This window comes from Bifidobacterium italicum, from assembly GCF_002286915.1.
GTDB lineage: Bacteria > Actinomycetota > Actinomycetes > Actinomycetales > Bifidobacteriaceae > Bifidobacterium > Bifidobacterium italicum.
In genome coordinates this window covers 1-49,345 of the sequence record NZ_MVOG01000026.1, presented here as the reverse complement: position 1 = coordinate 49,345, position 49,345 = coordinate 1, and the positions used below count along the sequence as shown (strand labels likewise).

Here is a 49,345-nt window from a genome sequence, read left to right as displayed (position 1 = left end):
GGCGCAGTACAGGGCGGCCATCGCGATCCATCGGCGTTCGCGGACGAGCACGGCGAGCGCGGCGAGCGAGACGACGACGAGGACGCCGACGATCAGGACGGCTGTGACGTCGCCGTGCGCGATGACGGCGAGAAGCACGCACACGGCGACGAGCAGCGCATGCACGACCGCGTCCGCCATCCGCGTCTCCTTCCGTGTGTCCTTGCGCGGCGCCATGCACGGCGTCGCGGCTTCCATTATCGAGTACAGCATGGCCGTCGTCACGCGCGCCGTGACAAAAGTCACCATCCGTTCACGAAATCCGGTATTCGGGGCACCGTGTCGCCGCCGCCGGCGCGCGCATCATGGTGAACATGAACGATACGACCCATGCCGATTCCAGGACGCGCACGGCACCACGACCCGCGCAGCGCGTCGCGCACCCCTCCCCCGCCATCGCCGTCAAGGAGCTCGTCAAGCACTACGGCGACAAGCTCGCCCTCGACTACCTCGACCTGGAGGTGCGCCGCGGCGAGATCTACGGACTGCTCGGACCGAACGGCTCCGGCAAGACGACGGCGATCAACTGCATCCTCGGCCTGCTCACCTACGATTCGGGCGAGATCCGCATCTTCGGCGAGCCGATGGGGCCGACGAGCTACGAGCTCAAGCGCCGCATCGGCATCGTCCCGCAGGACATCGCCGTGTTCAACGAGCTGACGGTCGAGGAGAACGTCTCCTATTTCTGCTCGCTGTACGTCGCCGACCGCGCGCGCCGCCGCGGCCTCGTCGACGAGGCGATCGCGTTCGTCGGCCTCGACGACTACCGTCGCTTCCGCCCGCGCAAGCTCTCGGGGGGCCTGCTGCGCCGTCTCAACATCGCGTGCGGCGTCGTGCACAAGCCCGAGCTGATCTTCTTCGACGAGCCGACCGTCGCCGTCGACCCGCAGAGCCGCAACTCGATCCTCGAAGGCATCGAGAAGCTCAACGCCGCGGGTTCGACGATCGTGTACACGAGCCACTACATGGAGGAGGTCGAGCAGATCTGCGACCGCATCCAGATCATCGACCACGGCCGCCAGATCGCGCTCGGCACCGCCGACGAGCTCAAACGCATGATCGACGTCGGCGAGCGCATCAGCATCGAGGCTCCGACGCTCGCCGGCGACGACGCGATGCGCGAGCGCGCGCTCGGCGCGCTGCGTGCGCTCGGCGCAGTGCGTGACGCGGCCTACGGGGACGAGGTCCTCACCGTCTCGTGCATGCCCGGCGCGCACAACCTGATCGACGTGCTGCAGGAGCTGCGCCGTCTCGACGTGCCGGCGGGCCATGTCAGCTCGCGCACGCCGACGCTCAACGACGTGTTCCTCGCACTCACCGGCACCGACCTGCGCGACTGAGGCCGCGCCGACCAATCCGACGAAAGGGAGAGCGACGATGTGGAGCACATTCCTGACGACGTTGCGCATCAACCTGCGCGAGAAGTCCTCCTTGTTCTGGCTGTTCTGCTTCCCGATCCTGCTGTCGACGATGTTCCTGGGCATGTTCGGCAATCTGGACGCCACCTATGAGGTCACGACGATGCGCTTCGCCGTCGTGGCCGACGACGCCTACTGCGGGGCCGACGGGACGCGGCGGCTGCTCGACGCGATGCAGCGCGCGCCGATCCGTCCGGCCGCCTGCACCGCCGACTCGAACGCACCCGCGGCCGACACGACGTCCGCCGGCGGCGTCGACCTGCGCGACCTGCTCGAACTGACGGCCGTCGACGACGAGGCCTCGGCGACGGCGCTGATCAACGCCGACGACGACGTGCGCGGCTTCATCGCCGTCGACGACGCGGGCCTGCCGCACATGACGATCAGCCGCGCGACCGTGGCGAACGCGAACGACGCGATGGGCTCGCCCGGCCTGCCGGTGTCGCTGAGCATCCTCAACGGCGCCTTCGGCCTGTTCAACCGCCAGACGCTGACGGTCGAGCAGATCATGCGCACCGACCCGGCCGCGCTCGCCGACCCCGTCTTCCAGACGGCCGCCCGGGACACGCCCGGGTTCACGCGCCAGGTGCGCCTGACGAACTTCAAGCCCGACGAGGGCGCCCGCTACTACTACGCGCTGCTCGCGATGACGGCGCTGATGGCGATGACCTTCGCCGTGACGACGGTGTGCTCGACGCAGGCCAACCTCTCCGCGCTCGGCATGCGCCGCTCGCTCGCGCCGCTCACGCGTTTCAGGCAGCTGATGGGCGGATTCCTCGCCAGCTGGCTGTGCACGTTCTGCTCGCTCATCGTCGCGCTGCTCTACATCCGCTTCGTGTGCCGCATCTCCTTCGGCGGACGTTGGGCGGCCACGCTGCTCGCGATCGTCGTCGCCTCGTTCACGGCGAACGCGCTCGGCACGTTGCTCGGCTCGCTGCCGAAGCTGAGCGCCGGCGCGAAGGTCGGTCTGACGACGGCATTCTCCTGCGCGCTCTCACTGCTGAGCGGCCTGTACGGCTCGGGCGCGATGGCGCTGAGCGACTGGATCCAGCGCCATGCGCCGGTCGTGGCCGCCGTCAACCCCACGCAGCAGGTGACGAACCTGTTCTACGACATCCTCTACTACGACTCCTACGTCCCGTTCTTCCGCACCGTCGGCGTCCTGTTGACGATGGCGGTCCTCGCCCTCGCCCTCGCGACCGTGTTCCTCAGGAGGCAGCGCTATGCACACCTTTAAAACCACGTTGAAGATCCTGCTGGCGCAGCGTCTGATGATCCTCATCTACGTCGTATGGCTGTGCCTGATGATGTTCGGCCTGAGCTGGTCGATGATCGCCGACCTGTCCAAGGCGGACAGCTCGGTCACCTTCGACGCCGCACGCCCCGACGTCGCCGTCGTCAACCGCGACGCGCACGGCGCGGCGCTCGACGAGGCGCTGCGCGACTTCCTCGCCAAGGACTGCGACCTCGTCGACGTCGGCACGACAAGCGAACAGCTGCAGACGGCGGCCGCATCCAACTACGCCGACCTGATCGTCATCATCCCCGACGGCTACACGCAGCGCCTCGCCGACGCGCTCGCGGAGGACGGCGAGGAACCGAGGCTCGACGTCGTCGTCAGCTTCACCGGCGCCTACGGCTCGCTCGCCAAGCTCGAGGTCGACGACTTCCTGCGCCTGACGCGCCTCGAGGCGCTCGCCGGGCAGGCCGCCGACGGCTCCCCGGTCTCGGCGGCGGCGGTGACGGACGCGGCCGGGAGGGTCAACGACACGCTCGCCGACGACCCGGACGCCTACCCGGCGATCCACGTCGCCGACGACCCGAAGGCGGCGACCGACAGGCAGGAGTCGGCGCGCACCGCCTACGTGACGACCGTCAAGATGGGCGTCTACCCGCTGCTCGCCGCGATGCTCGTATGCACGGCGCTGACGATGAACTCCTTCGCCGAGTCGAACGTGCGCCGCCGCCTGTACGCGTCGCCGCAGCGCACCGGCGCGATGGTCATCCAGCAGTTCGCCGGCTGCGCGCTCTTCGGCGTCGTCGTCAGCCTGCTGTACTGGGCCGCATCGCTCGCGCTGCCCATGCTCGGCGGCCTGCCGGTCGACGGCGTCCCGCCGGCGACGATCATGTACTGTGGCCTCTCGCTCGCGATCTACTCGCTCGTCGCGGTGAGCGCCGGATTCATGATCAGCATGCTGTCGGCCAACGCCGTCGCCGTCAACGCGGTCGCGAACGTGTTCGGCCTGCTCGTCATGTTCACGTCCGGCATGGCCTTCCCGGTCGACATGATGCCGAAGGTGATGATCGCGATCGGCAAGCTGCTGCCCGGTTGGTGGTTCTGCCAGTCGATCGACGCGGTCAACGGCGCTGACGGCCGCATCGACGCCGGCGCATGGCTCGCCTGCAGCGGCCTCGTCCTGCTCTTCGGCGTCGCGTTCATCTGCCTCGGTCTCGCGTTCTCGAAGCTGCGCCGCAACCGCCCCGACCTGTCCGCGCCGGGCGCCACGCAGCTCGCCGAGGTCTGACCCCGCGCCGGGCATGAGGAGGCCCCGCCGCGATCGGAATGGATGCGATCCGCACCTGTTCCGATCGCGGCGGGGCCGCTTCGCGATACCCCCGCGCGCGAACCGCACCCGAAGCGATCGCAAAAACACATGCCAGCGAACGCGGCGCATGCGAACCGCACCTCGAACGATCGCGGAAACATTCGCCCGCGAACGCGGCGCGCGCGAACCGCACCCGCGATGTTCGCGGATCAGCGGATCCGCGAATCACATCGCGGCGCGGTACGCCTTCCAGATGTCGCTCAACGCGCGGCCGTCCGACTCGCGCTTCCAGACGTTGAGGCTCGCGCCCGCGCCGCCGACCGCGCGCGCCGCAGCCGTCGGCGTCGCGTATTCGGCGCCGTCCTCGCCGCGGAAGCCGTCCTCGGCGACGGCGATGACCCATGTCTCGTGTTTGCGCGGGCGCACCCACACGAAGCGGTCGCCGGGCTTGAGCAGCCCGGCTCGCACGACCTCGGCGACCGTCACGCGCTTCGACGTGCGCTTGGGGCGGTGCGTGGCCGCACCGGTGCGTTCACGTCGCCGTTCCTCCTGTTCGGCGACGACGACGTCCTCGTAGCTGATATGCCACACCTGCGCGATGAGGTCGATGATCTGCCTCTGGCGCAGCTCGAGGAACTGCGGCGTGAGCGTCTCGAGGTCGAGCAGCGCGCGCGTGAGCGGGAAACGCTGCGAGCTTGCGGAACGCAGGATGAAGTTGCGCCGTGTCGCGAAGTCGTCGACGTCCTCGAGCGAGCGCGGCATCGTCTGCGTGAGCACGAAGTTGCCGATGCGCTCCGCCCAGTAGTCGCAGGTCCCGGCCGGCCACGACGCGAACGACGACCTCGCCGGGACATGCTCGGGGATGATCGGGACGGCGTTGAGGCTGCGCGGCCGCGTGATGCGCGCTCCGGCAAGCTGTTCGTTCGCGCGGATGAGCAGCAGCCGCCTCATGCCTGCGTCGATCGACAGCTCGCCGCGCAGATGCAGCATCGCGAGCCTCTGCTCGTCGCCGCTGACATGGAAGCCCGCGACGCGCTGCAGCGGCGTCCCCTTCCTCAGGTCGCGCACGATCGTCGCCGAACGGGTGCGCCGTTCGAGTTCGGATTTGCCGTTGAGGCAGTCGATGCCGGTGACGCGGTCGAGCAGCGTGAGGATCTGCACGAGCCGTTCGCCGTCATGCAGCGAGACGTGCGGCCCGACCCTGCCGGAGCGTTCGAAGACGACGGTGTCGGGGTCGTCGAGGTGCTTGAGCGAATGCACGAGCGCCCACAGCGCCACCGGCTTCCAGTCGTCGTACGGATAGTCGGCGAGCCCGGCGAGCAGGTCGCGCACCTTCGTCGGCAGCAGGCTCTCGCCCGGCTTGTGCAGGATCTCGTCGCAGATCGCGTACGGACGCAGCACGTCGTCGATGAATTCGATGCACTCCCCGTCGCCGATGTACTTCGCGATCACATGGTCGCTGAAGTCGGCGAGCAGTGACTGGCACATCGGCGTGCGCGTGAAGATGAGGTCGAGATCGGCGAAGAACCGCTCGATGCGCGCGTTGTCATCGCCCATCGGCTCCATGATGTCGTCCCAGTAGCGCGCGTAGACGTCGCGTGCGGCGTCCGAGATGCCGGAGACGACCTTCGCCTTGAAGACGTCGGACGGCGTCAGCGGCATGCCGCGCATGTTCATGACGTCGAAGATGCGGTAGGCGCCCGAGATGTCGTCGGTCGTCACGATGACGAACATGACGTCGTTGACGAGGTAGGAGGCGAAGCGGCGGCGTTCGTCATCCCTGAGCGGCGCGAGCATGTCGTACGCGCATTTCGCGTTCGTCTGGATGTTGCGTTGCGCCTGCGTCGCGATGTCGGCCTCACGCAGGTCGAAGAGCGCCTCGAGGTCGCCCCGTTGCACGTATTCGAGGAAGAAGCCCTCGTCCTGCTCGCGCAGGCTCAGCCTCGGCTCGGCGGAGATGCCGCGCAGCTTGTCGCCGGTCTCGGTGAGCAGCCCCCGCAGGCTCTCGGCGAGCTGCAGGTCGTCCTCCAGCGCGAGCAGCACCGAGAAGACGATCGACAGCGACACGAGGCGCTGCTGGCCGTCGATGACCTGATGCATGCCGCGATCGTCTCGCACAAGGATCAGCGAACCGAGGAAATACGGGCCGTCGTCGACGGCGCACGCGTCGGCGACGTCCTCGATGAGCTGCCTCATCTGCACGTCGTGCCAGCTGTACGCCCGCTGGAACGCGGGGACCGCGAAACGGTAATCGGACGTGAACACCCTCGACAGCGGCTTCTCGCTCGCGCTAATCGACATATCGCTCCCCCTCGATGATCGTGACGCCGGCCTCGCGCATCGCCTCGACGGCCTGCGCGCCGAGCGCGGCGCTCACCGGCACGGTCAGGTCCTCGTAGACGCGCGTCTCGTAGCCGCGCGCGACGGCGTCGAGCGCCGTGTCGCGCACGCAGTGCGACAGCGCGATGCCGACGACGTCGACGCGTCCGATGCCGTGGGCGCGCAGCAGGCCGTCGAGCGTGCGCCCTTCGGCGAGCGCCGCCTCGACCTCATCGCGCGTCGGGACGCGTTCGTCGTTCTCCTCGACGCCGTCGAAACCGGAGTAGGCGGCCGCATACTGGCCCTTCCTGATGTGGTGCGGCACGTCGAGCGAGCCGATCGCCGGATGCAGCCGCGCGTTCGCCGATCCGGCGACGCCGTGCCGTGGCCATGTGTCCACATAGTCCGGCTCGTCCGACCAGTGGTCGCCCGGATCGACGTGCCAGTCCTGCGTCGTGGCGATGAGCGCGTAGCGGTCACGTTCACGTTCGACGAAGCCGTGGATGGCCCCGGCGACGGAGTCGCCGCCCTCGACGGCGAGTTCGCCGCCCTCGGTGAACGTCGGCTGGACGTCGACGATGATCAATGCTGTCCTCTTCGTGCACACGTTCGCCATTCTAATGCACGAGGCCTCGCCCGCGCCGCGCCGCGTGCCGTGCATGGACCGTCTAGCGACCGTCCTTCCACGCGCGGTATTCGTCGGCGCGCGCACGCCAGTATGCGCGGTCCTCCTCGCCGATCGCGCGCACGACGCGCGCCGGGTTGCCGACGGCGACCGAATGTGACGGTATGCCCTTCGTGACGACGGAGCCGGCGCCGACGACGACGTCGTCGCCGATCGTCACGCCCGGGCAGACGGTCACGCCGCCGCCGAACCAGACGTCGGAGCCGATGCGGATCGGAAGGCCGCCCTCGAGCTGCTCGTTGCGCGTGGCCGCGTCGATCGGATGGTACGGCGTGTATAGGGCGACGCGCGGGCCGAAGAACACGTTGTCGCCAATCGTGACCGGCGCGACGTCGAGGATGATGCAGTCGGCGTTCGCGTAGAAGTCGCGGCCGATGCGGGTGTTGCAGCCGTAGTCGCAGCGGAACGGCGGTTCGATGTGCGAGCCTTCGCCGAGCGCGCCGAGCAGTTCATGGAACAGCCGGTCGCGCTCGGCGAAGGCGTCCCAGTCGGAGGTGTTGATCAGCTGCTGCAGGCGGCGTCGTCTGGCGCCGAGCGTGTGCAGGTACGGGTCGTCGGCGATGTAGAGCTCGCCGGAGAGCATGCGGTCGTATTCGCGCCGGTCGGGCGCCGCGTCCATCGTTGCGTCGTTCGTCATAGCACAGGATGCTAGCCGATGCCCTTGTGCTCGGCGGCGAGAGAACGGCCGGCCGCGGCGACGGCGCCTATAATGGCGTCAGTGTTTGCCAACGATGGCATCACCCGAGGAAAGACGACATCGAAAGGAGCATCGACCATGGCCGGTACCATCTACACGATCCTGTTCATGATCATCATCGCCGCGCTGTGCATCTGGGCGCTGTACTACGTGATCCGCGCCGCCGTGCGCGCCGGCATCATCGACGCCTATCAGCAGATGGGCAAGGTGCGCACGCCCGCCACGAAGGACGACAGGCTGCAACAGGAGCGCGAGGCGCTCCAGGAGGAACGCGTGCGCGCGATCGTCGCCGACGAGCAGCGCAAACAGGCGGCGAAGGACGCCGGCAAGTCGGACAAGTAGGGCCGATGGGCCGGGCGGCCTGACCGCGGCGCCCTTGGCGCACGATGAGGGGGCGCCCACGGAGATCTCCGTGGGCGCCCCCTCATCGTGCGCGGCAAGCGGCGCGGCCTATTCGGCCATCAGGTTGCGCAGCACGTACTGCAGGATTCCGCCGTTGCGGTAGTAGTCGGCCTCGCCGGGCGTGTCGATGCGCACGACCGCCTCGAACTCGGTCTTCGTGCCGTCCTTGTGCGTCGCCTCGACGTGCACGGTCTTCGGCGTCACGCCGTCGTTGAGCGCCCTGATGCCGTCGATCGAGTAGGTCTCGGTGCCGTCGAGCCCGAGCGACTGCGCCGATTCGCCCTCCGGGAACTGCAGCGGCAGCACGCCCATGCCGATCAGGTTCGAACGGTGGATACGCTCGAAGCTTTCGACGATGACGGCCTTGACGCCGAGCATCGCCGTGCCCTTCGCCGCCCAGTCGCGCGACGAACCGGTGCCGTACTCCTTGCCGCCGATGACGACGAGCGGGACGCCGGCCGCGATGTAGTCGCGCGACGCCTCGTAGATCGTCGTCGGCTTCATCGCGAGGAAGTCGTAGGTGTAGCCGCCCGGCCTGACCTCCTCGCCGACCGAGGCGAGCAGCATGTTGCGCAGGCGGATGTTGCCGAAGGTGCCGCGCACCATGACCTCATGGTTGCCGCGGCGCGAACCGTAGGAGTTGAAGTTCTTCGGCTCGACGCCGTGCGCGGTCAGGTACTCGCCCGCCGGGCTCGTCGCCTTGAACGCGCCGGCCGGCGAGATGTGGTCGGTCGTGACCGAGTCGCCGAGGAACGCGAGGACGCGCGCGTCGCGGATGTCCTCGACCGGGGCCGGCGTCGCGCTCATGCCGTCGAAGAAGGTCTGCTTGCGCACATAGGTCGATTCCGGGTCCCAGGCGAACAGCTCGCCCTCGGGCACCTTCAGGCCCTTCCAGCGAGCGTCGCCCTCGAAGACGGAGGCGTAGTCGTTGAGGAACATCTCACGGCTGACGTTGCCGGCGACGACCTGCTCGACCTCCTCGTTCGTCGGCCAGATGTCCTTGAGGAAGACCTCACGCCCCTGGGGATCGACGCCGAGCGGCTCCGTCTCGAAGTCGAAGTCCATCGTGCCGGCGAGCGCGTAGGCGATGACCAGCGGCGGCGAGGCGAGGTAGTTCATCTTGACGTCGGGGCTGATGCGGCCCTCGAAGTTGCGGTTGCCCGAGAGCACGGCCGTCACCGTCAGGTCGTTCGCGTTGATCGCCTCGGAGATCTCCGGCAGCAGCGGGCCGGAGTTGCCGATGCAGGTCGCGCAGCCGAAGCCGACGAGTTGGTAGCCCAGACGGTCGAGGTCGTCCTGCAGGCCCGCCTGCTTGAGGTAGTCGGCGACGACCTGCGAACCGGGCGCAAGCGAGGTCTTCACCCACGGCTTGGGGCTCAGGCCCTTGGCGACGGCGTTGCGCGCGATGAGGCCGGCGGCGATCATGACGGACGGGTTCGACGTGTTCGTGCACGACGTGATCGACGCGATCGCGACGTCGCCGTTGCGGATGTCGAAGTCGCCGCGGAAGTCCGTCGAGACGTGCACCGGGTTGCCGTTCGTCCGCTCGGTGACGTAGCCGGGCAGCGTCTCCTCGAACGTCGTCTTCGCGCGCGTCAGCTCGATGCGGTCCTGCGGGCGCTTCGGGCCGGCGATCGACGGGACGACGGTCGCCAGGTCGAGCTCGAGGTACTCGGAGTACCGCGGTTCCACGTAGTCGGGGTCGTCGACGTCATGCCACAGCTTGTTCGCCTTCGCGTACGCCTTGACGAGCGCGACCTGCTCGTCGGAGCGGCCGGTCAGGCGCAGATAGTCGAGCGTGACCTCGTCGATAGGGAAGATGCCGCAGGTCGAGCCGAACTCCGGGCTCATGTTGCCGATCGTCGCGCGGTTGGCGAGCGGCACCGAGGCGATGCCCTCGCCGTAGAACTCGACGAACTTGCCGACGACGCCGTGCCGGCGCAGCATGTCGGTGATCGTCAGCACTACGTCGGTCGCGGTGACGCCCTCGGGGATCGACCCCTTGAGCTTGAAGCCGACGACGCGCGGCACGAGCATCGAGATCGGCTGGCCGAGCATCGCGGCCTCGGCCTCGATGCCGCCGACGCCCCAGCCGAGCACGCCGAGGCCGTTGACGGTCGTCGTGTGCGAGTCGGTGCCGACGCACGAGTCGAGATACGCGAGGGGCCTGCCGCCCTGCATCGCCTTCGTCATGACGACCTGCGCGAGGTATTCGATGTTGACCTGATGGATGATGCCGGTCCCCGGCGGCACGACGCGGAAGTTCTCGAAGGCCTGCTGGCCCCAGCGCAGGAACTGGTAGCGTTCGCCGTTGCGTTCGTATTCGATGTCCATGTTGATCTGGACCGCGTCGTCGACGCCGTAGGCGTCGATCTGCACCGAATGGTCGATGATCATGTCCGACTGGACCTGCGGGTTGATGACCTCCGGGTCACCGCCGAGCGCCTTGACGGCGTCGCGCATCGTGGCGAGGTCGACGACGCACGGCACGCCGGTGAAGTCCTGCATGACGACACGAGACGGCGTGAACTGGATCTCATGGCTCGGGTCCGCGGCCGGGTCCCACGCGAGCAGCTCGCGCACCTGCGCATCGGTGATGTTGGCGCCGTCGATGTTGCGCACGAGGTTCTCCACGAGCACCTTGAGCGAATAGGGAAGGTGGTCGATGCCCTCAAGATCGCCGATGCGGTAGTAGTCGTACGACTCTCCCCCGACGTTGAGGACGTCCAGCTGGTCGTCGCGCATGGACATAGGTTCCTCCGAACTTCAGTGTCGAACCGTCGCAACGGTTCGGTTGCGTGTATCCGGCGCGCCGCGCATGTCCTGCATCGGCGCCGCCATCGTCACAAGACGATACCGCGACGATGTTTCAGCGCCTGGAGACGCGCTTGTATTGTGAGATGACCGTGCGCATCGCCTTCGTCAGGAACTTCGGGAACAGCCACACGCTCAACGCGAAGAGCAGCGTCGCGATGACGATCTGCACGCCGAGCGCGAGCAGGCCCTTGCCTCCGGGCAGCTGGAACGCGAAGAACCGCGCGATGAAGGGGATGCACATGCCGACGACGCCGGCCGCGGCGAAGGCCGCGACGAGCCAGCCTCGCCACGAGTCGAGCGGCGTCGCGACGCGCGCGAGCACGTAGACGCCCATGACGAACAGCACCGTCGCGCACATCGAACGCCACGCGGTCAGATCGGCCGCGGAGGTCGCGACGTCCCACCCCATCATCTTCGGGATGAACCACGCGGACAGCAGCACGGCGAGCGCCGTCGCGACGCCGCATGGCAGCGAGAACGCGAAGACGCGGCGCAGGAACCCGGGGATGTAGCGGCGCGTGTTCGGCGCGAGCGCGAGCAGGAACGCCGGCGCGCCAATCGTCAGCGCGCCGATGTAGCTGATGTGGCGCGGCAGGTACGGGAACGGGATCATGCTGAGCACGACGCCGAAGGAGATGAGCGCCGAGTAGACGGTCTTCGTCAGGAACAGGCTCGCGACGCGCTCCATGTTCGCCATGACCTGCCGTCCGCGCGCGACGACGTCGGGCAGATGTGAGAACTTCGAGTCGACGAGCACGACCTCGGCGACGGCCTTCGTCGCCGGCGCCGCGTTGCCCATCGCGATGCCGAGGTCGGCCTCCTTGATCGCGAGCGCATCGTTGACGCCGTCGCCGGTCATCGCGACGACGTGCCGTTGCGTGTGCAGCGCCTGCACGATCGCCTTCTTCTGTTCGGGCAGCACGCGGCCGAGCACATCGACGCCCTCGAGGACGCGGGCGAGCTCGTCGACGTCCTGCGGCAGCTTGCGCGCGTCCATCGCGACCGGCTTGCGGTCGCCGGTGAGCCCGACCTTGCCGGCGATCGCGCCGACGGTCACCGGGTTGTCGCCGGAGATGATGCGGCAGCGCACGCCCTGCTCGCGGAACCATGCGAGCGTCGGCTCGGCGTCGTCGCGGATGTGCTCGGAGCACAGCACGATCGCGACCGGCTCCGCGTCCGCCTCGAGCTTCGGGTCGGTCTCGAAATCGGCCGGGACCGGGCCGGCCGCGCGGGCGACGAGCAGCACGCGCATGCCGTCGTTCGCGTAGCCGTCGACCTGCTTGAGCACATCCGGATACGGTGTGGAAAGCGCGGAGAGCAGCACCTCGGGGGCGCCCATGTACCACACGCCGTCGGGGCCGGCCTCGGGTGCGTCGTGGAACGCGACGGCGCTCCATTTGCGCGCGCTCGAGAACGGCACGCGCTTGAGGCCCGCGGTGCCGGTGAGGCCCTGCGCGTCCAAGCCGGCGAGCACGGCGCGGCCGGTGCCGTTCGGGCTCTGCTCGTTGGCCAGGTCGTAGAGCGCCTGCAGCGCATGGCGCTTGTCCGCGCAGCCGGGCAGCGCGACGCAGTCGTCGTAGACGATGCCGCCGTCGGTGATTGTGCCGGTCTTGTCGAGGTTGAGGCAGTCGACGCGCGCGAGCGTCTCGACCGAATCGAGGTCCTGGACGAGCGTCTCCTTGCGCGCGAGTCTGATCGCCGCGAGCGCGAAGTTGAGCGACGTGAGCAGCACGAGGCCCTCGGGCACCATGCCGACGACGCCGGCGACCGACGAGACGACGGCCTGGCGCCATTCGCCGCTCGCGAGCGCCGCCGACCAGCCGCCCACGGTGTTCATCTGCGTGACGATGAGCAACACGCACAGCGGCACGACGAGGAAGGTCATGAACTTGAGGATCGTGTTGATGCCCTTGTTGAGGTCGGAGACGTTCTTCTTGTACACCTTCGCCTGCGCGGTCAGCGTCGCCGCGTAGCTGTGCGCGCCGACGGCGGTCACATGCACGAGGGCCATGCCGGAGACGGCCGTCGACCCCGAATAGACGGTGTCGCCGTCCTGCTTGCGCACGGTGCGCGATTCGCCGGTGATCATCGACTCGTCGAGTTCGAGCCCCCATGTCTCGACGATCGTCGCGTCCGCCGGCACCTGCTCGCCCGAACGCAGCCACAGGAGATCGCCGAGGACGATGCCGTCGTGGGGGACGTCGACGTCCCGGCCATCACGGCGCACGAGGTAGTCGGAGGCCACAAGGATCGACAACCGGTCGAGTGTGCGCTTGGCGCGCAGCTCGGTGACGATGCCGATGCCGGTGTTGATGATGATGACGAAGCCGAAGACGGCGTCCTTCCACGAGCCGGCGACGAGCACCATGACCATCGCCGTCAGGATGATGCCGTTGAACAGCGTGAACACGTTCGCGCGCACGATGTCCGCCAGCGAACGCGACGTCGACGACTTGACGGCGTTCGTCTGCCCGCGTTCGACGCGGTCGGCGACCTGGGCCTGCGTCAACCCCCGTTCCTCCACGTCCGGCATCCTCGGGACGTCGCCGTGCGTTGCCATGTTCGTCGTTTCGCTCATGCGCGCCAGTCTACCCGACCGTGTGCATGGCGGCGGCCGCCGCCGTCACACGGCGCGCACCGGATGGCGGATGACGGTCCTGAGTCTCTCCGGGGCGACGCGGCGCGCGTCGCTCAGATAGATCTCATGATGTCGGCGGCCGGCCGTGAGGTCGGGCGCGTATCCTTGGGCGCGCGCGTAGGCGTCCATCGCCTCGATCGTGGCGGGTTCGTCGTCGTAGGGTCCCATGTGGAGGCATTGCACGCACAGACCCTCATCGACCGTCATGAGCTCGACCGCCGAGCAATCGAGCTTCTTCTTGACGGCGCCCTGCTCCTTGGCCCATGCCACGTCCTCGGCGGTGACGAAGTCGGGCATGCGGATCGCGCTGATCCACGCGAAGCGCTCCTTGTGGGCGAAGTCGACCGGGCCTCCGTCGCCCTGCCACCAGAAGCCTTCCAGGGGCGGTACGACGAAGTCGAAGTAGCCGTCGATCCGTCGGTCGCCCTTCTTGCTCATCTTGATCGTGTAGGCGACGGCGTACAGCATCGCGAGCGCCTGTTGGTAGGCGCCGCCAGGCAGGTTCGGATCCCCCGACCCGGCCACGGCGATGAAGTTCATCGGCGGGACGTCGACGATTCGCGGCTGCTTCGCCGGCAGATAGTACTCCTTGTATTCCTTCTTGAAGTCGAACGCCATCGGCGCCTCCCCCTACTTCGTGAAGACGGCGACCGTCTCCACATGGTGCGTCATCGGGTAGATGTCGAAGGCGGCGATCGAGCGCAGCGCGTAGCCGCGTCGCGTCAACGTCGCCGCGTCGCGCGCGAGCGACGCCGGGTCGCAGGCGATGTAGACGACGACCGGGGCGCCGGAATCGGCGATCTTCGCGCACACCTTCGCCTTCGCGCCGGCGCGCGGCGGGTCGAGGACGACGACGTCCGGATGCGCCCGCTGCGGGTCGATGTCCTTGTCGAGCGTCCTCAGCACGTCCCCGCACAGCGCCTGCACGGTGTGGACGCCGGCGGCCTTGAGGTTGCGACGGGCGTTGGCGACGGCAGTCTTCGCGCCTTCGATGCTGACGAGCTTCGCATGGTCGTCGACCAGCGTCGCGAGCGGCAGCGTGAACAGCCCCGAGCCGGAGTACAGATCCCAGATGACGAGGTTGCGGCCGTTGCGCCGCGTATGGCCGGCGAGCGCCTCGCGGATCCGATCGATGACGTACTGCGGCAGCGCCTGCGGGGCCTCGCGGTGCATCTGCCAGAAGCCCGCGGCGTCGACCGTGTACGTGAACTCGCGGCCGTCGACGGTGATGCGTTCGGTGAGGTTGCGGCTGCCGTGGCGCACCTTGCCGTCGACGACGACCGCGTAGTTGCCCCCGATCGCCCGGCGCAGCGCTTCGGGCGTCGCGGTTTCGTCGGCGCCGACGCGAGGCTCGGGCACGGCGATGCGCAGCTGCGCGTTCGCCGGCAGCGCGCCGTCCCAGACGTCGTTCATCGCGGCCGCCTCGAGCACGGCGCGCGTCGCGAGCGGCATCGTCTCGATCGGCACGCGCAGATGGCTGCCACGGCGGTGCATCGACGGCTTGCCCTCGTCGTCGGTGATCATCTCGATGCGCGTGCGCCAATGCAGGCCCCGCGCATCCTCGTCGCCGGGCATCGCGTAGACGGGCACGTCGTCGAGTTCGACGCGCCCGAGTCTGGCCATGACGTCGCGGACGGCCGCCGCCTTCCAGCGTTCCTGACCTTCGAGCGAGACATGGATGAGGTCGGCGCCGCCGACGCCGCCGCCCATCGCGAGCGGCCCGGCGAGCGGCCACGCAGGCTCGACGCGGTCCGGGCTCGCCTCGAGCACCTCGACGACCTCGCCCGTCCAGAAACGGTCGTTGCGGTCCGCCGGTTCGTCGAGCACGATCCTCACACGCTCGCCGGGCAACGCGAAGCGCACGAAGACGACGCGCCCGTCGATGTGCGCGACGCACCTGCCCTGATCCGCGTACCGTTCGATGTCCACCGTGGCTTCCATGCGCTCTCCTGTCCCGTGCCGTCGTCCGTGCGGCGTGCGTCGCTTGTCGTGTATGGGGTTGTGTATGGGTTGGTTGTATGGATATGGGGAGGGCCCACGCGCTCAGTGCAGCGTCGTGACGATGACGTCGCGCCCGTGCGGTTCGTCCTCGATGACCCGGCGCACCGCCTCGCCGACCGGGACAGCGTCCATCATGCGGTCGTTGACCCTGAACGAGGCGGCGAACAGCTCGTCGTCGTCCGGCTGCGAGACGGGGTCGAGCAACACGACGGGGATGCCCGCGTCGCGTGCGAGTCGCAACATGTCGCGCCACCGCTCCGGCTGCCGTGACATGTCCGGCTCGCCGATGACGATCAGGCTCACGTTGCGCCCGACGGCGTCGCGCACCGCCTGAAGCCGCGCGTCCGCCGCATCGACGGATGCGCCCGGCGTCATGAGCACGACCTTGTAGCCGTCGGCGTCCAACGCCTCCTCGACGAGACCATCCGCGCCGTCCGCGGAGCCGACGATCGCGACGGTCTGCGTCTCGCCCGGCGAATCGACATGCGCCGGGTCGTCCGGACGCGCCGCGCCGGTGTCGCCGACGGCGGCGCCCTTCGGCGCGCATGAGGCCAGCGCGAAGACGGCGAGCGCGCAGCACACGCCCACAGCCACCTTGAAGATGATGCCATTGCCCATGTCCGGCTCCCGTCTCATGATCGTCCGTCGTCGCGCGGGCGCGCGTCATCATCGGCGGATTCGCTTTCCTCGTCCCCGTGCTCGCCCTCCTCCTCGGCGCGCCTGAGCTCGAGCTGCCTGTGGCGGTGCATCGGATCGGCCACGATCAGATAAGACACCCAGATCGCGAGCGCCCAGAACGGGATGCCCATCAGCAGCCGCGCCGTGCCGAGCCAGCCGACGTGGTTCGTCAGGTACAGCGGCACCTGTACGACCAGACGCAGCGCGAACACGCCGATCCACAGCCAGGTGATTGTGGCGTAGGCTCGCATCAGCGCACGGTCGGAGCGCCAGCCGTCGAGCCATGCGCGGAACCGTTCGGTCGGCAGCGAGCGGATGAACTCGATCAGGAAGCCCAGGCCGGGGATGCCGACGAGCAGCGAGACGAGCAGCACGACGATGTATGCGGCGTTCGTGATGAAGCCGTACATGTAGTAGTTACGCGCCTCGCCGCTCTTCCACGCCCATACCAAGCAGATCGCGACGGCCGCGAGCCCCGAGAGCGCGCCCATGACCGACTGGCGCTGGCACAGCCGCACGACGACCTGCGCGACCGCGAGCGCCGCGGAGACGATGACGGTGAGCTTCAGGTCGCTCGTGACGATGAACATGACGACGAAGACGACGCCCGGCAGCATCGATTCGACGACGCCGCGCGGTCCGCCTATCGCCTGGATGACCGAGAAGTCGTCGCCGTCGCCGGATGCGAGCGCGCCGAGCCCGGTGCGTGTGCGTGGCCGGTCCATGCCGTCAGCGCAGTTCGGAGAACATCGGTCCGCGCGACAGCGTCGTCTTCTGCTCGACCTCGTGGTCGGAGTTCATCGGACCGGTCGGCTTGCCGTCGATCGTCGCCGGCGCGCCGTCGCCGTCCTCGGCCGTCGCGGCCTGCGCCATCGCGCGGCGTTCGCCCGGAGTCAGCGGCTGGGCCATCGGGATGAGGTCGCGCGGCGCGAGCGGCTCCTCGCCGCGGTCGACGACGATGTACGAGAAGAAGCGGTCGAGCACCTTCGCCTCGGGGCTGTCCGGATCGTCGGCCGCCGGGCCCGAGAAGATGCCGCGCAGCATCCAGCGCGGGCCGTCGACGCCGACGATGCGCGTGATGTGCTTCTTGCCGTTCGGCAGCTGGATCGGCAGGCGCACCTCGGCACCGAAGATGCCGGGTTCCACCGTGGCGGCCGGGTTCGCCGCGACGAGGTCGTCGCGCACGTCGTCCCACAGGCCCATCGTCTTGGGCGCCGCGAAGGCTTCGAGTTCGAGGCTCGAGCGTCCGATCGTCACCGTGGCGCCGAGCAGCGTGTTGTCCGCCTTGCTCGCCTTGAGGCGCAGCTGGATGCCTTGCACGAACGGTATGTAGAAGGAGCCGAGCGACAGGTATTCGTCATAGTCGGGGCCGTTGTCCTCGCTGATGTCCCACGGGCCGAACTGTTCGCCGCGGCCGGCGTAGTCCATGACCGGCTCGGTCGGCACGGCCAGCTCGCCGTCCTCGGCGTCGACGGCCTCCGGCAGTCCCTCGGATTCGTCATCGCGCACGGCCTTCGCCTCGGCGTCGCCCTCTTCCTTCGCGATGCCCCGGTCATGGCCGGGGCGCTCGGCGGAGGTGACGTCGATGTCCTCGGCGTCCTCCCGTGCGACGTCCTCGGTCTGCGAGGCGACGGCCTGCGCGAGGCGGTCCTCACGCTCCTTCTCCTCCGCCTGCTCCTTCTTCTTCCTGCCGAATCCGAACAGTCCCATCTGTGCCTCGTCTCCTGTCTGCTGATGCGCGTGCCGGCGTCGTCGCCCGATACGCGCCCGATGCCCATGTTTTACCGCCACCAGCCTAGCACGGGCGCACGGCCCGCGTCCCCGGACGACCGTGTTCCGTCACGACCCTTCCACACTGCGCCCGGGCCGCGTGCGGCGTGCGATGCGCTCACACGTCGTAGGTGATGCTCAGCGGCGCATGGTCCGACCACCGCTTGTACCATTCCTCGGCGCGGTCGACGACGAACCCGCGCGCCGTCTGCGCGAGCTCCGGCGTCGCGAACTGGTAGTCGAGCCGCCATCCGGCGTCGTTGTCGAAGGCACGTCCGCGCTGGCTCCACCATGTGTACGGCCCCTGGATGTCGCCGGCGAGGTCGCGCATGACGTCGACGTATTCCATCTCGTCGAGCCATTGGTCGATGTAGGCGCGTTCGGAGGGAAGGAAGCCGTGCGTCTGCACGTTCGCCTTCGCGTTCTTCAGGTCGATCGGCCGGTGCGCGATGTTGAAGTCGCCGCAGATGACGGCCTGCCTGCCGCCGGACGCCGCCTCACGGCGCATCTGCTCCATGCGAGCCGTCATCGCGTCGAGGAATCGGTACTTCTGCGTTTCCTTGATGTCGTCGCCGTCGCCCCCCGCGTGCACGTACACGCAGGCGACGGTCACCGTGTACCCCTGTTCGGTCCTGACGTCGGTCTCCACCCAGCGGCCGGTGTCCACGTCCTCGTCGAGCCCGGGCAGACCGATGCGCGCGTCCTCGAACGGCAGCACGCTGACGAGACCGACGCCTGCGCGGCCTTTGATCCTGCACACGTCGTCGATCGCATGGACGTCGGCCGGATCCCTCACCTTCCCCGCCTGTACATAGTCGTCGCCGATCTCCCGGAAGATCTCGTCGAGGATCTCCTGCGGCGCGCGCGTCTCCTGCATGCACCACACGTCCGGCGTGTGCCTGAGGAGCCACTTCTCCATGCCTTTGCGTTTCGCGGCGCGGATGCCGTTGAGGTTCGAAGTCGTGATCGTCATCGTCATAGGTCACGAGACTACCCGGGCGCATGTCCGAACGCCGGCCGGTTCACGACGCGCGGATGGGCCCCGCCGCCGGGCGCGTTCGGCCTCGGCGTACTCCCGCGGCTTGCGCGAGGGCGCACTACCGTGGGAACCGTCATCGGATGAACCCGTCCCGCCAATGAATCGAGCAATGATGTCCACACCGCAGCGTCCCCTGTCCACCGGCCCCCGTCGCCTCCATATCCCCAAGATGTTCCTCGCGTGCATGGCGCTCGTCGCCGTCGCGCTCGTCTGCGCGATCGTCTCGCTGCGGGACGACAGCGAGTTCTACAGCGACGTCTTCGTCGAGGTCTCGGTGTTCATCGTGTTCATCGCCGGCTTCTTCACGAATTCCCGGCGGCTGCAGCTGTGGTATCTCATCGGCGCGAACGTCTACGTCATCATCTTCCTGTCGATCTTCGGGAAGGTCTTCTACGACAACTTCAACCGGGGCGTCGGCGTGCTCGTCCTCATCCAGCTCATCTTCTCGGCGATCAACCTCGTGCCGATCTGCGTCTATCATCTGAGCAACCGCACGTTCTTCTACAGCTACCAGCGCCAGCTCATCTACCCGACGATGTTCTTCGCGTTCGTGCTGCTCGGCCATCTTCCCGGCGGCGACCTGCTCACGAAGGAGGTCACGCACGAGATCTTCTCGCTGATCATCTTCGCGCAGGCCTTCGATCTGATGGATTCGATCCACAGGATCGGCAAGGCGCACCATATGGCCGCCTACACCTTCGCGAAGGAGGACGGCTCCGTCGTCACCGACGACGGCGAGGACGACGAGGACGACGAGGAGCGCAACCCGGTCGAGCAATGACCCGATACGCCGCGATGCGGCCCTGCATATGCGATGGCGGCGCGGCTCCCGACCGTGGGAGCCGCGCCGCCATCGCATATGCAGGGCCGCGAGGGCGTCCTGCGCGCTACAGGTCGAGGCCGAGCTCGAGCTTGCCTCCCGGGATCGCGTCGAGCAGGTCCTTCGTGTACTGCTGCTGGGGGTGCAGGAAGACCTCGTCGGTCGTGCCGTGCTCGACGAGCCTGCCGTGCTGCATGACGACGACGTCGTCGGCGATCTGCCGCACGACGGCCAGATCGTGTGTGATGAACAGATAGCTCAGCCCGTTCTTCGCCTGCAGGTCGTTGAGCAGATGGAGCACCTGGTCCTGCACGAGCACGTCGAGCGCGGACACGGCCTCGTCGCAGACGATGACGTCCGGGTTGAGCGCCATCGCGCGCGCGATCGCGATGCGCTGGCGCTGGCCTCCGGACAGCTCGTTCGGATAGCGCTGCATGACCGATTCGGGCAGCTCGACCATGTCGAGCAGCTCGCGCACGCGCGCCGCGCGGCTCTTCTTGTCGCCGATGCCGTGGATGCGCAGCGGCTCCTCGATCGAGCGGAAGATCGAATACATCGGGTCGAGCGACCCGTAGGGGTTCTGGAACACCGGCTGCACGTGCCTGCGGAAGTCGAGCAGTGACTTGCCTTTGAACTGGCTGATGTCCTGCCCGTTGTAGGTGACGGTGCCGCTCGTCGGCTCGAGCAGCTTGAGCACCATGTTCGCCACCGTCGACTTGCCGGAGCCGGATTCGCCGACGATCGCGAGCGTCGTGCCGCGCTTGACCTTGAAGCTGACGTCGTCGACGGCCTTGAACATCTCCTTGCGGCGCGGGAGCTTGAACTCCTTCGTCAGATGCTCGACGTCGATGATCGTGTCCGCGTGTTCGAGCGAATCCTCGTTGACCTTGTGCTCCATCAGCGCGCTCGCGTCCGCGCCGCGCTCCTCGACGGAGACGATGCGCTGCGAGGCGAGCGACGGCGCGGCGGCGACGAGGCGTTTCGTGTACGGATGCTGCGGGTGCTGGAGCACTTCGAGCGACGGGCCGGATTCGACGACCTGCCCCTTGTACATGACGACGATGTGCTGCGCGCGCTCGGCGGCGAGGCCGAGGTCGTGCGTGATGAACAGCACCGCCGTGCCGAGCGAGTCGGTGAGCTCCTGCAGATGGTCGAGGATCCTCTTCTGCACGGTCACGTCGAGCGCCGACGTCGGCTCGTCGGCGATGAGCAGCTCGGGACGGCACGCCAGGCCGATCGCGATGAGCGCGCGCTGGCGCATGCCGCCGGAGAACTCGTGCGGGTACTGGCGCGCGCGCACGGCCGCGTCCGGCAGGCCGGCCTCGTCGAGCAGACCGGCGATGCGGTCCTCCATCGACGAGCCGGTGACGTACTTCTTCGCGATGTACCATGCGTCGTCGTCCTTGACGCCCGCCTTGATCAGGTCGTCGGCGACGCGCCAGCGCGTCTCGGAGCCCGGGACCCATTCGGCGCGGAAGTGCGCCATCCTCTTCTCGAGGACGTCGCCGGTCGCGCCGATCCTGACGAGCGCCTGCTCGGCGGCCTCGATGAGCTCGGGCAGCTCCTTCGAGCCGAGGAAGGTCTCGTCGCCTTCGCTCTTGATCTCGATGTCCGCCTCGGCGAGCGCCTTCGCCAGATCGGAGCGCTTCTCGTGCGAGACGTCCATGTTGTTCGCGACGAGCGCCTCCTTGACCTGCGTGCCGATGCGCCACACCGGGTTGAGGTTGCTCATCGGGTCCTGGGGCACAAGGCCCATCTTCGAGCCGCGCACGGCGACGAACTGCTTCTGCGTGTAGTGCGAGATCTCGGTGCCGTTGAGCTTGATCGAGCCGCCGACGACCTTGCCCGTGCCCGGCAGCAGGCCGAGGCACGCCATCGCCGACGTCGACTTGCCGGAGCCGGATTCGCCGACGATCGCGACCCACTGCCCCGGGTAGACGCTGAACGACGAGTCGCGAACCGCGTGCACGGCGCGCCCCTCATCGGTCGTGAAGTCGACCTGCAGGTCCTTGACCTCAAGGAGCGGACCCTCCTGACGCTGCAGATCCTCGAGCTTCTCCTCGATCTTCGTGTCTTCTGTCATTGCTTACTCCTACGGAAAATCTCAGGCCGTGCGGCTCTTGGGGTCGAGCGCGTCCTTGACGGCGTCGCCCATCATGATGAACGCCAGCACGGTGATCGCGAGCGCGACGGACGGGTAGAACAGCACCATCGGGTCGGTGCGCAGGATCGACTGCGCCTTCGAGATGTCGCCGCCCCAGCTGACGGTCGTCGTCGGCAGGCCGATGCCGAGGAAGCTCAGCGTCGCCTCGGAGACGATGTACGAGCCGAGCGACGTCGTCGCGATGACGATGATCGGCGAGACCGAGTTCGGCAGAATGTGGCGGAACAGGTTGCGCGTCGGCGTCGAGCCGAGCGCCGTCGACGCCGTGTTGAACTCGAGGTTCTTCGACGAGAGCACGGCGCCGCGCGCGATGCGGGCGGTCGAGACCCAGCCGAAGAGCGCGAGCACGAGGACGACCTTCCAGATCGACGTGACGGTGCGGAACATCTGCAGCACGACGATCGCGCCGAGCAGCATCGGGATCGCCATGAAGATGTCGACGATGCGGCTGAGGACCGCATCGACTCAGCCGCCGAAGAAGCCGGCGATCGCGCCGATGAGCGTGCCGACCGCCACGACGATGATCGTCGTCAGGATGCCGACGCTCAGCGACGTGCGCGTGCCGTAGATGACTCGTGAGTAGACGTCGCAGCCCTGAAGGTCGTATCCGAACGGGTGTCCGGGGCCGGCCGGCTCCAGCGAATTGTCGAGGTTGCAGTAGTTCGGGTCGTTCTTCGTGAAAACGCCCGGGAAGAGCGCGACGAAGACGATGAAGACGATGAGGACGCCCGAGATGATGAACAGCGGGTTCTTGCGCAGCGTGCGCCACGCGTCGGCCCACATGCTCGTCGCGGGCGCCGATTCGTCGACGGTGTCCACGGTCTGCAGCGGCGTCTCGTCGAGCGGTGCGACGTAGCGCTCCTGCCCCGGCAACGGTTTCGTGATGTCTGTCATTGTGCCCTCCCTCACGCGTAACGGATGCGCGGATCAAGCGCCGCGTACAGCATGTCGACCAACAGGTTGCAGATGACGAACACGAGCGTGAGCAGCGTGACGACCGAGACGACCATGTTCGCCTCACCCTTGAGGATGCTCTGGTAGGTGAGGAAGCCGATGCCGTGGATGTTGAAGATCTGTTCGGTGATCATCGCGCCGCCCATCAGCGCGCCGAGGTCCTGGCCCAGATAGGTGACGACCGGGATCATCGAGTTGCGCAGGATGTGGCGGAAGGTGACCGAGGTGTTGCTCATGCCCTTCGCGCGGGCGGTGCGCACGTAGTCCAACGCGATGTTCGACGAGACCTCGGAACGCGCGAGGCGGATGATGTAGGCCATCGAGACCGAGCCGAGCACCATCGCCGGCATCAGCAGATCGAAGAACCCGGGGTTCGAGCCGGCGGTCACCGGCAGGATGCGCCATTTGACGCCGAGGAAGTACTGGCCGAGGAAGCCGGTGACGAAGGTCGGCACCGAGATCAGCAGCAGCGAGACGATCAGGATGACCGAGTCGTACCATTTGCCCTTCTTGAGTCCGGAGATGACGCCGAACACGCATCCGAAGATCGCCTCGAAGCAGAACGCCATGAGCGCGAGCTTGATCGTGACCGGGAACGCGCGTCCGATCTCCGCGATGACGGGCTGACCGGCGAAGGTCTCACCGAAGTTGAGGCTCAGCGCGTTCTTCAGGAACAGGAAATACTGCACGAAGAACGGCTTGTCCAGATTGTATTCGGCGCGGATCTGGGCAGCGACGGCTTCATTGACGGGCTTGTCTCCGAACATCGCCTTGACCGGGTCACCCGGAAGTGCGAAGACGAGCGCATACACCAACAGTGTCGTACCGAGAACCACGGGGATCATCTGCAGGATGCGGCGCAGAAGATATTTGCCCATTGGTTGCTCCTTGTTGTCGTACAGACCGCATCAGGGCATGACGCGTCATGCCGCTCGCGGTCGCGGTATCCAGCAAGTCTACCGCATGACTTGACTTCCGGGGCCCGATCCCCATGCGATTGTCCGCAGCCTGCACGGTTCGTTCACGTTCTGGGCGAACGGCCCGCCCGGACGCGATCCGGATGCGATCTGGATGCGAGGCGAGGCGCCGCAGCCCGTCCCACACTGTGGGCGCAGCGTACGGCGGCGCCCCCATATGATTAAACTGTGCATTTACATCAAAAACGACCGGAAAGGGGGACGCATGCACGACGAGCCGACCGTGACCGTCCGCATCGAGCTCTTCGACGACGAGCCCGAGACCGCCGAGGAGACCCGGCGCGACTGAGCGGCGGACGGCGCCCGGCGCCGTCGCGCCGACGGACGACGGCACGGGAAAGGGCTCCGGAACCTTGAAGGTTCCGAAGCCCTTTCCCGTGCCGTCGTCCGGTCATCGCCCGGACCGCGTCATGCGCCGATTCACTTCGTCATGTTCCCGTAGATCGGCTGGTTCTGCCAGTCCATCTCGAAGCCCTTGACGCCCTTGGCGGCCACGCCGTTCGCGTTCGAGTAGTACAGCGGAACGGTCGGAAGCTGCTCGAGCAGGATCTCCTCGGTCTGATGGTAGAGGTCGATCTGCTCGTCGTTGCTCGTCGCTGCTGCCGCCTTGCCCAGCAGCTCGTCGACCTCGGGGTTCTTGTAGTCGCCGTCGTTCGAGCCGTTTCCGTCGGCCGCGGCCGAATCGTAGAGCTGGTACAGGTAGTTCTCGGCCGACGGGTAGTCCGGCTGCCAGCCGGTGCGGAACGCGCCGTCGATCTTGCGCTCGGAGACCGCGTTGCGGAACTCCTGGAAGGTCGGCATCGGGTTCGTCGCGGCCTTGATGCCGAGGTTGTTCTTCACCTGGTTGACGATCGCGTCATAGATCGGCTGCGCGCCGCCATCGGCGTTGAACGAGAAGGTGAGCGTGCCGTCCCACTTGGCGATGGCCTCGGCCTGGGCCCACAGCTTCTTGGCCTCGGCCGGGTCGGCCTTGAGGTACTTGGCGTTCTTGAGGTCCTTCGAATAGCCCGGGATGACCGGCGCCGTGAAATCGGTCGCCGGCGTGCCGACGCCGTTGAGCACCTTGCTGACGATCTGCTCGCGGTCGATCGCCATCGACAGCGCCTGACGACGCAGCTGGCCTTCCTTGGTGTTGGTCTCCCAATGCTTCATGCCCGCGGGGATCGTGAAGGTCTGGATGACCGATCCGGCCTTGTTGTAGGCCTCGACGGACGAATCCTTCTCGAAGGTCTTCGTGTCGGAGGCCGGGACGGTGTCCATCACGTCGAGGTTGCCGGCCTGCACATCGGCGTAGGCGGAATCGGGGGACGTGTAGATCTTGAAGGTGACGCCGTCGTTCTTCGGCTTCTCCTCGCCCTTGTAGTCGGCGTTCTTCGTCAGCACGATCTGCGAGTTGTGGTCCCACTTGTCGAGCTTGTACATGCCGTTGCCGACCGGCTTCTCGCCGAAGGCCTTCGGATCCTTGTAGAAGGACTCCGGCAGCGGCGCGAAGGCCAGATAGCCGACCTTGGTCGGGAAGACCGAATCCGGCTGCGTCAGGTCCACGGTGAAGGTCTCGTCGTCGACGACCTTGAGGCCGGAGAGCTGCTCGTCGCCCTTGAGGCCGTCCTTCTGCAGGTCGTCATAGCCCTTGATCATGCCGAAGAACGACGAGCACTTCTGCGCGTTCTTCGCGTTGGCCGTGTAGCTCCACGACTTCGTGAAGGACTCGGCCGTCACCGGCGTGCCGTCGGTGAACTTCCAGCCGTCCTTGAGCTTGACGGTGTACTGCGTCGCGTCCTTGTTCGGCTCGATCGAATCGGCCACTTCCATCTTCGTGTCGCCCTTCGAGTCGTAACGCACGAGGTTCGCGAAGAGCAACTGGCCGACCTTGCCGCCGCCGGTCTCGTTCGTGTCGCCCGGGATCAGCGCGTTCTGCGGCTCCGAGTTGAACGCGGTGATGACGTTGCCGTCGGCGTTGGACGCGCCGCCCGATCCGCCGCAGCCACCGAGCAGCATGCCGAGCGCGCAGGCGCCTGCGACGACGGCGATTGCCTTCTTCTTCATGGGATCACTCCTTTTTCCTTGGGTCGGACGACGGGGTCGTCCCCCGCCGAACACAATGGGGCCGAAACCGTTCGAGTTCCGACCCCATCGCCGATTAACTCCCCATTGTGCCACAGCCGTGCAACCGCCGGGAACGATAACGCTGTCATCAACGACGCGCACCTTCGCGGCCGCCACGCCATCCATCGCGACGGGGACGGTCCGGCGTCCGCGCCGCGAAACGGCGCCGTCGCAACGCGCTTGACTGCGCATGGCCTCCACTCTCCGTGACCGCCATGATGATGCAAGCGTTTGCATACGATCGCGGACGCCGTCCCCACCGTGCCCACCGCGTGTTCTCACTGCGTGAAACGGGTGCGGTTCACGCGCGAGGGAAGGCCTGCGCGTAGCGCGCCTTGAGCTGCTCGATCGAGACATGCGTGTAGCGCTGCGTCGTCTGCAGCGACGAATGCCCGAGCATCTCCTGCACCTCGCGCAGGTCGGCGCCGCCGTCGAGCATATGCGTCGCGGCGCTGTGGCGCAACGCATGCGGCGAGATGTCGGGCACGCCGGCGCGCGCCGCCTCGCGGTGCACGACGTCGCGCACGACCCGTTGGTCGACGCGACCGCCGCGCGCCCCCAGGAACAACGCCTCGCCGGAACGCGCCGTCGCCAATCGGGGCCTCCCCTGCCCCGTCCACCGTTCGAGCGCGCGCTGCGCCGGCAGCCCGAACGGCACGACGCGCTGCTTGTCCCCCTTGCCGGTGACGGTGATCGTGCGGTTGCCGTAACGCACGCTATGCAGATCCATCGCGACGAGTTCGGCGACGCGGATGCCTGTCGCGTACAGCAGTTCGACCATCGCGCAGTCGCGCAGCGCGAGCGCCCGGCGATGCGGATCCTCGTCGGCCTCCGTCTCCACGTCGACGGTGTCCATCAGCGTCTCGGCCTGAGTCTCGTTGAGCACGGCGGGCAGCGTGCCGGGCAGTTTCGGCGTGCTCAGAGAGGCCGCCGGGTCGTGCGCGATGCGCCCGTTGCGGCGGGCCCACGCGAAGAAGCCGCGCACGGCGATCGTCCGGCGCGCGAGGCTGCTTTTCGCGAGCCGCTTCGCATCGTGCGCCATCCACATGCGCAGGTCGTCGAGCGTCACGTCGCTGGGATCGGTACGGCCAAAGGATTCGAGGACGCCGATGCAGGCGAGCAGGTCGCCGCGGTAGGCGGCGATCGTGTGCTCGCTCAGCCCCTTGGCGCCGCGCAGGTACCCTATGTATTCCTCGACCATGCGCCGCGCATCCGCCATCGTCCGCTCCTTCGTCCGTCCCGCCGCGGGCCCGTGCCCGATCCGGCGTGCGACCACTGTACCGCCGGACCCCTATCGCCGGTTGCGCGGCGCACCGCGACCGATACGGGTCTCGCATCGTGAGACGGACGGGCGCCGGGGCGACGCGCCGCCGGACTCGAGCGATCGTTGGAACGGCGCCGATGCAACCAATGGTTGCCGATCCCGGCACAGGATGCAACCGCGCATTGACGCATTGCGCCGGCGATATGGGCGATAGTGGAGCCAAGCGGCCGCCGCGTGGCCGCGACGGCGGTTCCCGTCGGCGTCCCTGCGGACGAACGGTCCATGGAAATGGACATATCGCCGCCCGATGCCGCATGACACGCTACGCTTCGGTCGTGGAGATCCGCGTCCCGGCGCGCTAGATGCGGGAGGACCTGCCGGAACGGTGACCGATGTCATATGCGACGCCGACCGGCGCCGCATATCGTGACGGCGGTCACGGCCCCGCGCATGCGCGGCAGCGGATAATTGGGTACAGGGTAACGACACCGGGCGCATGGTCCCGCGCGAACGGCGCATCCATGCGCGCATCCTCGACACACCTACGTGAAAGGTACATATGAGCAGGAAATCAACAGGCGACACCATGCCGAAAACCGACCCGATCGTCGCGAAGGCGGTCGATCTGTTCAAGACCTACGGCGACACCGACAACCAGGTGACGGCGCTCGACCATGTCAGCGTCGACTTCCGGCGCGGAGAACTCACGGCGATCATGGGGCCGTCCGGTTCCGGCAAATCGACGCTCATGCACTGCATGGCCGGCCTCGACACGCCCACGAGCGGACGGGTCCTCGTCGAGGACCTCGAGGTCTCGTCGATGAACCAGAAGCAGCTCACGCAACTGCGCCGCAAGGAGATCGGCTTCATCTTCCAGTCGTTCAACCTCGTGCCGACGCTGACGGCCGAGGAGAACATCCTGCTGCCGCTGCAGATCGCGCACCGTCCGATCGACCGCGCATGGTTCAGGAAGGTCGTGGGCGTCGTCGGCCTTGAGAACCGACTCGACCACCGTCCCAGCCAGCTGTCGGGCGGCCAGCAGCAGCGCGTCGCCTGCGCCCGCGCGATGATGGAGCGCCCGAGCGTCATCTTCGCCGACGAGCCGACCGGCAACCTCGATTCGCGTTCGAGCCGCGAGGTGCTCGAGTTCCTGCGCCAATGCGTGCGCGACTACGGACAGTCGATCGTCATGGTGACGCACGACCCGCGCGCCGCAAGCTTCGCCGACCGTGTGCTCGTGCTCTCCGACGGCTCGATCACGCAGGACATGGACCACCCGAGCTACGACGACATCCTCGCCGTCTTCGCCGAGCACGACGACCCGGACAACGGCCCGGTCGACGTCGAGTCCGCCAAGGAGGCGTGAGCCAACGATGTTCCGTATCGGATTAAGGGATACCAAGGCGCATTTCCGCCGCTTCATCATGTCGATCATCGCGATCGCGCTCGGCGTCGCGTTCGTCGTCGGCTCGTTCTGCTTCCGCGAGATGCTCAACGACCAGGTCGCGCAGATGATGGGCTCGAACTCGGACGCCGACGTCTACGTACGCGGTGCGACCGAGCAGAAGAAGGACGGCGAGGACAGCCTCGGCTCCTACAACAGCACCTACAACGAGATCAGCACCGACGTCATCGCCGACATCGAGAAGGTCGACGGTGTCGTCAGCGCCGACGCGACGCACCAGCTGAGCAACGTCGTCCTGCTCGACCACGACGGCGACGCGATGACGACGGTCGGCGCGCCGACGCTCGTCATCGGCGTCGACACGGACGATCCGTGGCGCTCGGCGCATTTCGTCTCCGGCGAATACCCGCAGACGGACAGTGAGATCGCGCTGCTCGAGGACACGGCCGACAAGGCCGGCCTCAAGACCGGCGACACGGCGAAGATCGTCGTCGACGGCGAGGTGCATGAGATGACCGTCTCGGGCGTCTTCACATCGCCATCGACGCAGCTCGGCGCGATCCTGATCCTCGCGCGCCCGAGCTTCGTCGAGCACACGCTGCAGCAGGAGGGCGAGGACACGTCGAGCGTCCAGTTCATCGGCGTCTACGGCGACAAGACGACGCCGCTCGATGCCGAGGCGCAGCAGCAACTCGCCGACCGCATCAACAAGGAGCTGCCGAAGGGCGCCGACGCGCACGCCGTGACCGGCGACTCGGTGCGCGACGACGCGACGAAGAGCATCCAGGACCAGCTCGGCTTCATCCAGCCGCTGATCCTGATCTTCGCGGCGATCGCGTTGTTCGTCGGAGCGTTCATCATCGCGAACACGTTCACGATGATCGTGCGCGAATCGATGCGCGGCTACGCGTTGCTTCGCTCGGTCGGCGCCTCGCCGCTGCAGGTGTTCGCGAGCGTGCTCGTCCAGGCCGTCATCCTCGGCGTCGTCGGCTCCGGCATCGGCGTGCTGCTCGGCTGGGGTCTGCTCGAGGCGATCGCGAAGGGCATGACGAGCGGCGGCATGCCGCTGTCCGGCTCGCCCGCCCCGTCGGCAACCGATGTGGTCGTCGGTGTCATCGTCGGCGTCGTCGTGACGATCATCGGCGCGACGCTGCCGGCCAAAACGGCCGCGACCGCTCCCCCGATCCAGGCGATGAACGAGACGGTCAATCCCGAGAAGCCGGTCAGGGCCCGCGGATGGATCGGCGTCGTCATGGTCGTCGTCGGCGCCGCATGGTGGACGCTGTGCTACCTCGACGCCGCGAAGCGCGTGGATTGGCAATGGCTCAAGGACATGGGCTCCGGTTGGACGCTCGGTCTCGGCGCCGGATTCGTCATCATCGGCGCGATCGTCTGCGCGCCGGCCTTCGTCGCACCCGCCGCGAAGGCGCTCGGCTGGCTCCCGTCGAAGGCGTTCCCGGTCACCGGCAAGCTCGCGACGCGCAACATCGGGCGTGCGAAGCGCCGCACCGCGAACACGGCGGCCGCGCTATTCATCGGCGTCGCGATCGTCAGCTGCCTCGGCGTCGTCGCCTCCTCGATGAAGACGTCGGTGAGCAACCTCGTCGACAACAACGTGAACGCCGACTATGTGGCGATGACGGCGAGCATGACGCAGCCGATCTCCACGAAGGCCGTCGACGCGATCGAGAAGACCGACGGCGTCGGCGCTTCGTCGGCCGTGTACATGCTGCCGACCGTGGAGGCGACGAACGCCGGCAAGGACGTCATGACGGCCGCGATCAAGACCGACCTGCTCACGAAGCTCGCCCCGATAGAAAGCCAGGAAGGCGACGCCGCGAAGGCGATCGACGACGGCGAGGCCGCGATCGGCCGCACCGTCGCCGATGACGAACACTGGAAGATCGGCGATGTGATCGACCTCGAATCGGAGAACACAAGCGTCGACGAGGATGCCACGAAGCAGGCGTCCGAAGCCTACCGCAAGCAGATCGAGGAGCAGGCGGCGGCGCTGCAGGCCGAGGCGCAGCGGCTCGCGGCATCCGGCAATGCCACCGGGGCGCAGATCAAGGCGAAGGAGGCGGAGAACGTCGTCAAGCAGGCGCAGGACGTCGATCCGAAGCGGTTCGTCAAGACGAAGACCGAAACGAAGAAGGAGCGGATCAGGATCGGCGCGATCATCGACGACTCCCTGTACTCGGACAGCATCTTCGTCTCGTTGCCGACGGCCGAGAAGCTCACGGGCGAGGACATGATGATGGTCACGCAGATGTACGTGCAGGCCAAGCCCGGCGCGGACGTCGCGAAACTCGGCGAGGACCTGAAGAAGACCGCGAAGCCGTTCTACACGGTCTCGATCCTCACGCGCGACGAATTCAAGTCGTCGATGAGCTCGATGATCAACTCGATGCTCGCGATCATCTACGCGCTGCTCGCATTGTCGATCATCATCGCGATCTTCGGCATCGTCAACACGTTGGCGCTCAACGTGTCCGAACGCACGAAGGAGATCGGCCTGCTGCGGGCGATCGGCACGTCGAACGGCCAGGTGCGCGGCATGCTCGCGATCGAGGCGGTCATCCTCTCGGTGTTCGGCACGCTCGCCGGCATCGTCGTCGGCGTGGCGGCCGGAGTCGTGATCCGCATCGCCTACGAGTCGCAGGGCATGACGACGTTGGCGATCCCGTGGGACCAGCTCGTGCTGTTCCTCGTCGCCGCGATCCTCGTCGGCCTCGTCGCCAGCATCTCGCCGGCGCGACGCGCATTGAAGCAGCCGGTGCTTGACGCCGTCGCCAGCGAATAGCGCCGACCGGCACAGCACGACGAAAGGAGGGTGCGGGCGCCGTCACGGCGGCCGCACCCTCCTTTCGTCGGCATGATCGCATCAGGCTCGGGGCGCCGCACCCGTCGCGCAGGCGATCAGGCGCGCCACGTTCGAGGCGCAGCGTTCGAGATTCGCCGTCCCGGAAGCGAGCGCCCGTTCCAGGCTCTGCGCACCGGGAACGATGCCGAACACGGCGTCGATGCCCTCGCCGTACAGTTCCCCGATGCCGTCGCCCACATTCCCGGCGAGCGCCACGACCGTGCAATGCGGCGCGGCCTCCTTGACGGCATGGGCCACGCCGATCGGCGTCTTGCCGTACCGCGTCTGGCCGTCGATGCCGCCTTCGCCGGTGAAACACCAATCCGCGCCGGCCGCCAGTTCCTTGAGACCGGTCGCCTCCACCACGAGGGAGACGCCCGATCGCATCCGCGCGCCGGTGAACGCCAGAAAGCCGGCGCCAAGCCCTCCTGCCGCCCCGGCCCCGGGTACGCTCTCCACGTCACGCCCAAGATCGCGCGCCGCGATGGACGCGTAATGGCGCAACGCCGCGTCGAGTTCGGTCACCGTCGCGGCGTCGGCGCCTTTCTGGGGCCCGAAGACAACCGACGCGCCCTGCGGGCCGGTCAACGGATTCGTCACGTCGGAGGCCAGACGGATATCGGCCGTCGCGATCCGTGGATCCAGTTCGGAGACGTCGATTGCGGCGAGGCCGGCGAGCGCCGCACCGCCGAAGTGCAGCTCCTCGCCGTCGTCGTCGAGCAGATGCGCGCCGAGCGCCTGCGCCATGCCCGCGCCCCCGTCGTTCGTCGCCGAGCCGCCAAGGCCGATGATGAACGACGTGACGCCACGGTCGAGCGCGTCGCGGATGAGCTCGCCCACACCGTAGGTGGTCGTGACGCGCGGGTCGCGGGTCGTCTCATCCACATAGCCGATGCCGCTGGCGGCCGCCATCTCGATGATCGCCGTGCGGCCGTCGCCGAGCATGCCGTACCGCGCGCGCACAGGCGCACCCAGCGGCCCGGTCACCGTCGCCTCGAGCATCGTGCCGCCGGTGGCGTCCACGAGCGACTGCACGGTGCCCTCGCCGCCATCGGCCATCGGCACGAGCACGCATTCGGCGTCGGGCAGCACGCCGCGCACGCCGCGTTCGATCGCCTCGCACGCCTGCCGGGCGCTCATGCATCCTTTGAAGGAATCGGGAGCGATGATGATTTTCATGATGGGTCCTTTCCGTAGTCGCGTCCATCGGATCATGCGCTTCGTTCACCAGACGATCGTGAGCAGCGTGGCCACGACCGTCATCGTCAGGCCGACGGCCGCTTCGAAGGGGACGACCTTCATGCGCTCGCCGATGGTCATGTTCATCGACTTCGCGGTGACGTGGAAGTAGTTGCCTTGCGGCAGCGCGTCGATGACGGTCGCGCCCGCCTGCATCGTGATCGCCGCTGCGGCCGGCGCCGTGCCGAAGCTCAGGATCGTGTCGCCGAACGAACCGGCGGCGAGGATGACGCCGGTCGAGGTGGACGCCGTGGCCGCGGCCATCAGGATGCCGGAGATCGGCGCCAGCAGGGATCCGGACACGCCCATCATGTTGATCAGGTCGACGATCCGCTGCGGCAGGTCGGAAGCGGAGATCAGACCGCCGATCGTGCCGGCGCCGATCAGGATCATCACGACGTCGACCATGCGCCCGATGCCGGACTTTGTGTACTCGAGCACATGGGAGCCCTTGCGCATCGCGAGCAGTCCGACGATCGCGGCGAAGGGCAGGATGTACAGCGCATCGATCTGCAGATGTTCGAGCCATGCGACATGCGTCATCGAGCCGATGGGCCCGAGCATCAGCAGCACGACGGCCGTCACCGGCGCCACAAGCGCGCTGTGCAGGCTCGGCAGGTCGGATTCGGCGAGCTCGGCCTTTTCCTGGGCGTCCAGGTCCTTCAGGGACACCGGCGTGCTCCTGTGCTGCATGATCGACGCGAGCAGCACCGCCATCGCCAGTCCGCACAGCGCGGGCACGAAGCTGCCCACCATCACATCGGCGAGTTCGACGTGGAATCCCGACGCCGCGGCGATCGCGTTCGGATTCGGCGAGATGATGTTGCCGGCCTTGCCGCCACCCGACAGCGCGACCAGCAGCGCGAGCTTCGAGATGTGCAGCTTCGAGCCCACCTCGATCGCGATCGGCGCGACGATCAATACGGCCACCGGGATGAACACGCCGATCGCGCAGATGATCATCGTGGCGAATGCGAGCGCGAAGATCGCCAGCTTGTCCCCCATCGTGCTGACGATGGCGCGGGAGATGCGCTCCGCCGCACCCGATTCCATCATGACGCCGGCGAGCACGCCCGCCGCGAGCACGCGCAGCACCGTTCCCATCACGCTCTGGGACCCCGAGACGACGATGTTCACCGTGTCCGCGAAGGAGGCGCCGCCGAGCAGGCAGCCGACAAGCGCGCCGAGCAGCAATGCATACGTCGCGTTGAGTTTACGCAGAATCAGCACGATTGCGAGCGCCAGACCTATGAGCGCAGCCCACCAGTGCAATGTCCCGTCCATGAGCACACCTTTCTACCGGGGACATCGTCTCATCGACGTCGATGGACGATATTCCATGGAATAGCCGACCGTGCGCGTTCCGGCAGCACCATCGCTGACCGCCGCGGCCGCGTCCGGTTTTACGAACAGTTCCCATTATTGGCAGGACGCATCGTGCTGGTGCTGTTCCGCATTACAGGAAACCCCGGAGGATCCGCTCCGCGGATTGGTACGCGTACCAACTACCATCGATACCATGGAGATCGACGAGACCATCGCCGCGACGATCGTGGCCAACATCAAGGGAGTGCTGCGGCACGAGATCAACCTGTTCGACACCCATGGGACCGTCATCGCGAGCACCGATGCGGCGCGCATCGGGCAGTACCATGAGGCGGCCGCCATCGCGGCGGCGTCCCGGTGCAGCGTCGTCGTGGACGACGACCACCCCTACCGGGGCGCGAGGAACGGCATCAATTCGCCGGTGCTGATCGACGGCAGCGTCGCCGCCGTCATCGGCGTGACCGGCGAGCGCAAAAGCGTCGAGTCGTTCGGCGATGTGATCGTCAAGATGACCGAGATCCTGCTGCATGAGAACATCGAGCAGACGGCGCGGTACAACCGGCGCATCCTCGAGACCAACCTGATCAACCAGCTGATCGGCGTCCATCAGGACACCGAGCTCATCCGTTACCTCAGCGCGGCGTTGGAATGGGACATGCACGCACGCCATTGCGTCGCCATCGGCAGGCTCGTGCATGAGAACGGTGACGTGGTGCTGCTGCAGCAGCGGCATCTGCAACGGATCGACGACGCCATCTATACGGCGGATGCCGACGAATGCTGTCTGATGCTCGGCCCGTCGCACAACGTCGAGGACACGCTGCGCGCGCTTGCCGAACGCTTCGCCGACGACGGTGCGCACATCGTCTTCGGCGTCGGCGAGCCCACCGACGATCTCCCCCGTCTCCCCCACTGCTACCGCCATGCGCGACTCGCGCTCGATTGGCAACGGTTCTCCGGCGGCGAACGCATCGTCCACGCCGACCGGCTCGACTACGGCCTGCTGCTGCCGTCGATGCAGCCCGATCGCATGGCCCAGTTCGTCGAACGTGTGTTCTGCGGCCTCGACGAGGCCACCATCGAGAGGCATCGCGGCACCTTCGAGGCGTATACGCGGTTCAACGGCAGCATCATCCATGCAGCCCGGTCGCTGTTCATCCATAAGAACACGATGCAGAACCACCTCAACGCCATCGCGAAGGACACCGGCTACAATCCACGTATATTGCATGATTACGCGGTGCTCGACATGGCGTTCCGCGTGCACGACTACCTGCGGTTCGCCGGCGTCGCGCCACGCGACGCCGACGGGCGCGGAATGGAGGAACAATGAGACTTCCCGAGCGCATCCCCGCCGGAGCGCGCGTCGTCGTGCGCCTCTACGCGGGGATCGATGAACGAACCGGACGCATGCAGTACCGCGACGTCGTCGGCCATGTCCGCTCATGGGACGGCACGACGCTCGAGCTGACGCGCGACGCGGCCGCGAACGGCTCGAGACCTGCGCAGGACGTCAGCGTGCGCCCCGAGCAGATCGCGGTCCTCAAGCCGGTGCCGGAACGGCCGGTCAGATCGTGAACTGGCGTTCGGCGAGCGCGTGGTGGCCGGACGTGAACCGGACGATATGCTCGCCGCGCTTCGCCGAGTCGAGCAGATCGCGGCGCCAGTCGTCGGCGCTGACCTTCAGCGTCGTGAACACCGTCTGCGTCTCGCCGGTCTCGAACGCCGCACCCTGCTTCGCCTTGTAGTCCCGGTACGGCTGGCCTTCCGTGAAGAAACCGCGGATCGCCGTGGGATCGCCGTCGCGCAGCGCATCGGCGATGGACTGCAGCCGTTGCGCCATCGTGCGCAGCAGCTCCTCGACGTTGCCGGCGTTCTCGACGACCATCGCCGCCGTGCGCTCCGGGTCGGTGAGCGCGACGCGCGTCATGTCGCGCCATGAGCCCGCGGACAGCGCCGCCGCGATGTTGCGGTCCGGATTGGCGGTCAGCTCGTTGATGAGCGCCGTCGATACGACGTGCGGCATGTGCGAGATCAGCGAGGCCGCGCGGTCATGCGTCTCATCGTCGATGACGATCATCGTGTTGCGCAGGCCGCGCGTGATCATGCCGGCGACCTGCACGATGCGCGCGTATTCGGTGTGGTGGTCGTAGGTGAGCGCCCACAACGCGTTGTCGAAGATCGACGGGTCGGCGGCCGACCATCCTGAATGCTCGTTGCCGGTCATCGGATGCGCGCCGACGTAGCAGTCGGTGATGCCGGCGGCGTGCACCTGCTCGCGCACGAGCCCCTTGACGCTGCCGACGTCGGTGAGCGTCGTGCGCGCCGGGTCGATGATCGGCTTGATCGTCTCGAGGATCCCCGGCATCGCGACGAGCGGATTGCACAGCACGATGACGTCCGGATGCTCGGCGACAAGCTCCTCGAGGCCGTCCTTGCAGTCGATGCCGGCGGCGCGCGCAGCCGCGTACGGGTGGGGACGGTGGTTCCACGCGCTCACCCGCACACCCGCCGATCGCAGGCGCAACGCGAGCGAACCGCCGATGAGCCCGAGCCCGACGATCGCGATGTGCCGAGGACAGTCGATGCCTTCCGGGCCGATGACGGGCATCGTCGCCGTCGCCTCGATCGTCGCGTCCGCCGCCTCGACGGAGCCCGCTACCTCTTCTACCACAGCAGTTCCTTTCGCATCGTCGCATCATCGCTTGCGGACGATGCCTCGTTGGTCTCCTTAGTGCATCGTACCCCGCCTTGCGGAAGCATCCATTCGTCCACCGGCGGATGCGGCCGCTCACGGCGCGGATAGACGGCGAGCGTCTTGATCCAATCGCCGTGTTCGATGATATCGACGAGCAGCGCGCGGAACCGCGGCTCCCATGGCGCCGCGTCGAGCGTCGCGATGAAGCTGTAGGTGCCGTCGTGGCCCTTGATCGGCCGCGAGATGAAGCTCGTCATGTTGAGTCCGGCGTCGCGGATCGCGTCGAGCGCGTCGGCGAGGACGCCCGGGCCCGTCGCGAGCGGGATGAAGGTGAGGATCGACTCGAACTCGGCGACGCCGCGCGCATATGCGTCCGCGAGTTCGGCGCGCGCGTCGCCGCGCCGCGCGATGACGAGGAACTCGGTGCGCGCGCCTTGGAAATCCTCGACATGGCGCGCGACGCGGCGCAGCCCGTACAGCCTCCCGCAGATCTCGGGCCCGAAGGCGATGCGACCGTCGACGAGGTCGCGGCAGGCGGCCGCGTTCGACGCCGCAGGCACCTCGCGCAGCCGATGGGCCTGCGTGAATCGGCGGCATTGCGCCAGCCCGTGCGGATGCGCGGAGGCGCCCGTGCAGACGCGGCAGACGGCGTCGAGCTCCGATTCGCCGTCCTTGCGCGACGCCATCGCCTGCTCGTAGGTCGTCTGCGTGACGAAGGCGCAGAAGGCCACGTCGACGCCGACGCGCGCGAAGCCGGCGACATCGGCGGCGTCGATGAGCATGTCGAGGTTCGGCACGACGTAGCCTTCGACGTTGTTCTCCCAGGCGATGACGCCCCAGCCGCGGCCCTCCCCGACCGCACGCACGATCGACGCGGCGTCTGCGCACGGCTCCAGTATGGCGTCGCCGCCGGATCCGGCGAGCAGCCGCGACGCCTCGATCGCGGCCTGATGCGTGAAGGTGCCCTCGGGGCCCAGATAGTACAGCCGTCGCATGCCCGTCACGCGGCCTTTCCGTCGCCGGCGCCGGAGGCCACGTCCGCGGTGACGCGGAACCAACGCGCCGGGCACACGAGCAGCACGAGCTGTACGATGAGCGAGCCGTACAGCCAGATGTAACCCGCATGCTGCGACCACCACGGGATCGTCGCCGAATGGAAGCCGACCGGCAGCATCAGATCGCCGCCGGGACCCGGCATCGCCATGCACCAGACGGCCAGATAGGACACGCTCAGATGCAACGCCAGGCCGAGGACGCCGCCGCGCGCGCGGGCGCACCATGCCGAGGCGCCGATGAGGACGAACGCGAGCACGAGGCCGTAGGGCATGTTCGCCGACGCACCCATGCGGTGCGCGAGCGTGCCGAGCACGCCCGCCGCGATGGCGCTGGCGATCGTGACGAGGCTGCGGACGAAGGCGTTCTGCCGGTGGCTCCACGGCAGGTCGGCGCGGCGTCGCGCGGCGTCGCGCGGGCGCGTCGGATTGGGGTCGGTGGTGCTCATAGCCACCCAGTGTAGGCGCAGCGTACGAAGATGCGTCCCACGGGTTCGGCGCAGACGAGGACGGGGACCCGCACATGATGTGCGGGTCCCCGTCAGGTCGCATGCCGCCGGCGACGGCTCACTTCGCGTTCTGCGCGTTGTTGTTCGCACGGCGCTGCTTGGCGCGCCACTTGTACCAGTCCTCGCGGTTGAGGATGATCTTGCGCACGCGGATCGACTCCGGCGTGACCTCGACGCATTCGTCCTCGTTAGCGAAGTCGAGCGACTCCTCGAGGCTCATCCTGATCGGCGGCGTCAGCGTCTCGAGCACGTCGGCCGTCGCCGAGCGCATGTTCGTCATGTGCTTGGCGAGCGTGATATTGACGTCGAGCTCGTCGGGCTTGTTGTTGACGCCGACGACCTGACCTTCGTAGACCGGCGACTGCGGCTCGACGAAGAAGTTGCCGCGCGCCTGCAGGCGCTGCATCGCGTACGGCGTGGCGACGCCCTGACGGTCGGAGACCATCGATCCGTTCTGGCGGGTGACGATCTGGCCGGCCCACGGCGCGTACCCCGCGGACAGCGACGACGAGATGCCGGTACCGCGCGTCGCGCTCAGCAGCGCGGTGCGGAAGCCGATGAGGCCGCGCGACGGGACCGTGAACTGCAGGCGAATCCAGCCGGAACCGTGGTTGGACATCGACTCCATGCGGCCCTTGCGGTCGGCCATCAGCTGCGTGACGGTGCCCATGTACTCCTCCGGCACGTCGATCGTCGTCGACTCCATCGGCTCGCACAGCTGCCCGTCGATCGTCTTCGTGACGACCTGCGGGCGGCCGACGGTCAGCTCATAGCCCTCGCGGCGCATCTGCTCGGCGAGGACGGCGAGCGCGAGTTCGCCTCGGCCCTGCACCTCCCAGGCGTCCGGGCGTTCGGTCGGCAGCACCTTGATCGAGACGTTGCCGATGAGCTCGCGGTCGAGGCGGTCCTTGATCATGCGGGCGGTCAGCTTGTGGTCCTTGCCCTCGGTGCCGGCGAGCGGCGAGTCGTTCGTGCCGAAGGTCATCGAGATCGCCGGGTCGTCGACGTGGATGAGCGGCAGCGGACGCGGATCGTTAGGGTCGACGATCGTCTCGCCGATCATGATGTCGTTGACGCCGGCGACGGCGACGATGTCGCCGGGGCCCGCCGACTCGACCGGCAGGCGGTCGAGGCCCTGCGTGCGCAGCAGTTCGGAGACGCGGAAGTTCTCGATCGAGCCGTCGACGCGCGACAGGCCGTAGGTCTTGCCCTTCTCGAGGTTGCCGTTGTAGATGCGCACGAGGCCGAGGCGGCCCAGGAAGTCGGACGAGTCGATGTTCGCGACGTGGGCCTGCAGCGGCGCGTCCGGATCGTATTCGGGCGCCGGGATGTTCTTGATGATCGAATCGAACAGCGGCTCGAGGTTGTCGTTGTCGGGCAACTCGCCGTTCGCGGGCTGGTCCGTGGAGGCGTAGCCCACCTTGGCGGCGCAGTAGATGACCGGCAGGTCGAGCAGCGAATCGAGGTCGAGGTCGACGCCCTCCTCGATGACGTCCTGCGCGAGGCCGAGCAGCAGGTCGGAGGCCTCGCCGACGACCTCGTCGATGCGCGCGTCGGGACGGTCGACCTTGTTCACGCACAGGATGACCGGCAGCTTGGCCTCGAGCGCCTTGCGCAGAACGAAACGGGTCTGCGGCAGCGGGCCCTCGGAGGCGTCGACGAGCAGCACGACGCCGTCGACCATCGAGATGCCGCGTTCGACCTCGCCGCCGAAGTCGGCGTGGCCCGGGGTGTCGATGACGTTGATCGTGATGCCTTCCGGGTGGCCGTACTTCTCGGCGAGCGGACCGGTGTACTCCACGGCCGTGTTCTTCGCGAGGATCGTGATGCCCTTCTCGCGCTCGAGGTCGTTGGAATCCATCACGCGATCGGGGACTTCCTCGCGTTCGTTGAATACATGGGACTGCTGAAGCATTGCGTTGACGAGTGTGGTCTTACCGTGGTCGACGTGAGCCACAATTGCCACATTACGAATATCGCCGCGAACCGCCATGAATGTTTTCTCCTAAAGCCATTGATTTCCTGCGTAACCGTGCCGAACCCCGATGGATTCACCATTCGTACACAAACCATCAACATGGTACGCGACGATGCTGACACGGCATGCGCGCCGCGCAGGCGCCCACCTCCGCGACATCTGCGGCGACGGCGAACGCATACGGGACGGCTTGCGGCCGGATTCCCCGCCGGGCGCGGCGGTCGTGGACTCCGACGCGGCCGCCCGCTTCGCGCATGGGGCGACGAATGGGAAGGCCGTGCGCGAAAGCGGCCGCCCGCGTCCGGATGCGCCGCAGATGGCGGACGATCGGGACGCGGGCGGCCGCAGGGCGCGCGAGGTCAGTCGTCGAGCGACGCGCCGGTCTTCTCCGGAAGGAAGAGCGCGGCGACGCATGCGAGGACGAACGCGACGGCGAAGACGACGAAGGCGACCGACTTGTCGCCGCCGGCCATCGACAGGAACCACGGCACGAGCAGCGGCGCGATGATCGCGGCCACGCGGCCGCATGCGGCGGCGGCGCCCGAGGCCGCGCCGCGCAGACGCGTCGGGTAGATCTCCGGCGTGACCGCATAGAGGACGCCCCACGCGCCGAGGTTCGACGCCGACAGCAGCATGCCGAAGGCGAGCACCTGCGTCACGTTCGTCGAGCGTGAGAACAGGAACGCGGCGAGTGCGGAGACGGCGAGGAACACGCTCAGCGTGCGGCGCCGACCCCAGCGTTCGACGAGCCATGCGGCGAGGAAGTAGCCGGGCAGCTGCGCGAGCGAGATCGCCAGCGTGTAGCCGAAGGACTTCGTCAGCGAGCCGAACTGGTCGGCGAGCAGACTCGGCATCCATGTGAACGCGCCGTAGTACGAGAAGTTGACGAAGAACCAGGTGGCCCAGATCGCCACCGTCACGCCCAGATAGCGGCGCCCGAACAGCTCGCGGGTGCGGATCTTCGGCAGCTTGACGGCCTTGCGGCTTTCGATCGGCTCGACGCCGCTCGCCGCCTCGAAGTACCGCACCGAACGCTCGGCTTCCTCGTCGCGGCCCTGCGCCTCGAGGAAGCGGACCGATTCGGGCAGCTGGCGGCGCGCGACGATCGCGTAGAGCAGCGGCAGCGCGCCGATGAGCAACGCCCAGCGCCATCCCCAGTCGCCGGTGTTCGGGATGACGAAGTAGCCGATCGCGGCCGCGATGATCCAGCCGACGGCCCAGAACGATTCGAGCAGCACCGTGATGCGGCCGCGCTGCGCCGCCGGAGAGAACTCGGAGACGAGCGTCGAGGCGACCGGCAGTTCGGCGCCAAGGCCCAAGCCGATGACGAAACGCGCGGCGAGCAGCATCGCGAGCGTCCACGAGAACGCCATCGCGCCGTTGGCGACGCCGAAGACGACCATCGTCGCCGTGAACACGGTCTTGCGCCCCCAACGGTCGGCGAACCAGCCGCCGAGCGCGGCGCCGATCGCCATGCCGATGAAGCCGATCGACAGCACCCACGACTTCTGCACGGCGTCGAGGTTGAAGTGGGGGTCAGCGGCGATCGCGGCGACGACGAAGGAGACGAGTCCGACGTCCATCGCGTCGAAGGCCCAGCCGATGCCCGAGGCGACGAGCAGCTTGCGGTGCGCGCGGTTGAACGGAAGACGGTCGAGGCGTTCGTTGCGCGTAAGCGGCGCGCCATCGGCGCCGGCGCGCGGGCGCGGCGACTGCGGCTGCGTGCTCGCGCCGCGCGAAGGCACGGCGATTGGTCGTTCTGCAGCGGTCATTGGTACCTCCCATGGGCTGCGTGTGATTGAATCTGATGTTGATGTGACGGAGCCGGTCGATGCGGGCGCGAGCGACGCGCACCGCCGGTCGCGCGCTTACGGCCGCACGTCGGTCGTCAGCGCGGAGAGCGCGCCGGCATGCTCATGCGCGGCGGGGGTCGCGTCGGCGATCCTCGACAGCTCGCCGGCGTCGAATCCCTGCGGCAGCGCGCCGCCGTCGGCCGGCGCATCGGCGTCGGCGCGGAATCGGTAGAGGGCGGCCGGACGTTGGCGGCCGACGCGGCGGCGTTCGCCGGTCTCCTCGAGCATCCCCGAGGCGAGCGTGCGGCGACGGAAGTTGGCGAGGTCGATCGGCCTGCCCTCGACCGCTTCGCTCACGGCGTGCAATTCGCGCAACGTGAAGGTCGCGCCAACGAGTTCGCGCACGACCTTGGGCATGTCGAGGCGATGCCGCAGCCGCCAGATCGCGTAGTCGACGATGCGGCGGTGGTCGAAGGCCAGCTCGGGCAGCGCGTCGTCGGCGAACCAGGCCACGTTGTGCCTCGGTTCGATCGAGGAGACGTCCACCTGCCCGACGAGCGCCCAGTAGCAGATCGAGACCATCGGCACTCCCCCGCGCGAACGCTCGGGGTCCCCGAAGGTGTACAGCTGCTCGAGATAGCCCGGGTGCAGGTCGGTCGTCGAGGCGAGCGTCTCGTACGCGGACCGTTCGAGTGAGCGGCCGGCCTTGAGCGGGCCGCCCGGCAGGGCCCACGCGTCGAGGAACGGCTCGCGGACGCGGCGCACGAGCGGCAGCCACAGGCGTCGGCGCTCGCCGTCGTCGGCCGGGCCGAGCGCGAAGATGACCGACGTGACGCCCACCCGGGGCGCCTCGTCGCGACGTTCGCTGACGTTGCCGATGCCCATCGTTCACGCTCCTCCGTGTCCATATACGCGTCCGCGGCCGAGGTCCCGGCCGCCGCGCGTCATCGTCAGCGTATCACTTATAGTCAATGTGACTATAAGTGATGCTCATATACTGGTCGGCGCCGCGGTCGCCGTGCATGACGACCCTGCGCGGCGACCCCGCGCGCATGGACGGCGGAGGCTCCGCGCCCCCGTGGGCGCGGAGCCTCCGTCCGCCGATCTGCCGATGCGCCGTCCCCTACGCGATGATCCCCTTCGCGATGAGCTCGCGCGCGACCTCGCGGTATTCGCGCGCCGTCTTGTGGTTGTGCGCGTAGTAGGTGATCGGCGCCGCGGCGACGTTCGCGTCGGGCAGCTTGATCGACCTCGAGATGACCGAGTGGAACACCTTGTCCCCGAAGGCCTCGTAGATGCGCTGCACGACCTCATCGCAGTGCAGCGTGTGCGTGTACATCGTCACGAGCACGCCGAAGACCTCGAGCCCGGGGTTGATGCGCGCCTGCACCTTCTCGATCGACTGCATGAGCAGCGCCACACCGCGCAGCGCGAAGAACTCGGCGGCCACCGGGATGATGACGCCGTCGGCCGCGGTCAGCGCGTTGACGGTGAGCAGGCCGAGCGACGGCTGGCAGTCGATGATGATCGCGTCATACTCCTTGATGACCGGACGCAGCACGCTCGCGAGGATCTGCTCGCGGCCGACCTCGGTCACGAGCTGCACCTCGGCGGCCGACAGGTCGATGTTCGCCGGGATGATGTCGAGCCCGGCGAACTTCGTCGGCTGGATGATGTCATGCACGTCGATCTTCGGATCGAACAGCGCCGTGTAGATCGTGTTGTCGAGCACGTTCGCGTTGATGCCCAGACCCACCGTCGCCGCTCCCTGCGGATCGAAGTCGACGATGAGCACGCGCCTGCCGTACTGAGCGAGCGCGCCGGCGATGTTGATCGAGCTCGTCGTCTTGCCTACGCCGCCCTTCTGGTTGCACATGGCGATGACCCGCGCCGGACCGTGCTGCTGCAACGGCTCGGGTACCGGGAAGGTCTCGTATTCTCGTCCAAGCAAATCCGTAGGCATACCGCTCACTTTATATCAGGTCATGCATTTGCCGACGCCGCCGGTGCCGTGGCGACGTCCTGTCTTCACTAAACGTCCAGTGTACCGCCTCGTGCGCACCGCAATCGGCTATTTGGCGCGTGGGTGAGCGGTGATGTACGTCTCGATGAGCGCTTCGGGGCTGATGTGCGTGTAGATCTGCGTCGTCTTGACCGACGCGTGCCCGAGCAGCTCCTGCACGGTGCGCACGTCCGCGCCGCCCTGGATGAGGTGCGTCGCGAACGAATGCCGCAATGTGTGCGGATGCAGCGGCCGTGTGATGTGCGCGCGCTCGCCGGCGCGGCGGATGATCTCCCACACCGACTGGCGCGACAGGCGACGGCCGCGCAGGTTGAGGAACGTCGCGCGCAGCTCCGGCGTCCCCTTCGCCTTCTCCTGCAGCGGCGTGCGGCCGTACCTGAGGTAGGCGTCCAGCGCGTCGCGCGCGTAGTCGCCGAAGGGCACGAGCCGCTGCTTGTCGCCTTTGCCGGTCAAGCGCACGACCTGTTCGTCGAAGTCGAAGTCGTCGAGGTTCGTGCCGACGGCCTCGCTCACGCGGCAGCCGGTCGCGTACATGAACTCGAGCAGCGCGTCGTCGCGCAGGCCGGCCGCGTCGTCCATGCCCGCGGGTCGCGCCGTCCTGAGCAGCGCCGCGACCTCGTCCACGTCGAGCACGTCCGGCAGCGGCGAACCGGCCTTCGGCGCCTTCACCTGCCGCGAGACGTCGTCGTCGACGAGGCGCTCGCCGAGCATGAACCGGTGGAACATGTGCACGCTCGCGAGATGCCGCGCACGGCTCGTCGCGCTCTGCCCGTCGATGGCGAGCGACTGCATGAAGGCCTCGACGTGCAGCGGCGTGATCGCGCGCGCATCGTCGATGCCGCGCGCGCCGAGCCACAGCAGATATCGGTCGAGGTCGCGTTCGTAGGCCTCGACGGTGGCCTTCGCCAGCCCGCGTTCGACGTCGATGCTCGCGAGGAACTTCGATTCCGCCATCCGCAGCCCGTTCGCCATCCGATCCTCCTTCGCCGATGCCGTTATATACGCCGATGGACACCGCCATAATACGGCCAAGCCGCCTCCACCGGCAGCCCATAGGCGCCTCCACCCACAGAATGCCATCCGCAACAACCAATGCGGCATTCCATGCGTAGCATCACCCGCAAAATGCCGTTTACGGCCGCCGATGCAGCATCCCATAGGTGGCCTCACCCATAGAATGCCGCAGAAAGACGCAGATGATCAACCCGGGCGACAGCAGACGGCGGCTATGCGAAGAGCCGAACCCGCGCGAGGCTGGGTTCGGCTCTTGCCACGTATGCGGCGCACCGAATCATCGTCCGAGGCGGTATCCGCTTGGCGTCTTCGGATCAGGCGGCGACCGGGGCGTTGACGTCCTCGGGCAGCGCGGCCTTCGCCTGCTCGACGATCGTCTTGAACGTATCCGGATCGTTCACCGCGAGGTCGGCGAGCGCACGGCGGTCGAGCTCGATGCCGGCGAGGCGCAGGCCCTGAATGAAGCGGTTGTAGGTGATGCCCTCGTTGCGCACGGCGATGTTGATGCGCTGGATCCACAGCTTGCGGAAGTCGCCCTTGCGCGCCTTGCGGTCACGGTAGTTGTAGTTGAAGGAGTGCAGCAGCTGTTCCTTCGCCTTGCGGTACAGGCGCGAACGCTGGCCACGGTAGCCCGAGGCCCTATCGAGTACCGTACGACGCTTCTTGTGGGCGTTCACTGCGCGCTTGACACGTGCCATTGTTGTTCCTCAGCTTTCTTTCTTGAAACGATCTCGACTTGCCGGTCTCAGCCCAGCAGGCCCTTCATCTTCTTGGCCTGCGACGTCGGCAGAACGGAGTCGCGCTTCAGGTCGCGGCGCTTGTGAGCGGACTTGTGCTCGAGGTTGTGGCGCATGCCGCAGCCAGCGTGCATGAGCTTACCGGAACCGGTCACACGAACGCGCTTGGCGGCCGCGGTCTTTGTCTTCATCTTCGGCATTGCTGCCCTCCTTGTTGTTACTTCGTTGCTGAAGTCTCGGTTGCTTCGGCGACGACGGCTTGTGCTTCCTTCGCCTCCTGGGCCTTGGCCTCCTGCTTGGCGGCGAGGCGTGCGGCCTGGCGCGCCTGGCGTTCGGCGCGGGATTCCGCACCGCGACGGCGCTGCTCGGACTGCGTGTGCACCTTCTTGCCCTTCGGGGCGAGGGTCATGATGATGTTGCGGCCCTCCTGCTTCGGCGCGGATTCGATCGTGCCCGATTCCGCGACTTCGTCGGCGAGGCGCTGCAGCAGCTCGACGCCGCCGATCGGACGCGACTGTTCGCGGCCGCGCAGCATGATCGTGACCTTGACCTTGTCGCCGCCGTTGAGGAAACGCTCGACATGGCCCTTCTTGACCTCGAAGTCGTGTTCGTCGATCTTGAGGCGGAAACGGATCTCCTTGATTTCCGCGGTGCTCTGGTTGCGGCGCGCTTCGCGCTGCTTGATCTTCTCGTTGTACTTGAACTTGCCGTAGTCGATCAGCTTGGCAACCGGAGGCTTCGCGTTGGGTGCCACCTCGACGAGATCGAGGTTCGCTTCCTTGGCCAGGTTCAATGCGACGGAAGTCGCGATGACCCCCACCTGCTCGCCGTTCGGTCCGATAAGGCGCACCTGTGAGACGCGAATCTCGTCGTTAATGCGTGGTTCGTCGCTAATGATGACTCCAATCCTATGGTTTCCTGCAGCGTTCGCGCCATCCGTGCCGTCATCATCCCGGTTCATGGGCACGATGGAACATCGTCGGACAATCGACCGACTGCTTCCTGCCGCGCGGCATTGCGCTGACATGCCGTCCGCTCGCCGCGTGCAACGCCCCGCCGCGAATCGCCGTGCGAAGGCCGTGCCTATGACCCGAAGTCATGACGGACTTCCAGGTGGGTTTCCCGCTTTCTTGATTTCTCAAGCCTGAACGATAATACCACACCCCCGGACTTTCGCGACACGGCCGCCGACGGTCCGCGTTCCGCTACTGCACGGCGCGCAGCAGGCCGCCGATGCCCTCCCGTTCGAGGATCTCACGGTACGGGCCGGCCTGTTCGGCGATGATGCCGTCGATCGCACGCATGCCGAGCAGTTCGACCGGCGCCTTGTCATCGGTGAGCACGATCGGGTCGCCATCGACGGCGACGGGTCTGAACACCGGATCGACCTGCTGCACCGCATGGTCGAGCTGCGCGCCGCCGGAGCGCATCGCCGCGATCCGCCGCTCGATCGACGGCGACGACGCGCCGGCGCGTTTGAGCGCGAACAGTTCGCGGTTCGTCGTGTCCGGCACGTCGGCCGTCACGACGTCGTCCGCGCCGAACACCGACGCGATCGTGTCGGTGAGCGCCTCGTTGATCGAGCCGCGTCCGTCGCTGATCATGTTCATGTTGACGACCATGACGCCGCCGTCCGTCAGATGGTCGTAGACGAGCCGGAAGAACTCGCGCGAGCTCATCTGAAACGGGATCGTGATGTCCTGGTACGCGTCGACCATGATGACGTCGAAGCGCTCTTTGCTCGCGGCGAGCCACGCGCGCCCATCGTAGGTCGCGACGTCGATGTCGCCCGGTTCGTCGAAGTACTCGCCGGCCAGTTGCGTTATCCTGCCGTCGATCTCGACACCGGTCACCTTCGTCTGCGGCGAATACCGGCGCAGTGCACGCGCGTAGGTGCCGGTGCCCATGCCGAGGATCAGCGCGGAGTCGGCGCGCGTCGCGAGCGCCGGCGCAGCGAGCGCGACGTCGTAGTACATGCCGGTCGGCTCATCGCTTTTCATCGTCACCGACTGCACGCCGAAGAGCACGTTCGTCGACAGGATCGTGCGGTCGGGCAGGTTCTGCACCTGCAGGTAGTTGTACATCGACTCGCCTTCGTAGGCGAGCGTGTCCCTGTTCATCCAGAACGCGAAACCGGTCATCGGCGAGCACAGCGCCGAGACCGAGAACAGGACGGCGCAGACCGCGCAGGCCACGCGGTGCGCGTGCGCGGACAGGAAGTAGACGACCGGCAGCGCGAGCAGCAGCCCGGAGAAGACGAGGAACGTGACGAAGGTGCCGACGGCCGGGATCGTCACGAAGGTCGGCAGGAACGTGCCCAGGATCGAACCGACCGCGTTGCATGCGGACAGCCTGCCGACGACCGACGCGTTGTCGGCGAGCGACGTCGTCGCGAACTTGTTGAGCGCCGGCGTGACGGTGCCCAGCAGGAACAGCGGCGGCACGAAGATGACCATGCAGCTGATGAAGGCCGCGATGACAAGGAAGTTCGTCGACACGGACACGATGAGCGCGCCGGAGATGAGCAGCACGACGTACTTGCCGACGAGCGGGACGAGCGCGATCCAGACGGCGGCGACGAGCACGCGCATGTACAGCCTGTCCGGATCGGGGTCCCTGTCCGCCCATCGTCCACCGAAGACTGCGCCGAGCGCGAGCGCGATCATGATCGTGCCGATGATGATCGTCCACACGATCTGCGAGCTCGAGAAATACGGCGCGAGCAGCCGCTGAGCGCCGAGCTCGGCGGCCATGACGGCCATGCCCGAGAAGAACTCGGTGACGTACAGGAACACCTTGGACTTCAGGATCGGACGCCTGACCTCCTCGTCGCCTTCGATCCGCATCGCGCCTCGCTCGCTCCACGCGCAGGCCGGCGTGAGCACGGCCGCGGCTATCATCGAAATCATATCAGCAAGGGAATCGAGGGACCATGCCGCATCCAACATCGCCGTCACGTCCGTCGTCGCCGGTCTGCGTCGTCTTCGCCGCCGGCGACTACTACGACGCGCCGATCGCCGTGCCGCAGGGCGCCTTCGTCGTCGCCGCGGACGGCGGCTACGACCATGCGCGCGCGCTCGGCGCGGACGTGGACGTCGTCGTCGGCGACTTCGACTCGACGTCGACGCCGCACGCCGCGATCGGCGCGCGCACCGTCGCGCTGCCGTCGGAGAAGGACGACCCGGATCTGCTGAGCGCGCTGAAGATCGGCTGGCGCCACGGCGCGCGCGAGTTCCACGTCCACGGCGCGCTCGGCGGCCGCGTCGACCATACGATCTCGAACATCCAGCAGTCCGCGCTCGTCGCGTCGCACGGCGGCATCATGTATCTGCACGGCGACGGCCGTGTCGTCACGGCGGTCGCCGACGCCGCGC

General features: G+C 67.4%; 41 protein-coding genes and 1 pseudogene. 11 read left to right on the top strand and 31 right to left on the bottom strand.

Going from position 1 to position 49,345, the window contains the following annotated elements:
* Positions 1 to 180 (bottom strand): hypothetical protein (locus B1400_RS09715; RefSeq protein WP_157909654.1); only part of this gene is annotated, 180 nt, incomplete at its 3' end.
* A gap of 173 nt (positions 181 to 353) precedes the next feature.
* Between B1400_RS09715 and B1400_RS06430 the strand changes: the two genes are divergently transcribed.
* From B1400_RS06430 to B1400_RS06420, 3 genes are read left to right on the top strand one after another with little or no spacing between them, the layout of a single operon-like run.
* On the top strand, positions 354 to 1,379 hold the full coding sequence (locus B1400_RS06430; RefSeq protein WP_095613595.1) for an ABC transporter ATP-binding protein: 1,026 nt from the start codon (positions 354 to 356) through the stop codon (positions 1,377 to 1,379).
* A 37-nt stretch (positions 1,380 to 1,416) separates the two neighbouring features.
* The gene (locus tag B1400_RS06425) at positions 1,417 to 2,694 is read left to right on the top strand and encodes an ABC transporter permease (RefSeq protein WP_095613594.1); all 1,278 of its coding nucleotides are present in this window, start codon (positions 1,417 to 1,419) and stop codon (positions 2,692 to 2,694) included.
* Positions 2,681 to 3,982: an ABC transporter permease gene (locus B1400_RS06420; RefSeq protein WP_235607364.1), complete on the top strand. Its 1,302-nt coding sequence runs from the start codon at positions 2,681 to 2,683 to the stop codon at positions 3,980 to 3,982. Before B1400_RS06425 ends, B1400_RS06420 begins: the two co-directional genes overlap by 14 nt.
* Before the next feature lie 246 nt (positions 3,983 to 4,228).
* Here the strand turns inward: B1400_RS06420 and B1400_RS06415 are convergent, their stop codons facing one another.
* From B1400_RS06415 to B1400_RS06405, 3 genes are read right to left on the bottom strand one after another with little or no spacing between them, the layout of a single operon-like run.
* Positions 4,229 to 6,304, bottom strand: coding sequence for a GmrSD restriction endonuclease domain-containing protein (locus B1400_RS06415; protein WP_095613593.1), 2,076 nt, complete (start codon positions 6,302 to 6,304; stop codon positions 4,229 to 4,231).
* Positions 6,294 to 6,938, bottom strand: a complete 645-nt coding sequence (locus B1400_RS06410; protein WP_095613601.1) for an isochorismatase family protein — start codon at positions 6,936 to 6,938, stop codon at positions 6,294 to 6,296. The genes B1400_RS06415 and B1400_RS06410 overlap by 11 nt, the downstream gene beginning before the upstream one ends.
* Positions 6,939 to 6,990: 52 nt before the next feature.
* On the bottom strand, positions 6,991 to 7,644 hold the full coding sequence (locus B1400_RS06405) for a sugar O-acetyltransferase (RefSeq protein ID WP_235607363.1): 654 nt from the start codon (positions 7,642 to 7,644) through the stop codon (positions 6,991 to 6,993).
* A 138-nt stretch (positions 7,645 to 7,782) separates the two neighbouring features.
* Between B1400_RS06405 and B1400_RS06400 the strand changes: the two genes are divergently transcribed.
* On the top strand, positions 7,783 to 8,046 hold the full coding sequence (locus tag B1400_RS06400) for a DUF6019 family protein (protein ID WP_095613591.1): 264 nt from the start codon (positions 7,783 to 7,785) through the stop codon (positions 8,044 to 8,046).
* Positions 8,047 to 8,154: 108 nt separating this feature from the next.
* Here the strand turns inward: B1400_RS06400 and acnA are convergent, their stop codons facing one another.
* From acnA to B1400_RS06360, 8 genes are all read right to left on the bottom strand, one after another.
* Complete coding sequence (acnA, locus tag B1400_RS06395; protein WP_095613590.1) at positions 8,155 to 10,857, bottom strand: aconitate hydratase AcnA; 2,703 nt, start codon at positions 10,855 to 10,857, stop codon at positions 8,155 to 8,157.
* A 118-nt stretch (positions 10,858 to 10,975) separates the two neighbouring features.
* Positions 10,976 to 13,501: an HAD-IC family P-type ATPase gene (locus B1400_RS06390; protein WP_235607362.1), complete on the bottom strand. Its 2,526-nt coding sequence runs from the start codon at positions 13,499 to 13,501 to the stop codon at positions 10,976 to 10,978.
* 45 nt (positions 13,502 to 13,546) lie between these two features.
* Positions 13,547 to 14,179, bottom strand: coding sequence for a GyrI-like domain-containing protein (locus tag B1400_RS06385; protein WP_095613589.1), 633 nt, complete (start codon positions 14,177 to 14,179; stop codon positions 13,547 to 13,549).
* A gap of 12 nt (positions 14,180 to 14,191) precedes the next feature.
* Complete coding sequence (locus B1400_RS06380) at positions 14,192 to 15,502, bottom strand: class I SAM-dependent RNA methyltransferase (protein WP_095613588.1); 1,311 nt, start codon at positions 15,500 to 15,502, stop codon at positions 14,192 to 14,194.
* A gap of 102 nt (positions 15,503 to 15,604) precedes the next feature.
* A complete protein-coding gene (locus tag B1400_RS06375) occupies positions 15,605 to 16,198 on the bottom strand; it encodes a type 1 periplasmic-binding domain-containing protein (protein WP_133064635.1) in 594 nt (197 codons plus the stop codon).
* A complete protein-coding gene (locus B1400_RS06370) occupies positions 16,195 to 16,965 on the bottom strand; it encodes a DUF3159 domain-containing protein (RefSeq protein WP_095613586.1) in 771 nt (256 codons plus the stop codon). The genes B1400_RS06375 and B1400_RS06370 overlap by 4 nt, the downstream gene beginning before the upstream one ends.
* A 4-nt stretch (positions 16,966 to 16,969) precedes the next feature.
* Entirely contained in the window at positions 16,970 to 17,950 is a 981-nt protein-coding gene (locus B1400_RS06365) for a DUF3710 domain-containing protein (protein WP_095613585.1), read from the bottom strand.
* A 178-nt stretch (positions 17,951 to 18,128) separates the two neighbouring features.
* Entirely contained in the window at positions 18,129 to 18,989 is an 861-nt protein-coding gene (locus B1400_RS06360) for an exodeoxyribonuclease III (RefSeq protein WP_095613584.1), read from the bottom strand.
* Between the two features lie 169 nt (positions 18,990 to 19,158).
* Between B1400_RS06360 and B1400_RS06355 the strand changes: the two genes are divergently transcribed.
* Positions 19,159 to 19,830, top strand: coding sequence for a hypothetical protein (locus tag B1400_RS06355; protein ID WP_235607361.1), 672 nt, complete (start codon positions 19,159 to 19,161; stop codon positions 19,828 to 19,830).
* Positions 19,831 to 19,936: 106 nt separating this feature from the next.
* On the opposite strand, the gene B1400_RS06350 is transcribed toward B1400_RS06355, so the two are convergent.
* From B1400_RS06350 to B1400_RS06340, 3 genes and pseudogenes are all read right to left on the bottom strand, one after another.
* Complete coding sequence (locus tag B1400_RS06350) at positions 19,937 to 21,952, bottom strand: dipeptide ABC transporter ATP-binding protein (RefSeq protein WP_095613583.1); 2,016 nt, start codon at positions 21,950 to 21,952, stop codon at positions 19,937 to 19,939.
* Between the two features lie 21 nt (positions 21,953 to 21,973).
* Positions 21,974 to 22,927, bottom strand: a pseudogene (locus B1400_RS06345) (ABC transporter permease).
* 11 nt (positions 22,928 to 22,938) lie between these two features.
* Positions 22,939 to 23,865, bottom strand: a complete 927-nt coding sequence (locus B1400_RS06340; protein ID WP_095613582.1) for an ABC transporter permease — start codon at positions 23,863 to 23,865, stop codon at positions 22,939 to 22,941.
* A gap of 256 nt (positions 23,866 to 24,121) precedes the next feature.
* Between B1400_RS06340 and B1400_RS10060 the strand changes: the two genes are divergently transcribed.
* Positions 24,122 to 24,253: a hypothetical protein gene (locus B1400_RS10060; RefSeq protein WP_268802263.1), complete on the top strand. Its 132-nt coding sequence runs from the start codon at positions 24,122 to 24,124 to the stop codon at positions 24,251 to 24,253.
* Positions 24,254 to 24,384: 131 nt separating this feature from the next.
* Here B1400_RS10060 and B1400_RS06335 read toward each other — a convergent pair whose 3' ends face one another.
* Together B1400_RS06335 and B1400_RS06330 are read right to left on the bottom strand one after the other, a co-directional pair.
* Positions 24,385 to 26,010 (bottom strand): peptide ABC transporter substrate-binding protein, encoded by a 1,626-nt coding sequence (locus B1400_RS06335; RefSeq protein ID WP_095613581.1) that lies wholly within the window; start codon positions 26,008 to 26,010, stop codon positions 24,385 to 24,387.
* Positions 26,011 to 26,371: 361 nt separating this feature from the next.
* Positions 26,372 to 27,289: a tyrosine recombinase XerC gene (locus B1400_RS06330; RefSeq protein ID WP_095613580.1), complete on the bottom strand. Its 918-nt coding sequence runs from the start codon at positions 27,287 to 27,289 to the stop codon at positions 26,372 to 26,374.
* Positions 27,290 to 27,920: 631 nt separating this feature from the next.
* On the opposite strand from B1400_RS06330, the gene B1400_RS06325 reads away from it, so the two are divergent.
* Together B1400_RS06325 and B1400_RS06320 are read left to right on the top strand one after the other, a co-directional pair.
* Positions 27,921 to 28,700 (top strand): ABC transporter ATP-binding protein, encoded by a 780-nt coding sequence (locus tag B1400_RS06325; protein ID WP_095613579.1) that lies wholly within the window; start codon positions 27,921 to 27,923, stop codon positions 28,698 to 28,700.
* Positions 28,701 to 28,707: 7 nt separating this feature from the next.
* Positions 28,708 to 31,542, top strand: coding sequence for an ABC transporter permease (locus B1400_RS06320; RefSeq protein WP_095613578.1), 2,835 nt, complete (start codon positions 28,708 to 28,710; stop codon positions 31,540 to 31,542).
* Positions 31,543 to 31,623: 81 nt separating this feature from the next.
* Here the strand turns inward: B1400_RS06320 and B1400_RS06315 are convergent, their stop codons facing one another.
* A complete protein-coding gene (locus B1400_RS06315; protein WP_095613577.1) occupies positions 31,624 to 32,781 on the bottom strand; it encodes a glycerate kinase family protein in 1,158 nt (385 codons plus the stop codon).
* Between the two features lie 45 nt (positions 32,782 to 32,826).
* Entirely contained in the window at positions 32,827 to 34,125 is a 1,299-nt protein-coding gene (locus B1400_RS06310; RefSeq protein WP_095613576.1) for a GntP family permease, read from the bottom strand.
* A 235-nt stretch (positions 34,126 to 34,360) separates the two neighbouring features.
* Here B1400_RS06310 and B1400_RS06305 point away from each other — a divergent pair, with 235 nt between their 5' ends.
* Both B1400_RS06305 and B1400_RS06300 read left to right on the top strand, forming a co-directional pair.
* The gene (locus tag B1400_RS06305) at positions 34,361 to 35,500 is read left to right on the top strand and encodes a CdaR family transcriptional regulator (protein ID WP_095613575.1); all 1,140 of its coding nucleotides are present in this window, start codon (positions 34,361 to 34,363) and stop codon (positions 35,498 to 35,500) included.
* Complete coding sequence (locus B1400_RS06300) at positions 35,497 to 35,745, top strand: DUF6725 family protein (RefSeq protein ID WP_095613574.1); 249 nt, start codon at positions 35,497 to 35,499, stop codon at positions 35,743 to 35,745. The genes B1400_RS06305 and B1400_RS06300 overlap by 4 nt, the downstream gene beginning before the upstream one ends.
* On the opposite strand, the gene B1400_RS06295 is transcribed toward B1400_RS06300, so the two are convergent.
* From B1400_RS06295 to B1400_RS06240, 12 genes are all read right to left on the bottom strand, one after another.
* Positions 35,735 to 36,778 carry a prephenate dehydrogenase gene (locus tag B1400_RS06295; protein WP_095613598.1) on the bottom strand — a complete coding sequence of 348 codons (1,044 nt, stop codon included), beginning with the start codon at positions 36,776 to 36,778 and terminating at the stop codon, positions 35,735 to 35,737. The two genes, B1400_RS06300 and B1400_RS06295, sit on opposite strands and share 11 nt — an antisense overlap.
* Before the next feature lie 56 nt (positions 36,779 to 36,834).
* Positions 36,835 to 37,860: a prephenate dehydratase gene (locus B1400_RS06290; protein WP_095613597.1), complete on the bottom strand. Its 1,026-nt coding sequence runs from the start codon at positions 37,858 to 37,860 to the stop codon at positions 36,835 to 36,837.
* 5 nt (positions 37,861 to 37,865) lie between these two features.
* Entirely contained in the window at positions 37,866 to 38,366 is a 501-nt protein-coding gene (locus tag B1400_RS06285; protein ID WP_095613573.1) for an alcohol dehydrogenase, read from the bottom strand.
* Between the two features lie 118 nt (positions 38,367 to 38,484).
* Positions 38,485 to 40,419 carry a translational GTPase TypA gene (gene typA / locus B1400_RS06280; protein ID WP_095613572.1) on the bottom strand — a complete coding sequence of 645 codons (1,935 nt, stop codon included), beginning with the start codon at positions 40,417 to 40,419 and terminating at the stop codon, positions 38,485 to 38,487.
* Between the two features lie 344 nt (positions 40,420 to 40,763).
* Positions 40,764 to 42,176 carry an MFS transporter gene (locus B1400_RS06275; protein ID WP_095613571.1) on the bottom strand — a complete coding sequence of 471 codons (1,413 nt, stop codon included), beginning with the start codon at positions 42,174 to 42,176 and terminating at the stop codon, positions 40,764 to 40,766.
* 96 nt (positions 42,177 to 42,272) lie between these two features.
* Positions 42,273 to 43,082, bottom strand: a complete 810-nt coding sequence (locus tag B1400_RS06270; RefSeq protein WP_095613570.1) for an NUDIX hydrolase — start codon at positions 43,080 to 43,082, stop codon at positions 42,273 to 42,275.
* Between the two features lie 238 nt (positions 43,083 to 43,320).
* A complete protein-coding gene (locus tag B1400_RS06265) occupies positions 43,321 to 44,160 on the bottom strand; it encodes a ParA family protein (RefSeq protein WP_095613569.1) in 840 nt (279 codons plus the stop codon).
* A 108-nt stretch (positions 44,161 to 44,268) separates the two neighbouring features.
* Positions 44,269 to 45,192: a site-specific tyrosine recombinase XerD gene (gene xerD / locus B1400_RS06260; protein WP_095613568.1), complete on the bottom strand. Its 924-nt coding sequence runs from the start codon at positions 45,190 to 45,192 to the stop codon at positions 44,269 to 44,271.
* A 356-nt stretch (positions 45,193 to 45,548) separates the two neighbouring features.
* On the bottom strand, positions 45,549 to 45,932 hold the full coding sequence (gene rplT / locus B1400_RS06255) for a 50S ribosomal protein L20 (protein WP_095613567.1): 384 nt from the start codon (positions 45,930 to 45,932) through the stop codon (positions 45,549 to 45,551).
* 47 nt (positions 45,933 to 45,979) lie between these two features.
* Positions 45,980 to 46,171, bottom strand: a complete 192-nt coding sequence (gene rpmI, locus B1400_RS06250; protein ID WP_095613566.1) for a 50S ribosomal protein L35 — start codon at positions 46,169 to 46,171, stop codon at positions 45,980 to 45,982.
* 17 nt (positions 46,172 to 46,188) lie between these two features.
* Positions 46,189 to 46,932 (bottom strand): translation initiation factor IF-3, encoded by a 744-nt coding sequence (infC, locus tag B1400_RS06245; protein ID WP_095613565.1) that lies wholly within the window; start codon positions 46,930 to 46,932, stop codon positions 46,189 to 46,191.
* Between the two features lie 244 nt (positions 46,933 to 47,176).
* Positions 47,177 to 48,880 carry a spermidine synthase gene (locus tag B1400_RS06240; RefSeq protein WP_235607360.1) on the bottom strand — a complete coding sequence of 568 codons (1,704 nt, stop codon included), beginning with the start codon at positions 48,878 to 48,880 and terminating at the stop codon, positions 47,177 to 47,179.
* Between the two features lie 23 nt (positions 48,881 to 48,903).
* Between B1400_RS06240 and B1400_RS06235 the strand changes: the two genes are divergently transcribed.
* The coding region (locus B1400_RS06235; protein WP_095613564.1) for a thiamine diphosphokinase at positions 48,904 to 49,345 on the top strand (442 nt) is incomplete at its 3' end.

What these genes read in the sequence shown, in the direction of transcription:
- B1400_RS06430 (WP_095613595.1), top strand. Translation starts at nt 354, where the DNA reads ATGAACGATACGACCCATGCCGATTCCAGGACGCGCACGGCACCACGA.
- B1400_RS06425 (WP_095613594.1), top strand. Translation starts at nt 1,417, where the DNA reads ATGTGGAGCACATTCCTGACGACGTTGCGCATCAACCTGCGCGAGAAG.
- B1400_RS06420 (WP_235607364.1), top strand. Translation starts at nt 2,681, where the DNA reads ATGCACACCTTTAAAACCACGTTGAAGATCCTGCTGGCGCAGCGTCTG.
- B1400_RS06415 (WP_095613593.1), bottom strand. Translation starts at nt 6,304, where the DNA reads ATGTCGATTAGCGCGAGCGAGAAGCCGCTGTCGAGGGTGTTCACGTCC.
- B1400_RS06410 (WP_095613601.1), bottom strand. Translation starts at nt 6,938, where the DNA reads ATGGCGAACGTGTGCACGAAGAGGACAGCATTGATCATCGTCGACGTC.
- B1400_RS06405 (WP_235607363.1), bottom strand. Translation starts at nt 7,644, where the DNA reads ATGACGAACGACGCAACGATGGACGCGGCGCCCGACCGGCGCGAATAC.
- B1400_RS06400 (WP_095613591.1), top strand. Translation starts at nt 7,783, where the DNA reads ATGGCCGGTACCATCTACACGATCCTGTTCATGATCATCATCGCCGCG.
- acnA (WP_095613590.1), bottom strand. Translation starts at nt 10,857, where the DNA reads ATGTCCATGCGCGACGACCAGCTGGACGTCCTCAACGTCGGGGGAGAG.
- B1400_RS06390 (WP_235607362.1), bottom strand. Translation starts at nt 13,501, where the DNA reads ATGAGCGAAACGACGAACATGGCAACGCACGGCGACGTCCCGAGGATG.
- B1400_RS06385 (WP_095613589.1), bottom strand. Translation starts at nt 14,179, where the DNA reads ATGGCGTTCGACTTCAAGAAGGAATACAAGGAGTACTATCTGCCGGCG.
- B1400_RS06380 (WP_095613588.1), bottom strand. Translation starts at nt 15,502, where the DNA reads ATGGAAGCCACGGTGGACATCGAACGGTACGCGGATCAGGGCAGGTGC.
- B1400_RS06375 (WP_133064635.1), bottom strand. Translation starts at nt 16,198, where the DNA reads ATGAGACGGGAGCCGGACATGGGCAATGGCATCATCTTCAAGGTGGCT.
- B1400_RS06370 (WP_095613586.1), bottom strand. Translation starts at nt 16,965, where the DNA reads ATGGACCGGCCACGCACACGCACCGGGCTCGGCGCGCTCGCATCCGGC.
- B1400_RS06365 (WP_095613585.1), bottom strand. Translation starts at nt 17,950, where the DNA reads ATGGGACTGTTCGGATTCGGCAGGAAGAAGAAGGAGCAGGCGGAGGAG.
- B1400_RS06360 (WP_095613584.1), bottom strand. Translation starts at nt 18,989, where the DNA reads ATGACGATGACGATCACGACTTCGAACCTCAACGGCATCCGCGCCGCG.
- B1400_RS06355 (WP_235607361.1), top strand. Translation starts at nt 19,159, where the DNA reads ATGATGTCCACACCGCAGCGTCCCCTGTCCACCGGCCCCCGTCGCCTC.
- B1400_RS06350 (WP_095613583.1), bottom strand. Translation starts at nt 21,952, where the DNA reads ATGACAGAAGACACGAAGATCGAGGAGAAGCTCGAGGATCTGCAGCGT.
- B1400_RS06340 (WP_095613582.1), bottom strand. Translation starts at nt 23,865, where the DNA reads ATGGGCAAATATCTTCTGCGCCGCATCCTGCAGATGATCCCCGTGGTT.
- B1400_RS10060 (WP_268802263.1), top strand. Translation starts at nt 24,122, where the DNA reads ATGATTAAACTGTGCATTTACATCAAAAACGACCGGAAAGGGGGACGC.
- B1400_RS06335 (WP_095613581.1), bottom strand. Translation starts at nt 26,010, where the DNA reads ATGAAGAAGAAGGCAATCGCCGTCGTCGCAGGCGCCTGCGCGCTCGGC.
- B1400_RS06330 (WP_095613580.1), bottom strand. Translation starts at nt 27,289, where the DNA reads ATGGCGGATGCGCGGCGCATGGTCGAGGAATACATAGGGTACCTGCGC.
- B1400_RS06325 (WP_095613579.1), top strand. Translation starts at nt 27,921, where the DNA reads ATGCCGAAAACCGACCCGATCGTCGCGAAGGCGGTCGATCTGTTCAAG.
- B1400_RS06320 (WP_095613578.1), top strand. Translation starts at nt 28,708, where the DNA reads ATGTTCCGTATCGGATTAAGGGATACCAAGGCGCATTTCCGCCGCTTC.
- B1400_RS06315 (WP_095613577.1), bottom strand. Translation starts at nt 32,781, where the DNA reads ATGAAAATCATCATCGCTCCCGATTCCTTCAAAGGATGCATGAGCGCC.
- B1400_RS06310 (WP_095613576.1), bottom strand. Translation starts at nt 34,125, where the DNA reads ATGGACGGGACATTGCACTGGTGGGCTGCGCTCATAGGTCTGGCGCTC.
- B1400_RS06305 (WP_095613575.1), top strand. Translation starts at nt 34,361, where the DNA reads ATGGAGATCGACGAGACCATCGCCGCGACGATCGTGGCCAACATCAAG.
- B1400_RS06300 (WP_095613574.1), top strand. Translation starts at nt 35,497, where the DNA reads ATGAGACTTCCCGAGCGCATCCCCGCCGGAGCGCGCGTCGTCGTGCGC.
- B1400_RS06295 (WP_095613598.1), bottom strand. Translation starts at nt 36,778, where the DNA reads ATGCCCGTCATCGGCCCGGAAGGCATCGACTGTCCTCGGCACATCGCG.
- B1400_RS06290 (WP_095613597.1), bottom strand. Translation starts at nt 37,860, where the DNA reads ATGCGACGGCTGTACTATCTGGGCCCCGAGGGCACCTTCACGCATCAG.
- B1400_RS06285 (WP_095613573.1), bottom strand. Translation starts at nt 38,366, where the DNA reads ATGAGCACCACCGACCCCAATCCGACGCGCCCGCGCGACGCCGCGCGA.
- typA (WP_095613572.1), bottom strand. Translation starts at nt 40,419, where the DNA reads ATGGCGGTTCGCGGCGATATTCGTAATGTGGCAATTGTGGCTCACGTC.
- B1400_RS06275 (WP_095613571.1), bottom strand. Translation starts at nt 42,176, where the DNA reads ATGACCGCTGCAGAACGACCAATCGCCGTGCCTTCGCGCGGCGCGAGC.
- B1400_RS06270 (WP_095613570.1), bottom strand. Translation starts at nt 43,082, where the DNA reads ATGGGCATCGGCAACGTCAGCGAACGTCGCGACGAGGCGCCCCGGGTG.
- B1400_RS06265 (WP_095613569.1), bottom strand. Translation starts at nt 44,160, where the DNA reads ATGCCTACGGATTTGCTTGGACGAGAATACGAGACCTTCCCGGTACCC.
- xerD (WP_095613568.1), bottom strand. Translation starts at nt 45,192, where the DNA reads ATGGCGAACGGGCTGCGGATGGCGGAATCGAAGTTCCTCGCGAGCATC.
- rplT (WP_095613567.1), bottom strand. Translation starts at nt 45,932, where the DNA reads ATGGCACGTGTCAAGCGCGCAGTGAACGCCCACAAGAAGCGTCGTACG.
- rpmI (WP_095613566.1), bottom strand. Translation starts at nt 46,171, where the DNA reads ATGCCGAAGATGAAGACAAAGACCGCGGCCGCCAAGCGCGTTCGTGTG.
- infC (WP_095613565.1), bottom strand. Translation starts at nt 46,932, where the DNA reads ATGAACCGGGATGATGACGGCACGGATGGCGCGAACGCTGCAGGAAAC.
- B1400_RS06240 (WP_235607360.1), bottom strand. Translation starts at nt 48,880, where the DNA reads ATGATTTCGATGATAGCCGCGGCCGTGCTCACGCCGGCCTGCGCGTGG.